This is a genomic window from Halomonas cerina (assembly GCF_014192215.1).
Lineage (GTDB): Bacteria > Pseudomonadota > Gammaproteobacteria > Pseudomonadales > Halomonadaceae > Halomonas > Halomonas cerina.
The window spans coordinates 1-56,319 of record NZ_JACHXP010000019.1 but is presented as its reverse complement, the minus strand read 5'-3'; the positions used below and the strand labels follow the sequence as shown (position 1 = coordinate 56,319).

54 protein-coding genes and 2 pseudogenes (1 of these 56 only partly in view) are annotated in these 56,319 nt (G+C 63.6%); 38 read left to right on the top strand and 18 right to left on the bottom strand.

Features of this window, described 5'->3' with window-relative positions; genetic code table 11:
• Positions 1–808 carry the 5' portion of a helix-turn-helix transcriptional regulator gene (locus FHR94_RS16020; RefSeq protein ID WP_183327117.1) on the bottom strand. Its footprint begins 113 nt before the window's first position, so only the first 808 of its 921 coding nucleotides appear in the window; the start codon lies at positions 806–808; the stop codon falls past the left edge of the window.
• A gap of 442 nt (positions 809–1,250) precedes the next feature.
• On the opposite strand from FHR94_RS16020, the gene FHR94_RS16015 reads away from it, so the two are divergent.
• The 5 genes from FHR94_RS16015 (at position 1,251) to FHR94_RS15995 (ending at position 7,351) form a co-directional block, all read left to right on the top strand.
• Positions 1,251–2,375: a C4-dicarboxylate TRAP transporter substrate-binding protein gene (locus tag FHR94_RS16015; RefSeq protein ID WP_246390004.1), complete on the top strand. Its 1,125-nt coding sequence runs from the start codon at positions 1,251–1,253 to the stop codon at positions 2,373–2,375.
• Positions 2,376–2,444: 69 nt separating this feature from the next.
• Positions 2,445–2,951 carry a TRAP transporter small permease gene (locus FHR94_RS16010; protein WP_183327113.1) on the top strand — a complete coding sequence of 169 codons (507 nt, stop codon included), beginning with the start codon at positions 2,445–2,447 and terminating at the stop codon, positions 2,949–2,951.
• A gap of 9 nt (positions 2,952–2,960) precedes the next feature.
• Positions 2,961–4,259, top strand: a complete 1,299-nt coding sequence (locus FHR94_RS16005) for a TRAP transporter large permease (protein WP_183327111.1) — start codon at positions 2,961–2,963, stop codon at positions 4,257–4,259.
• 272 nt (positions 4,260–4,531) lie between these two features.
• The gene (locus FHR94_RS16000; RefSeq protein WP_343064676.1) at positions 4,532–6,091 is read left to right on the top strand and encodes an acyl CoA:acetate/3-ketoacid CoA transferase; all 1,560 of its coding nucleotides are present in this window, start codon (positions 4,532–4,534) and stop codon (positions 6,089–6,091) included.
• Positions 6,092–6,160: 69 nt separating this feature from the next.
• Positions 6,161–7,351 (top strand): thiolase family protein, encoded by a 1,191-nt coding sequence (locus FHR94_RS15995; protein ID WP_183327108.1) that lies wholly within the window; start codon positions 6,161–6,163, stop codon positions 7,349–7,351.
• 194 nt (positions 7,352–7,545) lie between these two features.
• Here the strand turns inward: FHR94_RS15995 and FHR94_RS15990 are convergent, their stop codons facing one another.
• The 3 genes from FHR94_RS15990 to FHR94_RS15980 form a co-directional block, all read right to left on the bottom strand.
• Positions 7,546–8,013: a MarR family winged helix-turn-helix transcriptional regulator gene (locus FHR94_RS15990; RefSeq protein WP_183327106.1), complete on the bottom strand. Its 468-nt coding sequence runs from the start codon at positions 8,011–8,013 to the stop codon at positions 7,546–7,548.
• A 190-nt stretch (positions 8,014–8,203) separates the two neighbouring features.
• Complete coding sequence (locus FHR94_RS15985) at positions 8,204–9,193, bottom strand: amidohydrolase family protein (RefSeq protein ID WP_183327104.1); 990 nt, start codon at positions 9,191–9,193, stop codon at positions 8,204–8,206.
• Positions 9,194–9,195: 2 nt separating this feature from the next.
• The gene (locus FHR94_RS15980) at positions 9,196–9,588 is read right to left on the bottom strand and encodes a RidA family protein (RefSeq protein WP_183327102.1); all 393 of its coding nucleotides are present in this window, start codon (positions 9,586–9,588) and stop codon (positions 9,196–9,198) included.
• Positions 9,589–10,021: 433 nt separating this feature from the next.
• Here FHR94_RS15980 and FHR94_RS15975 point away from each other — a divergent pair, with 433 nt between their 5' ends.
• The 19 genes from FHR94_RS15975 (at position 10,022) to FHR94_RS15885 (ending at position 31,530) form a co-directional block, all read left to right on the top strand.
• On the top strand, positions 10,022–11,251 hold the full coding sequence (locus FHR94_RS15975) for a Rieske 2Fe-2S domain-containing protein (protein ID WP_183327100.1): 1,230 nt from the start codon (positions 10,022–10,024) through the stop codon (positions 11,249–11,251).
• 71 nt (positions 11,252–11,322) lie between these two features.
• Positions 11,323–13,482: an acetate--CoA ligase family protein gene (locus FHR94_RS15970; protein ID WP_183327097.1), complete on the top strand. Its 2,160-nt coding sequence runs from the start codon at positions 11,323–11,325 to the stop codon at positions 13,480–13,482.
• A 13-nt stretch (positions 13,483–13,495) separates the two neighbouring features.
• Complete coding sequence (locus tag FHR94_RS15965) at positions 13,496–14,677, top strand: acyl-CoA dehydrogenase family protein (RefSeq protein WP_183327095.1); 1,182 nt, start codon at positions 13,496–13,498, stop codon at positions 14,675–14,677.
• A gap of 9 nt (positions 14,678–14,686) precedes the next feature.
• Positions 14,687–15,814 carry an acyl-CoA dehydrogenase family protein gene (locus FHR94_RS15960; protein ID WP_183327093.1) on the top strand — a complete coding sequence of 376 codons (1,128 nt, stop codon included), beginning with the start codon at positions 14,687–14,689 and terminating at the stop codon, positions 15,812–15,814.
• A 41-nt stretch (positions 15,815–15,855) separates the two neighbouring features.
• Positions 15,856–16,803, top strand: a complete 948-nt coding sequence (locus FHR94_RS15955) for an SDR family oxidoreductase (RefSeq protein ID WP_183327091.1) — start codon at positions 15,856–15,858, stop codon at positions 16,801–16,803.
• Positions 16,804–16,863: 60 nt separating this feature from the next.
• The gene (locus tag FHR94_RS15950; RefSeq protein ID WP_183327089.1) at positions 16,864–17,724 is read left to right on the top strand and encodes a MaoC/PaaZ C-terminal domain-containing protein; all 861 of its coding nucleotides are present in this window, start codon (positions 16,864–16,866) and stop codon (positions 17,722–17,724) included.
• Entirely contained in the window at positions 17,721–18,884 is a 1,164-nt protein-coding gene (locus tag FHR94_RS15945) for a thiolase domain-containing protein (protein ID WP_183327087.1), read from the top strand. The genes FHR94_RS15950 and FHR94_RS15945 overlap by 4 nt, the downstream gene beginning before the upstream one ends.
• A gap of 1 nt (position 18,885) precedes the next feature.
• Positions 18,886–19,287 carry a Zn-ribbon domain-containing OB-fold protein gene (locus FHR94_RS15940; RefSeq protein WP_183327085.1) on the top strand — a complete coding sequence of 134 codons (402 nt, stop codon included), beginning with the start codon at positions 18,886–18,888 and terminating at the stop codon, positions 19,285–19,287.
• A 42-nt stretch (positions 19,288–19,329) separates the two neighbouring features.
• Entirely contained in the window at positions 19,330–20,535 is a 1,206-nt protein-coding gene (locus tag FHR94_RS15935) for a CaiB/BaiF CoA transferase family protein (RefSeq protein ID WP_183327083.1), read from the top strand.
• A 42-nt stretch (positions 20,536–20,577) separates the two neighbouring features.
• Complete coding sequence (locus FHR94_RS15930; protein ID WP_183327081.1) at positions 20,578–21,579, top strand: DODA-type extradiol aromatic ring-opening family dioxygenase; 1,002 nt, start codon at positions 20,578–20,580, stop codon at positions 21,577–21,579.
• 17 nt (positions 21,580–21,596) lie between these two features.
• Positions 21,597–22,274 carry an RraA family protein gene (locus FHR94_RS15925; RefSeq protein WP_183327080.1) on the top strand — a complete coding sequence of 226 codons (678 nt, stop codon included), beginning with the start codon at positions 21,597–21,599 and terminating at the stop codon, positions 22,272–22,274.
• Entirely contained in the window at positions 22,271–22,936 is a 666-nt protein-coding gene (locus FHR94_RS15920; protein WP_183327078.1) for an RraA family protein, read from the top strand. Before FHR94_RS15925 ends, FHR94_RS15920 begins: the two co-directional genes overlap by 4 nt.
• A gap of 11 nt (positions 22,937–22,947) precedes the next feature.
• Positions 22,948–23,568, top strand: coding sequence for a 4-carboxy-4-hydroxy-2-oxoadipate aldolase/oxaloacetate decarboxylase (locus FHR94_RS15915; RefSeq protein WP_183327076.1), 621 nt, complete (start codon positions 22,948–22,950; stop codon positions 23,566–23,568).
• 3 nt (positions 23,569–23,571) lie between these two features.
• A complete protein-coding gene (locus FHR94_RS15910; RefSeq protein WP_183327074.1) occupies positions 23,572–24,330 on the top strand; it encodes an enoyl-CoA hydratase/isomerase family protein in 759 nt (252 codons plus the stop codon).
• 277 nt (positions 24,331–24,607) lie between these two features.
• Positions 24,608–25,765 (top strand): TAXI family TRAP transporter solute-binding subunit, encoded by a 1,158-nt coding sequence (locus FHR94_RS15905; protein WP_183327072.1) that lies wholly within the window; start codon positions 24,608–24,610, stop codon positions 25,763–25,765.
• Positions 25,766–25,844: 79 nt separating this feature from the next.
• Positions 25,845–27,791 (top strand): TRAP transporter permease, encoded by a 1,947-nt coding sequence (locus FHR94_RS15900; RefSeq protein WP_183327070.1) that lies wholly within the window; start codon positions 25,845–25,847, stop codon positions 27,789–27,791.
• A gap of 41 nt (positions 27,792–27,832) precedes the next feature.
• Positions 27,833–29,050, top strand: a complete 1,218-nt coding sequence (locus FHR94_RS15895) for a Bcr/CflA family multidrug efflux MFS transporter (protein WP_183327068.1) — start codon at positions 27,833–27,835, stop codon at positions 29,048–29,050.
• Positions 29,051–29,259: 209 nt separating this feature from the next.
• A complete protein-coding gene (locus FHR94_RS19710; RefSeq protein WP_221188509.1) occupies positions 29,260–30,231 on the top strand; it encodes a 2Fe-2S iron-sulfur cluster-binding protein in 972 nt (323 codons plus the stop codon).
• Positions 30,232–30,354: 123 nt separating this feature from the next.
• The gene (locus FHR94_RS15885) at positions 30,355–31,530 is read left to right on the top strand and encodes a DcaP family trimeric outer membrane transporter (protein WP_183327066.1); all 1,176 of its coding nucleotides are present in this window, start codon (positions 30,355–30,357) and stop codon (positions 31,528–31,530) included.
• 196 nt (positions 31,531–31,726) lie between these two features.
• Here the strand turns inward: FHR94_RS15885 and FHR94_RS15880 are convergent, their stop codons facing one another.
• Both FHR94_RS15880 and FHR94_RS15875 read right to left on the bottom strand, forming a co-directional pair.
• On the bottom strand, positions 31,727–31,936 hold the full coding sequence (locus tag FHR94_RS15880) for a type II toxin-antitoxin system VapB family antitoxin (RefSeq protein ID WP_183327064.1): 210 nt from the start codon (positions 31,934–31,936) through the stop codon (positions 31,727–31,729).
• 182 nt (positions 31,937–32,118) lie between these two features.
• A pseudogene (locus FHR94_RS15875) lies at positions 32,119–32,376 on the bottom strand (FAD-binding protein); the annotation flags it as partial.
• Positions 32,377–32,415: 39 nt separating this feature from the next.
• On the opposite strand from FHR94_RS15875, the gene FHR94_RS15870 reads away from it, so the two are divergent.
• From FHR94_RS15870 to FHR94_RS15835, 7 genes and pseudogenes are all read left to right on the top strand, one after another.
• Positions 32,416–32,643: a TRAP transporter large permease subunit gene (locus FHR94_RS15870; protein WP_246390001.1), complete on the top strand. Its 228-nt coding sequence runs from the start codon at positions 32,416–32,418 to the stop codon at positions 32,641–32,643.
• A 281-nt stretch (positions 32,644–32,924) separates the two neighbouring features.
• A complete protein-coding gene (locus FHR94_RS15865) occupies positions 32,925–33,125 on the top strand; it encodes a hypothetical protein (RefSeq protein WP_183327062.1) in 201 nt (66 codons plus the stop codon).
• 170 nt (positions 33,126–33,295) lie between these two features.
• The gene (locus FHR94_RS15860) at positions 33,296–34,330 is read left to right on the top strand and encodes a TRAP transporter substrate-binding protein (RefSeq protein WP_183327060.1); all 1,035 of its coding nucleotides are present in this window, start codon (positions 33,296–33,298) and stop codon (positions 34,328–34,330) included.
• 89 nt (positions 34,331–34,419) lie between these two features.
• Positions 34,420–34,884 (top strand): annotated as a pseudogene (locus FHR94_RS15855) (DUF3237 family protein).
• Between the two features lie 16 nt (positions 34,885–34,900).
• Positions 34,901–35,425 (top strand): TRAP transporter small permease, encoded by a 525-nt coding sequence (locus FHR94_RS15845; protein ID WP_183327056.1) that lies wholly within the window; start codon positions 34,901–34,903, stop codon positions 35,423–35,425.
• A 1-nt stretch (position 35,426) separates the two neighbouring features.
• Complete coding sequence (locus FHR94_RS15840) at positions 35,427–36,725, top strand: TRAP transporter large permease (RefSeq protein WP_183327054.1); 1,299 nt, start codon at positions 35,427–35,429, stop codon at positions 36,723–36,725.
• A 249-nt stretch (positions 36,726–36,974) separates the two neighbouring features.
• Positions 36,975–37,640, top strand: a complete 666-nt coding sequence (locus tag FHR94_RS15835) for a flavin reductase family protein (RefSeq protein ID WP_183327052.1) — start codon at positions 36,975–36,977, stop codon at positions 37,638–37,640.
• An 86-nt stretch (positions 37,641–37,726) separates the two neighbouring features.
• Here FHR94_RS15835 and FHR94_RS15830 read toward each other — a convergent pair whose 3' ends face one another.
• From FHR94_RS15830 to FHR94_RS15790, 9 genes are all read right to left on the bottom strand, one after another.
• Entirely contained in the window at positions 37,727–38,011 is a 285-nt protein-coding gene (locus FHR94_RS15830; RefSeq protein WP_183327050.1) for a type II toxin-antitoxin system VapB family antitoxin, read from the bottom strand.
• Between the two features lie 182 nt (positions 38,012–38,193).
• Positions 38,194–39,144, bottom strand: a complete 951-nt coding sequence (locus FHR94_RS15825; RefSeq protein WP_183327048.1) for an electron transfer flavoprotein subunit alpha/FixB family protein — start codon at positions 39,142–39,144, stop codon at positions 38,194–38,196.
• A complete protein-coding gene (locus tag FHR94_RS15820; protein WP_183327046.1) occupies positions 39,141–39,893 on the bottom strand; it encodes an electron transfer flavoprotein subunit beta/FixA family protein in 753 nt (250 codons plus the stop codon). Before FHR94_RS15820 ends, FHR94_RS15825 begins: the two co-directional genes overlap by 4 nt.
• A gap of 27 nt (positions 39,894–39,920) precedes the next feature.
• A complete protein-coding gene (locus FHR94_RS15815) occupies positions 39,921–41,708 on the bottom strand; it encodes an acyl-CoA dehydrogenase (protein WP_183327044.1) in 1,788 nt (595 codons plus the stop codon).
• A 29-nt stretch (positions 41,709–41,737) separates the two neighbouring features.
• A complete protein-coding gene (locus tag FHR94_RS15810) occupies positions 41,738–42,505 on the bottom strand; it encodes a 3-hydroxyacyl-CoA dehydrogenase (protein ID WP_183327042.1) in 768 nt (255 codons plus the stop codon).
• 20 nt (positions 42,506–42,525) lie between these two features.
• The gene (locus tag FHR94_RS15805) at positions 42,526–43,296 is read right to left on the bottom strand and encodes a crotonase/enoyl-CoA hydratase family protein (protein WP_183327040.1); all 771 of its coding nucleotides are present in this window, start codon (positions 43,294–43,296) and stop codon (positions 42,526–42,528) included.
• A gap of 15 nt (positions 43,297–43,311) precedes the next feature.
• A complete protein-coding gene (locus FHR94_RS15800) occupies positions 43,312–45,195 on the bottom strand; it encodes a feruloyl-CoA synthase (protein ID WP_183327038.1) in 1,884 nt (627 codons plus the stop codon).
• A gap of 55 nt (positions 45,196–45,250) precedes the next feature.
• Positions 45,251–45,682 (bottom strand): thioesterase family protein, encoded by a 432-nt coding sequence (locus tag FHR94_RS19890; protein ID WP_183327036.1) that lies wholly within the window; start codon positions 45,680–45,682, stop codon positions 45,251–45,253.
• Positions 45,683–45,995: 313 nt separating this feature from the next.
• A complete protein-coding gene (locus tag FHR94_RS15790) occupies positions 45,996–47,729 on the bottom strand; it encodes a sigma-54-dependent Fis family transcriptional regulator (protein ID WP_221188508.1) in 1,734 nt (577 codons plus the stop codon).
• Between the two features lie 296 nt (positions 47,730–48,025).
• Between FHR94_RS15790 and FHR94_RS15785 the strand changes: the two genes are divergently transcribed.
• From FHR94_RS15785 to FHR94_RS15760, 6 genes are all read left to right on the top strand, one after another.
• Positions 48,026–48,436: a c-type cytochrome gene (locus tag FHR94_RS15785; protein WP_183327034.1), complete on the top strand. Its 411-nt coding sequence runs from the start codon at positions 48,026–48,028 to the stop codon at positions 48,434–48,436.
• A 4-nt stretch (positions 48,437–48,440) separates the two neighbouring features.
• The gene (locus tag FHR94_RS15780; protein WP_183327033.1) at positions 48,441–48,983 is read left to right on the top strand and encodes a hypothetical protein; all 543 of its coding nucleotides are present in this window, start codon (positions 48,441–48,443) and stop codon (positions 48,981–48,983) included.
• A gap of 68 nt (positions 48,984–49,051) precedes the next feature.
• Positions 49,052–50,602, top strand: coding sequence for an FAD-binding oxidoreductase (locus FHR94_RS15775; protein ID WP_183327031.1), 1,551 nt, complete (start codon positions 49,052–49,054; stop codon positions 50,600–50,602).
• Positions 50,603–50,674: 72 nt separating this feature from the next.
• On the top strand, positions 50,675–51,661 hold the full coding sequence (locus FHR94_RS15770) for an MBL fold metallo-hydrolase (protein ID WP_183327029.1): 987 nt from the start codon (positions 50,675–50,677) through the stop codon (positions 51,659–51,661).
• 65 nt (positions 51,662–51,726) lie between these two features.
• Entirely contained in the window at positions 51,727–53,193 is a 1,467-nt protein-coding gene (locus FHR94_RS15765) for an aldehyde dehydrogenase family protein (RefSeq protein ID WP_183327026.1), read from the top strand.
• A gap of 86 nt (positions 53,194–53,279) precedes the next feature.
• The gene (locus FHR94_RS15760) at positions 53,280–54,191 is read left to right on the top strand and encodes a SphA family protein (protein WP_183327024.1); all 912 of its coding nucleotides are present in this window, start codon (positions 53,280–53,282) and stop codon (positions 54,189–54,191) included.
• 58 nt (positions 54,192–54,249) lie between these two features.
• On the opposite strand, the gene FHR94_RS15755 is transcribed toward FHR94_RS15760, so the two are convergent.
• Both FHR94_RS15755 and FHR94_RS15750 read right to left on the bottom strand, forming a co-directional pair.
• The gene (locus FHR94_RS15755) at positions 54,250–54,954 is read right to left on the bottom strand and encodes a fumarylacetoacetate hydrolase family protein (RefSeq protein ID WP_183327022.1); all 705 of its coding nucleotides are present in this window, start codon (positions 54,952–54,954) and stop codon (positions 54,250–54,252) included.
• A 46-nt stretch (positions 54,955–55,000) separates the two neighbouring features.
• Positions 55,001–55,549 (bottom strand): NADPH-dependent FMN reductase, encoded by a 549-nt coding sequence (locus FHR94_RS15750; RefSeq protein WP_183327019.1) that lies wholly within the window; start codon positions 55,547–55,549, stop codon positions 55,001–55,003.
• 221 nt (positions 55,550–55,770) lie between these two features.
• On the opposite strand from FHR94_RS15750, the gene FHR94_RS15745 reads away from it, so the two are divergent.
• Positions 55,771–55,929 (top strand): hypothetical protein, encoded by a 159-nt coding sequence (locus FHR94_RS15745; protein ID WP_183327017.1) that lies wholly within the window; start codon positions 55,771–55,773, stop codon positions 55,927–55,929.
• Between the two features lie 166 nt (positions 55,930–56,095).
• On the opposite strand, the gene FHR94_RS20090 is transcribed toward FHR94_RS15745, so the two are convergent.
• A complete protein-coding gene (locus tag FHR94_RS20090; RefSeq protein WP_183327015.1) occupies positions 56,096–56,209 on the bottom strand; it encodes a helix-turn-helix domain-containing protein in 114 nt (37 codons plus the stop codon).
• Between the last annotated feature and the right edge of the window lie 110 nt (positions 56,210–56,319).

Genomic DNA, 56,319 nt, shown 5'->3' with positions numbered 1-56,319 from the left:
GGCGGTATTCCTCATCGCGCTCGGTGAGGATGCGAGTCACATCTTCCAGGGCCATGTCGTAGTTGTTGCCTTCCAGCGGGCGCATGTCGCCCACCGCCATCAGGCGGCGCATGAGCTCCGCGGGCTCCGCCTTGAGCCACACGGTATAGAAGTGGTCAAGCAGGTGCTGGAAGGTCTCGGGTTCGGTGACCAGGCCGCCGCCGGCCTCGAGCACCGACTGGGGGTGCTCGTGGATAACCTGCTCCAGGGCCTCACGCTCTAGGCGGCGGTAGGTACGCTGTCCCCCCATCTCGAGGATCTCACCGACCCGCATGCCACCTTGCCGCTCGATGACTTGGCTGAGGCGGATGAAAGGCAGGTCGTACTGTGCAGCCAGGCGTTCGCCGAGGGTGGTCTTGCCACTGCAGCGGATGCCGATCAGGGCAATGCCGGACTGGCAGGCCCGCCGAGGCGCGAAGTGCTCGGCGAGTAGCCGCTGGGCCTCTTCGAGCTGAGTGGGGGAGAGACGCTGGAGCAGGTCCCGCAGCGTGGCGGGCAGGGCCTGTTGCGCGGGATCCGGCAGCAGGCCGTGAATGGGCACAACCATGGCCTGGGCCAGGCGCTGCAGCAGTTCGATCGAGATGTTGGCCTTGCCGGTCTCGATCTGGGCCAGGTAGCGCTCCGAGATCCCCGACTCGGCGGAGAGCTGCTTGCGGGGAATGCCGCGTCGTGCACGGATGGCGCGCACGCGGCTGCCGATCACCGCGGCGTAGTCCTGCCCGGGGCTCGGCGTATCGCTCGCTGTCTTGTCCTTGACCTGGTTGTTCATGAAACGCTCTTCTCACTGTGTGCCGGGGGGCGTGCATGGAATTATAATGCAAGGCCTGTCGACCGCAAAATCTCCCACCTTGACGTCGCGCGCGCCCACGATCCGCCTAGCCCGCTTGCCTTGGTCCCCGGGTTACAGCCCGGCCCCGGTGTTTCGCCTAACCATCTGAAATATCGCTATTCACTCCTGTGGCGGACCAAAACTGTCGCGGCCGCTTTGCCATCTGACGTGTTCTTTTCCTGAGACTAAAGTTGTGTTTCTTGGCAACGTCGATTATGAACTATAATGCATTTCGTTCGCTGAAGGTTACTTATAGTGCTTATTGGTGAGGCGTTCGGCGCCGAAGTACGCCCCCGGCCGGCCTGTTTCGATCCCTGGGCCATCCCTCGCGGCGAGGGATGGCCTCCCCAACAAGAGCAATGTAGTGAGGTTCGAGATGCAGATGAAACCCCTGATCAAAGGTCTCGCGGTCGCCACGCTAGCGACTGCAATGTCGATCCCGCTGGCCCAGGCCAAGGAGCTGCGCATGGCCTCCGGTGTGCCACCGGTACACCCCGCCCATGATCCGCTGTACACGGATTTCCAGACGCGTATCGCCGAGATGACCGACGGTCGACTCAGCGGCTCGCTGCTGGGTATGGAGATCGCCTCGATCCAGAACATGCGCACGGCAATCAAGAGCCAGCTGGTCGAGGTCGGCCTGTTCCTGCCGGCTTATTTCCCCGCCGACCTGCCGGAGTTCAACCTGGTAGGGGACATGGCGTTCCTGGGCAGCAACCCCATGGCGATGGCAGCGGCCATGACCGAGTACGTGGTCACCTGCGGCGATTGCCAGGACGAGCTCAAGGACCTGGGCATCGTCTATACCAGCTCCCACTCCACGGATGTCTATCAGCTGCTGACCAACCAGCCGGTGCAAGGCGTCGACGATCTGCAGGGCCTGCGACTGCGGGTCGGCGGACCGCAGTTCTCGCGCTGGGCAGACGAGTTCGGTGTCTCGGCCGCCAGTATCCCGGTCGGGGAGACCTTCGAGGCGCTTTCCCAAGGCGTGATCGAGGGCACCGTCGCCTCCACCTCGGACATCATCTCGTTTCGTCTCGATGATGTGATCGACTACATCACCACCATCGAGCTGGGCACCTTCCACAGCCTGATTTCCCATGCGGTGGGCCTGCCGACCTGGCAGTCGCTATCGGCCGAGGATCGCGAGGCTATCGCCCGGGCATCTACGGTATCCAGCCTGCTGACGGTGCAGCACTGGGCCTACGACATGCCGGCCCAGGCCGAGGAGGCCGCCCAGCAGGCCGGCGTCGAGATGCTCGAGCCCAGCCAAGCCTTACTGGATGCTACCCAAGCATTCGTCGAGAAGGATCTGGCGGTGGCCGCCCGGCAGGCCGAGGAGCGCTATGACATCGCCAACGCCAGCGACAAGCTGGACCGGTTCCGCCAACTAGTCGAGAAGTGGACGGCCATCGCCGAGGAGGCGAATGAGGACCCCCTGAAAGTGGCCGAGGCCCTCGATCGGGAAGTCTGGTCGCAGGTCGACTTCACCACCTACGGCATCTGATGCCTTGCTGCAGGAGGAGGCCCCCTTGGCGGTCGTCCTCCTGCCGGCTCACCCCTACGAGAGGCAACCATGGACATGCTTATTCGCTGGACGGACCGTACCGCGGTGCTGCTGGCCTCGCTGGGGGCCTTGGGCATCCTGGCGATGATGGTCCACATCACTCTGGACGTGGTGCTGCGCTCGACCATCTCGGTGTCCATTCCGGCCACCCAGGAGCTGGTCACCCGCTACTACATGATCTTCCTGGCGCTGCTGCCGCTGGCCTGGGTCGAGCGGCGCAAGGAGATGATCACCGTGGAGGCGCTGGCCGGGGTCTTCGGCGCCACTGGCACACGCTGGATCGATGCGCTGGTGTCGCTGGTGTCGGCGGTGATCTACCTGGTGCTGGCGCTCGCCACCTGGGACAAGGCCGCCGAGCAATACGCCATCGGCTCCTACGTGATGTCCCTCAACTTCCCCATGCCGGTGTGGCCGACCTATTTCGTCCTGCCGGTGGCGTTCGCCCTGGCGGTCATCGTCTGCCTGGTGCGCATTCCCCTGATCATCACCCACACCACCTCTGCCGAGGCGGTGTAAGGAGGCCTCATGGCTGTCGATATCGGCTTTTACGGACTCGCCTCGCTGCTGGGGTTGTTGGCCCTTAGGGTGCCGGTGGCACTCGCCCTGATCCTGGTCTCCCTGGCGGGCATGGGGCTGATGCTGAGCTGGGACACGGCGATCGGCATGCTGGCGTCCAAGCCCTATGACTTCGTGGCCAAGTGGACGCTCAGCGCGGTGCCCATGTTTTTGCTGATGGGCTTCGTCTGCTTTCATGCCGGCCTGACCTCGGGGCTATTCAATGCCGCCAAGGTAGTGTTCCGATGGCTGCCGGGGGGCGTGGCAATCTCCAGCATCTTCGCCAGCTCCGGCTTCGCAGCGGTGTGCGGCTCGAGCGTGGCCTGCGCTGCCGCCATGGGCAAGATCGCCATCCCGGAGATGGTCCGCGGTGGCTACAAGCCGAGCTTCGCCTGCGGCACCATCGCCGCGGGTGGCACCATCGGGGCGCTGATTCCGCCGAGCATCCTGATGATCGTCTATGGCGTCTTCGCCCAGGTGTCGATCACCCAGGTATTCCTGGGCGGCATCACTATTGGGCTGCTGACCGCGGTGAGCTACAGCCTGGTGATCCTGTTCATGAGCTGGATCAAGCCCGATGTCGTGCCGCGAGTAGCACTGGGGGCCGATCAGCAGAGTGTGCGGCAGGTGCTGGGCGAGATCTGGCCGGTGCTGGTGCTCGGCGTGCTGGTCTTCGGTGGCCTGTTCTCGGGCTTTTTCACCGCCACCGAGGCCGGCGCCGTGGGGGCCGCCGGGGCCATCCTGATCGCCGCTCTGCTGCGTCGCCTCGACGGCAAGGCGCTGAAGATGGCACTGCTCGAGACTCTCACCACCACCTCGGCACTGCTGATCATCGGCGTCGGCGCCAGCATGTTCACGCTGTTTCTGAGCCTGAGCGGCGTGGCGGGCTTCATCACCAGCGCCGTCACCGGCTGGGATCCCTCCTATCTCGAGCTGATGCTGATCGTGGTGCTGATCTACCTGTTCCTGGGCCTGTTCATGGAGCCCTTCGGCGCCATGCTGGTCACCCTGCCCGTGCTGCTGCCGGTGTTCGAGCTCTACGACGTCAGCCTGATCTGGTTCGGGGTGCTGCTGGTCAAGCTGCTCGAGATCGGCATGATCACGCCGCCGGTGGGCATGAACATCTTCGTCATCAAGGGCGTCGCCGGCCAGTACGCCTCGCTGGTGGACATCTTCAAGGGCGTGGCGACTTTCCTGGTGGCCGACCTGGTGGTGGTCGCCCTGGTGATCTTCTACCCGGAAATCGTGCTGTTGCTGACCAAGGGGTGACGCCCCCTCCTGACAAGGCCCCGTCGTCGACCGACGAGGGCCCTCTTGCTGCCTCACAAATGCAGTATAGTGCATTTGTGAGGCAAGCTTATGGTCCCTCCCTTTGCAGTTCCCTGTGCGTCATGTTGTTATTTTTGTGCCTTTTTCGACCAAAGTCGGCTGTCATACGCGAATGCTTGTGCATTATAGTTCATTAAAGCGGCGCGGTATGATCTTTAATGCAGCGCCGGGCGACCATGGCTCGAGCGAACTATTCAAGCGCGAGGTGCATTGTGAACAAGGTATTAGATGTCGAGGCGGCAGTTGGCCTGATTCCGGACGATGCCACGGTCGCCTGGACCACCGCCGGGTTGGCCGGGTTTGCGGAGGACGTGGCGGCGGCCCTGGAGGCGCGCTTCCTGAAGACCGGGACGCCGCGCCACTTGACCGTGGCGCACAGCTGCGGCTGTGGTGATGGCAAGGACCGGGGCATGAACCATCTTGCCCATGCGGGTCTGGTCAAGCGGCTGATCAGCGGGCATACCGGTCAGGCGCCGCGGATGGCCGAGCTCGTCCGCAGTAATGCCATTGAAGGCTACCTGCTGCCGCAGGGGGTGATGGCGCATCTGTGGCGCCACATCGCCGGCAAGAAGCCCGGGGTGATCAGCAAGGTTGGCCTGGGTACCTACGTCGACCCGCGCCTCGAGGGGGCCAAGGCCAACGCTGCCACCACCGAGGAGCTGGTCAAGTGCCTCGAGCTGGAGGGCGAGGAGTGGCTGATGTACCGCGCCTTCCCGGTAGACGTAGCGGTGATCCGCGCCACCGCCGCCGACGAGCGCGGCAACCTGACCCTGGAGCGGGAAGCCATCTTCCTCGAGCAGCTGTCGATGGCTCAGGCGGCCAAGAACAGCGGCGGCATCGTCATCGCCCAGGTGGAGTACCTGGCCCGCTCCGGCACCCTGCACCCGCAGAAGGTCAAGATCCCCGGCGATCTGGTCGACCACGTGGTGGTGGCCCCGCCGGAGCGCCATACCCAGACGATGGACACCTACTTCAATCCGGCCTTGTCGGGGGATCTCAAGATGCCTTTGGGAGGCATCAAGCCCATGCCACTGGATGCGCGCAAGGTCATCGCACGGCGGGCGGCCATGGAGCTGGTCCCGGGGGGGATCGTCAACCTGGGCATCGGTATGCCCGAGGGGGTCGCCAGCGTGGCCGCCGAGGAGGGTGTCAGCGACCTGATGACGCTGACGACCGAACTCGGTACCTACGGCGGGGTGCCGGCCAGCGGCGGCGACTTCGCCACCGCCTACAACGCCGAGGCGATCATCGACCACGGCTACCAGTTCGACTTCTACGACGGCGGCGGCCTGGACGTGTGCTTCCTGGGGCTGGCGCAGACCGATCACGAGGGCAACCTCAACGTCAGCAAGTTCGGCGACAAGATGGTGGGCCCCGGGGGCTTCATCAACATCAGCCAGAACGCCCGCAAGGTAGTGTTCTGCGGCACCTTCACCAATGGTGGCGACGTCGCTGTCGCGGACGGCCGCCTCGACATTCGCAAAGAGGGCTATCGTCGCAAGTTCGTGCAGCGGGTCGACCAAGTGACCTTCAGCGGTCGCTACGCCCAGCAGATCGGCAAGCCGGTGCTGTTCGTTACCGAGCGCTGCGTGTTCGAGCTGATCGACGGCGAGATCACCCTTACCGAGATCGCGCCAGGCATCGACATCGAACGCGACATCTTCGCTGCCATGGACTTCGTGCCCAAGGTGGCCGACCAGCTCAGGGTAATGCCCGCGGCGCTGTTCGACGAGCGCTGGGGTGGGCTGCGTGAGCGGCTGACCGACGACTGAGCATCAGGGTTGGGGCCGCGTTCCTGTGATGCGGGATGGGGCCCCCTTTTTTCCCAGGAGACAATATCCATGTTCAAGAACGCCTTCATTCCCTATGGCGGCTACTACTCCAGCCCTTTCTGCAAGTGGCAGGGCAGCCTGGCCAACGTCAACTCAATCGAACTGGGCGCCGCCACCAGCAAGCGCTGGCTAGCCAGTCGGGATATCGATCCGGCGCTGTTTGACTACCTTTATCTCGGCGTTTCGGTGGGCCAGAAGGCCATCTTCTATGGCGCCCCTTGGGCGGCCGCTATGCTGGGCGCGCCGGGCATCCCCGGGCAGAACGTCACTCAGGCTTGTGCCACCTCGACCACTGCGGTGTTCAACGCGGCGACAGCCATCGAGACCGGTAGCTTCGGGGCCACTTACTGCCTGCTCGCCGATCGCACCTCCAACGCCCCCCACACCATCTGGCCCAACCCCACAGGGCCGGGCGGCGAGGTGATCGCCGAGAACTGGAACATGGACAACATCAACGCCGATCCGGCCACTGGCAAGGACATGTTGACCACGGCGGAGAACGTCGCCCGCGAGCATGGTTTTACCCGGGAGCAGGCCGATGAGCTGACCCTGCGCCGGTATGAGCAGTACGCCGAGGCCCTGGCCGACGACCGCACCTTCCAGAAGCGCTACATGTTCCCCGTGGAGGTGCCGGTCTCGCGCAAGGAGACCACGCTGGTCGAGGCCGACGAGGGGGTAACGATGACCAGCGCCGAGGGCCTGGCCAAGCTGCGCACCGTGCAGCCCGAGGGTATCCACACCTTCGGCTCCCAGACCCATCCGGCGGACGGCAATGCCGGGATCATCGTCACCACGCGCGAGCGGGCGGCGGAGCTGAGCACCGATGCTGGGCTGGTGGTGCAGGTGCTGTCCTACGGCCATGCGCGTGCCAAGCCGGCCCATATGCCGATGGCACCGGCCTCGGCGGCCCAGAAGGCCCTCGACCAGGCGGGGCTGAGCATCGGCCAGATCACCACCATCAAGAACCACAGTCCGTTCATCGTCAATGACCTGCATCTGGCCAAGGCCCTGGGCCTGGATGCCGCCCAATTCAACAACTACGGCACTTCACTGGTGTTCGGTCATCCCCAGGGGCCGACCCTGGGGCGTCTGCTGATCGAAGCGATCGAGGAAACCGCCCTCAAGGGAGGCGGCTATGCTTTGGTGACCGGCTGCGCGGCGGGGGATTCCGCGGCGGCGCTGGTCGTCAAGGTGGGCTGATCGTGGCTCGACGCAACACTGAACGAGGCCAGGCCGGCAGGCCTGGCCTCATGCAATCAAGAGAAGCATGCCATGCGACTTGACGATCGAGTGGCCGTGGTAACTGGCTGTGCTGCCGGTGATTCCACCGCGACCCTGATCGCCAGGACGAAAGGACCGGTCGCTGTTCTCCAGGCGGGGGAAGCAGGACTCTTCTACCTCGGCCGGTGGTTATCCTGGGCACGGCGATAGATACGCTGGAGGGTCTCCCTGAAGTGCTGCAGGGTATCGTCGTCGAGCTCGCCGAAGATCTCCTGCTCGATGTCGGCGATCACATGGTTGCAGGTTTCAAGATGGCGACCCCCCTCGTCCGTGAGGCTGATGGCCAGCAAGCGGCGGTTCTCGGTATTGGGCTCCCGTACGATCAGCCCCCGCTTCTCCAGTTGGGTGAGGATGGGCCCCATGGTCTGGGGCGTCACGAAGAAGTGACGCGACAACTCGGCGGAGGATAGCCCGCTGTAGCGCTTGATGACCGACAGGACGGTGTATTGCAGCGAGGTCAGACCATGCTGCTTGAGTGCCGGATCGATCCAGGAGTTGCGAATAATGTTAGTGGTCTGGGCCAGCAGATAGGTGGTATTCCTGGCTGGACCATGTTTCAGCTTGACGGCGGTATTGTCCATGAAACGCTTCCCTTGCTTGCGGCGGGAACCTAAGGGCGCCCCGAGGCTGCCACGCCCGCGTCTTTGAGTAGGTAAGTAAGGCTCCCGTATAACACTAACACGGCACGCAACAAATTGAAGCCTCCTTAGCCGGCAGGTCGGTGCACCGCCGCATATGAAGCGGGGGAGGGCTTCCTCCCCCTGTGGCCACTTACTTCACGTTCAGGTTGTAGAGGCTGCAGCAGTTACACTCGAAGAGGTTCCGGCGCTGCTCATCGCTCAGCCAGTCGATCTCCTCAATCACCGGCTTGAGGTGGTCGAAGTCGCGTCCGCTGACCGGGTCCCGGGCACTGCCGGTGCCGGGCTTCTCGGTACCGAAGAGCACATTGTCGGTGCCGACCACCTTGAACAGGAACTCTAGCGCCTCCCTGGAGTAGTTGCAGGTATCGAAGTGCAGCTTCTTCAGCTTGTCGTCGAAGCTCTGCTCCTCGCCCTTGCGCACGTTCCAAGCCCGGAAACGCCCCATCTGGTAGGGGATGGCGCCCCCACCGTGAGGAATGACGATCTTCAGCTCGGGGAAGCGCTCGAAGGTATCGGAGGTCAGCAGGGAGATGACGGCGGTGCTCTCCTCGTTGATGAACTTCAGCGTGTAGCTCTCGCGGGGCTGGCAGCTGCCGGCGGAGTGGATCAGCGCCGGCACATCGAGTTCCACCATCTTCTCGTAGAGGGGGTACCAGAAGGGATCGCCGAGGCCGGGCGGGGGCAGCTCGTCCCCCTCGGTGGGATCCGGGTTGATCAGGCAGCCGACGAAGCCGAGCTCCTTGACACAGCGCTCAAGCTCCGCCACGACCCGCACCGAGGGGCACTCGTGGCGGTGCTGGGGCAGGCCGGCGACGCCGCGGAAGCGGTCCGGGAACATCTCGACCAGTCGATAGATGACATCGTTGACGTGCCGGTTCCAGAGTTCGGACACGATGGCCGGCTTCAAGGAGTGCAGCTGCAGGTAAGGGCGTGGCGAGATCAGCTGAATGTCGGTGCCCACGGAGTCCATGATCTTGAGCAGGGCCTCGCCCGAGGCGCGAATCGAGGCGTCGGGAATCGTCGGGTTACCCGAGGGGTTCCCGCGTCCTCCGACCAGCTCGGTGAAGTACTTGTAGCTCTCCTGGGGCATGACGATATGGGCATGAGAGTCGATGATCATGGCTATTCTCCTTCTGGAATGAGGGCGATCACTTCGATCTGCAGGTGCAGGGGGCCGGGAAGCTCAGCCAGCTGGATGTGCCGTGCCGGCCGGTCATCCGGGTCGGGAAAGTGTTCCAGCCAGGCCTCGTTGATGGCGTCGCGGATGGCATTGTCGCGAACGTAGATGGCCATCTTGCCGATGTGGGCCAGGCTGGTGCCGGCGGCGTCGACAAGCGACTGCAGGTGGGCGAAGGCCAGCTCCACTTGGCGCGACGCGCTATCGGCGGGCTGGCCGGTTTCGGGATCGATACCCGAGATGGCGGATGAGAACAGCAGGTTGCCGACTCGAGCGGCACCCGGGATGGGTGCACGGTGCTCGAACCCGGGGATCGAGATGCTGCGTTTGCCAGACATGGTGGACCTCCTTTTGTTGTTGATGGGTAGCTGTCGGGTGAGGCGTTTGCCTTCACCACGGTTGCTCCAGAAGCACACCGGCCGTGGAGTGCCGGCTGTCCTGAGTCATACCAAGGTCGAAAGCGCTGTTTGCTGTGTGGCTATCCTCGACTGCATTATCGAGATTTTTTCCTTTTTGCCCAATTGGTTGTGAATCACCGGTGGTGCTTTGCCAGGTCCTGGTGTCAATCGCTGGGAGCGTCTTGACAAACCGCCTGGTCGGCTACACGATGTATGTAAGGTTCCCTGATAAAGAAAAGAAAAGCAACCCCCGACGTCCTCTCGAATGTCAGTGCCCTGGCGTAGTCGGGATCTGGGGAGTCAGCCTCCCAGGCATTCGGTTGAGGAGCCGATACCGCCCCATCGGGTAGATAAGGACAACAGGAGAATAACGATGCCTATGACACAGCAAGACAATGATCGCCTGACACGCGTGGAGCATGGTGCCCCCATGGGGCAGATGATCCGCCAGTGGCACTGGCTGCCCGCTGTTCCCTCGCTTTCGCTCGAGGCCGGTGGCGCACCGATTCGCGTCCGGTTGCTGGGGGACAACTACGTGGTCTTCCGTTCCGATGACGGCCGGGTTGCCTGTTTCGATGAACAATGCCCGCATCGCAAGGCATCGCTGGCGGTAGCGCGTAACGAGGACAATGCCCTGACCTGCCTGTTCCATGGCTGGAAGTTCAGCGTGACCGGCGAGATGATTGAGGCGCCCAACCATACCGGTGATCAGGTCAGCTTCTGCCAGAAGGTGAAGTTCAACAGCTACAAGATACGTGAAGCCGGCGGCATCGTCTGGGTGTGGCTGGGCGAGGGTGAGACACCGCCCGCCTTTCCTGAACTGCCCTTTACCGCCCTGCCCGAGGATCAGCGGGCCGTGGCCTGCCAGGAAATTCCCACCAACTGGGTACAGGGTGTCGAGGCCTCGATGGATACCTCCCATGTGGGCGTGCTGCACTCCTCCTCTACCGAGCTGACCTCCGGCAAGTCGCAGCGCATGCACATGACCAAGGTGCGAGCGCCGCGCCTTGAGTTCGAGGAGATGCCCTACGGGTTTCGTTACGCGGCCCTGCGTCCCCTCGGCGAGGACGAGCAGTACGTGCGGGTCAACAACTTCGTGATGCCCTGGTACGGCATCATCTGTCCCCCCGAAGAGGGTGGGCCGGGGACTGTCTTCTTCAGCGTGCCCGTGGATGATACTCATCACCGCGCCTGGTTCGTCCATTTCAATACCAGCCGTCCCCTGGGGGTGACACCCTTCACCATCGGCTCGGACCTGATGGATTTCCCGCCGCTGCCGCCCGGTGACGAGACCAACAACTGGGGGCAGGATCGCGGCGTGATGGCCCGGGGCCACTTCAGCGGCTTTCCTCAGCACTTCGGTACCGAGGACTTCGCCATCTTCCTGGGCCAGGGGCCGATCGTGGATCGAACCACCGAGCAGCTTTGCTCCGCCGATGGTGCCGTGCTGCGGGTGCGCAACCTGCTGCTGCGTGCCGCCGAGCAGCATGAAAACAGCAAGCCGGCTCCCTCCGCCGAGGAGCTGAAGTACGCCGAGATTCGCTCCGTAGGTGGCATCATCCTCGAGGAACAGGACTGGCGTGTCCTGGTGGACGGCGAGTGACGGGCCCAGACGTGGTGGATCTACGCCGGCCGACCCATGCAGTTGGCCGGATCACAGGAGATAACAATACGATGCGTATCACGCCAATCCTACATGGGTATGGAGAGCGGCAGCTCCATGACGTCAGTCGCCTGCTCCATCCCCGATCCATCGCGGTAGTGGGGGTATCCGACAGTGAGCGCTCCTTCGGCAACTTCGTGCTCTCCAACCTCGAGAGCTTCGACTACGCCGGCCAGCTTCACCTGGTCAGCCGATCTTCCGTCGAGGTGAAGGCGCGCGCCTGTGTCGCCTCCATCGACGACTTGCCGGAGGGTGTCGATGTAGCGGTGCTGACGGTGCCGGCCTCGGCAGTCATCGAGTCGGTGCGAGCCTGCGGACGGCGCGGCATCGGGGCGGCGGTGGTGTTCGCCTCTGGTTTCTCCGAGGCCGGCGAGGAGGGAGAGCGTCAGCAGGCGGAGCTCTCCCGGGTCGCCGCGGAGGGCGGTGTGATGGTGGTGGGGCCCAACTGCATGGGGCTCAGCAACTTGGTCGATGGGGTTCCGCTGACCTTCGAGCCGCAGATGCTGGGATCGGATGACAGTGCCAGGCTGCGTCAGGAGACTCGCCCCGGCGTTGCCGTCATCGCCCAGAGCGGCGCCATGTCCAACAACCTGCGCGATGCACTGATCGCCAACGGCCTGCCGGTCATGCATGCCATCTCCACCGGGAACGAGGCAGTGCTGAGCATCGAGGATCACTTGGCTTACCTGGTCGATGAGCCGCGTGTCGGGGTCATAGCCCTCTATGTAGAGCAGGTGCGCTATCCGGAGCTGTTCCTGGCGCAGGTGGCCCGGGCCCGTCAGGCCGGCAAGCCCGTCGTGATGCTGATGCCCGGGCGCAGCGCTCGCGCCAGGGATGCAGTGCAGTCCCACACCGGTGCCCTGGCCGGCAACCATGCGGCGGCCTGCGTGCGGCTGCGTGCCGAAGGGGTGTTGCTGGTCGATACCCTGGATGAGCTGTTTGACGTGACCACCATCCTGCACAAGTTTCCCGTGCCGCCAGCGGCGCCGCCGGCGCTGCTGACCAACTCCGGGGCGATCAAGAACTGCGCCCTGGATCTGGGCGAGGATATCGGCCTGACCTTCCCGGCCTTTACCGACGCCACCGTGTCGGGTCTCGAAGCCATTCTGCCCTCCTATGCCGTGGCGGAGAATCCGCTGGACTTCACCACCATCAGCGCCAAGGACCCGGAAGCCTACACCCGGCTGTGCAAGGTGGTGGCAGATGATGAGGGGATCGGCGGCGTCATGGTGGCGATGATGGGGGGGCCCAGAGTCGGTCAGCTTGACAAGGCTCGTCATCTGGTGCCCGCCATCGCCCAGTGCACCAAGCCGGCGGCGCTGATCATCCTCGGCGACCAGACCGAGCTGATCCCGGAGTTTCGCCAGGCCATCGCGGAGAGCGGCGTGCCCTTCTTTCGCTCTGTGGATCGTGCGGTACGCGCCTTCACCCGGGTGGAGCAGTATGGCCGCAGCCTGCGGCGCCAGCGTGTCGAGTCGAGCGAGCGCCGGCTCCCCGCGCTGCCCGGTAGCGGGCTGCATGCCGAGTATCGCTGCAAGGAGTGGCTTGCCGATATGGGGATCGCCTTTCCGGCAGGGCGGCTGGCCACGAGCGCCGACGAGGCCGTGGCGATCGCCAATCAGGTCGGCTATCCCGTGGTGCTCAAGGCACAGTCCGCCGATCTTCCTCACAAGTCCGATGCCGGCGGTGTGGTGGTAGGCCTGGCCGATGAGCAGGCGCTGCGTGGCGGCTGGGAGCGTCTGCAGTCGGCGGTGGCGTCGGCTCGGCCCGAGCTGACCTTGGATGGGGTGCTGGTGGAGGCCATGGGGCGCAGCGGCGTCGAGCTGATCGTCGGTGCACGCCGTGACCCTCAGTGGGGGCCGGTGGTGATGGTCGGCCTGGGAGGTGTGTGGATCGAGGCGCTCAAGGATGTGCGTCTGCTGCCTGCTGATGCGCCGCAGGAAGCGATCTCGCAGGAGATCCTCGCCCTTAAGGGGGCCGCCCTGCTGACCGGCTTGCGGGGTAGCGAGCCGGTGGATATCCCCGCCATCGCCGAGGTGGTCGCCCGGGTGGGTGAGATCATGCTGAGCTGTCCGGAGGTCGAGGAGGTCGATATCAATCCACTGGTGGCCTATCCCGAAGGCGTCGTGGCCCTGGACGCACTGGTCGTGACCAGCCCGCAACACAACTAGGCGAGAACGAATCATGAGACTGGAATTTACACCGGAAGAAGAGGCCTTCCGCCAGGAGGTCCGGGCGTTCGTCGAGGCGGAGCTGGATCCCGCCATCAAGGCCAAGGTGGAGCGCGGCCTGCGTCTCGAGAAGGCCGACTATGTGGCCTGGTACACCAAGCTCTACGAGAAGGGCTGGATCACCCCGGGCTGGCCGGAAGACCATGGCGGGCCCGGCTGGACCCCGATCCAGAAGTACCTGTTCGATGAGGAGACCCTGCTGGGTGGCGCACCTCGCATCATCGCCAGCGGTATCAACATGCTGGGGCCGGTGCTGATCGCCTTCGGCACCCCCGAGCAGAAGGAGAAATATCTGCCGGCCATTCGGCGAAGCGAGAGCTGGTGGGCCCAGGGCTTCTCTGAGCCGGGGGCCGGCTCCGATCTGGCCTCCATGCGCACCACTGCCGTGCGAGAGGGTAACCACTACATCGTCAATGGCCACAAGATCTGGACCTCCTACGCCCACTTCTGCGACAAGTTGTTCTGCCTGGTCAAGACCGACAAGGACGCCAAGCCTCAAGAGGGCATCTCCTTCCTGCTCATGGACCTGGGCACTCCCGGTATCGAAGTGCGGCCGATCAAGCTCTATGAAGGGGGCAATGACCTCAACGAGGTCTTCCTGGACAACGTGCGGGTGCCGGTAGAGAACTTGGTTGGCGAGGAGAACAAGGGCTGGACCTATGCCAAGTACCTGCTGGGCCACGAGCGCACCGGGATCGCCGGCATCGGGGCCTCCAAGCAGCAATTGCTGCGGGTCAAGCGGCTGCTGGCCGAGCAGGGCCTGGCCGCCGATCTCCATATCCAGCGTCGGGTCACCGAACTGGAGATCGAACTGCTCGCGCTGGAGGCCACCGGGTTGCGCATTCTCGGCGAGAACCAGATCTTCAGTGCGCCGGGGGCCGAGGCCTCGATGCTCAAGGTGCGCGGCACCGAACTGCGCCAGGCCATCTTCGAGCTGCTCTACGAGGTGGCCGGACCCGCGGCCATTCCCTTCTCGGAGGAGGCCATGTTCCTGGAGGGCGAAGATCCGCTGATCGGCGATGACGAGCGGGCCTCCCTGGCGGCCAACTACCTGGATTCACGCAAGTTATCCATCTACGGCGGCACCAACGAGGTGCAGCGCAATGTCACCGCCCAGATGCTGCTGCGCGGCTAGGAGACGACCATGGATTTTTCGATCAGTGATGAGCAGCAACAGCTGCGGGACGCGGTGAGACGCTTCTGCGATGGCGAATATCCGCTGGAAAGGCGCGGACAGCGGGTAACCGCCGACAGGCGCAGTAAGCGCTGGGGAATGATGGCCGAGCTGGGGTTGACCGGCCTGACCGTGAGCGAGGCGTGTGGCGGTAGCGCCCAAGGCATGGTGGAGCAGATGGGGGTGCTTGAAGAGCTGGGACGTGCCTTGAGTCCGGAGCCCTATCTTTCCACGGCTGTTATATCAGCAAGCCTTATACAGGCCTTGGGGACTGCCAAGCAGCAGGACCAGTGGCTGGCGCCCATCGCCATGGGGCAGCTTCGCGTGGCACTGGCCCTGGACGAGCCTCAGGCTCGATATGCCTACCAGGGCGCCGGGATGGCGTGTCACCTGACCCGCGAGGGGGAGGGCTATCGCCTCAGTGGCGAAAAGAGCCTGGTGTTGGATGGCCCTGATGCCGATGCCTTCGTGGTCGCCGCCCAGCACGAGGGCATCCTGCAGCTGCTGGTGGTGCCCGCCAATGCCGCGGGACTGACCCGGATCGCCGGCACCACCCTGGATGCCCGGGAGATCGCCACGCTGCGCTTCGATGAAGTGGCCATCTCCGCTGACTCGCTGCTGGCGGAGGGCGAGGCAGCCGAGCGGGCCCTGCAGGCGGTGCGGGATCGGGCCTCGGCGGCGCTATGCGCCGAGTCCGTGGGGGCCATGACCGAGCTGGTGGAACAGACCCGTGAATTTCTCAAGGTACGCCAACAGTTCGGCAAGCCTCTGGGCCGGTTCCAGGCCCTTCAGCATCGCCTGGTAGACATGGTGATCGCCCTCGAGCAGTCGCGCTCCATGTCGGCGGTAGCGGCCATGGCGGTGGACGAGGCCGAGTCGGCCAGGCGCACCCGGCTGGTCGCCGCCGCCCGAGTGACGGTCGGCAAGGCTGCCCGCCTGATTGCCAAGGAGGCGATCCAGATGCACGGCGCCATGGGCATGACCGATGAGTGCCAGATAGGCCACTACGTCAAGCGACTGATGGTGGCGGAGCGTCTGTTTGGTGACATCTCGTATCAACTGGAAACCTTCGAAAAAAGCACCGCTGCGGCGGCGTAATCCTCACCACATCCCTTTAAGCACGGGCAAGGAGTCAAAACATGAGTAACTTCACTACCGAATCTCTCGACGGCAACCTCAAGAACACTCTCCAGGACAAGGTGATCCTGGTGACCGGTGCCGGCAACGGCATCGGCCGCGCCATCGCCCACTATTGTGCCGCCCAGGGCGCCAGGGTGGTGGTCAACGACTTCGGCACCAGCCTGACCGGCGACAAGGAAGAGAGCAGCCCCGCCGAGAAGGTGGTCAACGAGATCAAGGAAGCCGGCGGCCAGGCCGTGGCCAACCAGGATAGCGTGTCCGATCCCGAAGGCGCCCAGCGCATGGTGGATCTGGGGGTAGAAACCTGGGGGCGTATCGACGGGGTGGTCAACAACGCCGGCGTGCTGCGCGACAAGATCTTCCACAAGATGAGCCTGGATGACTGGAAGCTGGTCATCGACACCCATCTCAACGGCTCCTTCTACACCTCCATCGCCGCGGCGCAACACTTCAAGGCCCAGGGCTCCGGCGCCTTCGTGCACATGACGTCGCCGACCGGCGTGGTCGGCATGCTGGGGCAGGCCAACTACGGGGCCGCCAAGTCCGGGATCATTGGGCTCTCCAAGGCCATTGCCCTGGACATGAAGCGCGCCGGCGTGCGTTCCAACACCGTCTCTCCCTCTGCCTTTACCCGCATGCTCGACAACATCGTGGCCGAGACCCCGGAGCAGAAGGCGCGGCTCGCCAAGGCCAAGCTCAATACGCCCGAGAAGGTAGCGCCGCTGATCGCCTACCTGCTTTCTGACCTCGCCGAGGGCATCACCGGCCAGATCTTCGGGGTACGCCGCAACGAGTTGATGCTGTTCAATCAGATTCGCCCGATTCGTTCCGTGGCCTACGGCGACGGCTGGACTCAGGAAGCCATCCACGACAGCGCCATGCCCTCCATGAAGCGCTTCTTCACGCCGCTGGACGGCGGGGAGTACTTCGCCTGGGACTCCATGTAAATGAGGTGGGCGAGGGCCAGGCCCTCGCTCGATTCGGAACGACACGACAAGGACAACACCATGCCGATCAATCGCGACTTCCTGATCAACTGGGAGATGGAGCCGGTAGTTCAGCGCTACACGGACAAGGACACCATGCTGTTTGCCCTGAGCCTGGGGCTGGGCATGGATCCCGAGGATCCCAAACAGCTCCAGTACGTCTATGAAGAGGGACTCAAGGCCTTCCCCACCATGCCAGTGGTGCTCTGCTCGCCCCAGGGCTGGGCGGTGCATCCCGAGGCAGGCCTCAACTACCGGATGATGGTCCACAGCGAGCAGCGCCTGAAGATCCACCAGCCGCTGCCCCCCACCGGCACCCTGCGTGCGGTGACCCAGGTCGATGAGGTCATCGACAAGGGCGAAGGGCGTGGTGCCCTTTTGTACCTCAGCCGCGATATCCACGACGACGAAAGCGGCGAACTGCTGGCCACGGTCAGTGGCACCGCCTTTGCCCGGGCCGATGGCGGCTTCGGTGGCCCAAGTGGCCCGATGATCGAGCCCCACCCGCTGCCGGAAGGCGCCGCGGAATATCGTCTGGAAGCCACCACCTCGCCGCAGATGGCGCTGCTGTATCGCCTCAATGGGGATCGCAACCCCATCCACGCCTCACCGGAAATCGCCCGCAGCGCCAAGTTTCCGCGCCCGATCCTGCACGGTCTGGCCACCTATGGAGTCGCCGCCAACCTACTGATCAACGAGTTTGCCGATGGGAATCCGGCCCGGCTCAAGGAGTATAACGCGCGCTTCTCGGCCCCCTTCTTCCCCGGCGAGACGCTGACCGTCGAAGCCTGGAAACAGGATAATGAAATCTCCTTTCGCGCCTTCGTCGCCGAGCGCGATGCGGTGGTTCTCAACAACGGCTATGCGGTGGTGACATCATGAGTCTCAAGGGCAAGGCATACCTCGTCGGGGCCTATGAACACCCGACCCGTCGCGCCGACGATATTTCGGTAGCGCGTCTCCACTCCGAAGTGGCCAAGGGCGCCCTGGAGGATGCAGGTCTGAGCAAGTCGGATATCGACGGCTACTTCTGTGCCGGAGACGCGCCGGGGCTCGGTGCCACCAGCATGGTCGAGTACCTGGGCCTGAACGTGCGGCACGTGGACACTACCGAGTGCGGTGGCTCGGCACCCATCCTGCATGTGGCCCACGCCGCCGAAGCCATTGCCGCGGGGCGCTGCAATATCGCCCTGGTGACCCTGGCCGGTCGCCCGCGGGCCGCCGGTGCCTCCCTGGCGCTCAAGGCCCCCGATCCGGATGCCCCGGACCTGCCCTTCGAGCTGCCCTTCGGGCCGGCGACCCAGAACCTCTATGCCATGGTGGCACGCCGCCATATGCATGAGTTCGGCACCACCAGTGAGCAACTGGCCTGTATCAAGGTGGCGGCCTCCCAGCATGCTCAGCATAACCCCCATGCCATGCTGCAGAAGCCGGTGACCGTGGAGGAGGTGGTCAACTCGCCGATGATCTCCGATCCATTGCATCGCCTGGATTGCTGCGTGATGAGCGATGGCGGCGGGGCCGTGATCGTGGCGCGCCCCGAGATCGCCGCTCAGCTCAATCGCCCCAAGGTGAAGCTCCTTGGTGCCGGCGAGGCCCAGAAGGATGGCCAGGCCGGGCAGATCGACCTGACCTACTCAGCAGCTGTCTGGTCTGGGCCGGCGGCCTTCGAGATGGCCGGTGTCTCGCCCGCGGATATCAAATATGCCTCCCTCTACGACAGCTTCACCATCACCGTGCTGATGCAGCTCGAGGACCTGGGCTTCTGCCGGAAGGGAGAGGGCGGTCGCTTCGTGGCCGACGGCAACCTGATCGCCGGCCATGGCACGCTGCCCTTCAATACCGATGGCGGTGGCCTGTGCAACAACCATCCGGCCAACCGTGGCGGCATGACCAAGGTCATCGAGGCCGTTCGTCAACTGCGTGGGGAAGCCGCACCGGCCGTTCAGGTACCCGGTTGTGACCTGGCCATTGCCAGCGGTATCGGCGGGGCGCTGGCCTCCCGCCACACCGCCGGCACCATCATCCTGGGGAGGGAGTGACATGGCAGACGTCAAGCAAGCAAGACCCGAACCGCGTTCGCCGCAGATGGACGTGGAGGCCTTCTGGGCCGCCACCGAGCGTGAGGAGCTGTTGATCAAGGAGTGTCGGGACTGCGGCGAGCCACACTTCTATCCACGCATGGTCTGCCCGCACTGTTTGAGCGACCGCGTCGAATGGAAGGCGGTCAGCGGACGCGGGGAGGTCTACTCCTACAGCACTCTAATGCGCAAGGGTGAGCCTGGCCACACCATCGCCTTCGTGCGCCTGGAGGAGGGCGTGACCCTGATGAGCAACATCGTCGATGCCGATCCGCAGCGCCTGTCCATCGGCCAGCCGGTCCGCGCCGTCTTCCGTCGACTCAAAGAAGATGGGCCCACGCTGCCGCTGTTCATCCCGGCGTGATAGCAGCGGCATCAACTTCGTGACCCTACGTGGAGCCATGACATGCTGAACACCAACAATCATAGCGGCCCTCTCTCGCGCTTCACCGTGATTGATGCCAGCCGCGTACGGGCGGGCCCCACCGCCATTCGTCTTTTCGCCGACATGGGAGCCCGGGTGATCAAGGTCGAGATCCCGGCCGGGGCGCCCGGCGGCGACGACATGATCGGTGCACGGGACCATGACCGGGCGGATTTCGAGAACCTGCATCGTAACAAGGAGAGCCTGACCCTCAACCTCAAGACCGAGGAGGGCAAGGCAATCTTCAATGATTTGATCCGCGAGGCGGATGTGTTCATCGAGAACTACCGTCCCGACGTCAAGTACAAGCTGGGCATCGACTACGAGGCGCTGAAGGCGATCAATCCCCGCCTGGTCTACGCCAGCATTTCCGGCTTCGGCCAGGACGGCCCCTATAGCAAGCGGCCGGGTTTCGACTCCATCGCCCAGGGGATGGGCGGCCTGATGTCAATCACCGGCGAACCGGGCCGCGGCCCCATGCGCGTCGGCATTCCGCTGGCCGACCTCGCCGCCGGCCACTTCTGTGCCCAGGGCATCCTGGTGGCACTGCTCGAGCGAGAGGTGTCCGGGGAAGGTCAGTGGGTGCACACCAACCTGCTGGAGTCCCAGATCGCCATGCTCGACTTCCAGGCGGCCAAGTGGCTGATCGATGGCCACGTCTCCGGCCAGAACGGTAACGAACACCCCATCACCGTGCCCACCGGGGTTTATGCCACCCGTGACGGCTACCTGAACCTCGCCGCCATCGGCCAGACCATGTGGATCCGCCTGTGCAATGTGCTGGGGGTGCCGGAACTGGTCGAGGAGCCGGGGCTCGAGACCGACGCCATGCGGGTCAAGAACCGTGACCGGGTCAACGAGGCGATCGGCGAGCTGTTCCGTCAGCGCACCACCGCCGAGTGGATCGATGCCCTCAATGAGGCGGGCGTGCCCTGCGGCCCCATCTACACCATCGACAGGATGTTCGAGGACGAGCAGGTCCAGCACCTGGATGTGACCTGGGATATCGTCCACCCCGAGCGCGGCACCCTGGAGGTCGTCAACTCGCCCATCCGGATGTCCCGCTTCCCGCGTCCGGAGCAGGCCAGGCCGGCCCCCGAGAAGGGGGAGCATACGGACCGAATTCTGGCGGAGCTGGGCCTCTCTCCCGCACGGATCAATGAGCTGAAGCAGCGACACGTCGTCTAGGCGGCAGGGTGTCCATATCAACAACTGACAGGAGTAACGCCCATGGCAACCCTAACGGCCGCCTTCGGCACCTCGCACAGCATCATGCTGACATCGCGCAAGAAAGACTGGCAGTACGGCTTCAAGGAGGTGGATCCAAAAAATCCCCACTACTTCGATCGCGAGGGCAACCATCGCACCTATGACGAGCTGCTCGCGGTAGCGCCGATAGACGCCGAGGCCATGGTAACCCCCGAGCGGATGGCCGAGCGCTTCGACGCCGCCGATGCGGCGATGAACGAACTCAGGGACAGGATCGCCGCGGCCGACCTGGATGTACTGCTGGTGGCCGGTGACGATCAGACCGAGCTGTTCCGACTCAGCAACATGCCGGCCATCGCCATCTACTATGGCGAGACGATTCGCAACGCCAAGCGCGAAGACCTGAACGAAGAGGACAGCTGGTATCGCCATGCTCGTGCCCAGCGCCAGGAGCCCGACGGGGATGTGCATTACCCGGTGGACAGCGAGTTGGCCGAATGGCTGATCCGCCGGCTTTCCGACCGTGAGTTCGATATCACTGCCATGGCGGGGCTGGAGGAGGGGCAGTTCGAGGGCCACGCCTTCTCCTTCCCCCATCGGCGCTACCTCTCCCATGCCCGATTGCCCATCGTGCCGATCATGGTCAATACCTTCGATCCGCCCAACCAGCCCACGGCGAAGCGTTGTGTGGCCTTGGGCCGCGCCCTGCGCGAGCTGGTCAAGGAGTATCCCAAGGATCTGCGGGTCGGCATCATGGCCTCCGGTGGCCTGTCGCACTTCGTGGTCGACGAGGCGTTCGACCATCGGCTGATCGAGGCCTTCCGCAACAGCGATCTGGACTACCTGGCCTCGATCGACCCCAAGCGCCTCAAGGCCGGTAGCTCCGAGATCCGTAACTGGATCGTGGTGGCCGCGGCGACCACCGACCTGGAACTGGACTGGGCGGAATATGTGCCTGGCTATCGCACCCCGGCACTAACGGGAACGGGGTTGTGCTTCGCCAGTTGGAAACCCAGCAGATAAATATAAGGCAGGCTGATATGAAAGATAGCTACCTAGTACGACTGCGACGCCTGGATTGCTGTGCGTTATCCGATGCTCTGGACAAGCTGGAACTGCCGGGCGCGGTGACGGACTTGCACCAGTTCTCCGGTAGCAGGCGCATTGCCGGGCGCGCTATCACCGTCAAGCTGGATGCCATCGAGGCGTCGCAGGACAGGCCGCCGCAGGGGCCGCCCCGTCACTTGGGTTGCACCGCCATCGAGGCGGGAGACAGCGACAACGTGATCATCGTCGAGCAGCGGACCGGCCGCGATGCCGGCAGCTGGGGCGGGCTGCTGGCCCTGGGGGCCACGGTGCGTGGCATCGGCGGTGTAGTGGCCGACGGTCCGGTACGTGACATCGACGAGGCGCGCGAGATGGGCTTCCCCGTCTTCGCCCGGACACTGACTTCACGCACGGCCCGGGGCCGGGTCGTCGAGGTGGGCACCAATGTGCCGATCCGGGTCGGGGCGGTCCAGGTGGAGGCGGGCGACTATGTTGCTGCGGATAACAGCGCGGTGATCCTGATTTCCGCCCGCCATATCGAGGACGTCCTCGACACCGCCGAGATGATCGTGCGCAAGGAGGCGGCGATGGCCAAGGCGATTCTTGCCGGTCAGGCCATCGGTGACGTCATGGGCGGCAACTACGAACACATGCTGGAGAACGACCGATGAGCAGCGAACACAATGACAACAATGTGGTACGTGCGGCGAAGCTGGATACGGCGACCCTGAGCGATGCGCTGGATAAGCATGGCATCGATGGGCAATGCTATCGCATCGCCCCGCGCGACGACGCCTTCCGCCTGGCCGGCCGCGCCTATACCCTCAAGTACGGTCCGGCCAGTCATCCTCCCGGCACCGTGGGGGACTACATCGACGACGTGCCGCCGGGCAGCGTGCTGGTGCTGGACAACCAGGGGCGCGATGACGCCACCGTCTGGGGCGATATCCTCACCGAGATCGCCCACCGCCGTGGCATCGCCGGCACCGTCATCGACGGCGTCTGCCGCGACGTAGCCCTGTGCCGCGAGCTTGGCTATCCCGTCTATGCGCGCGGCCACTGGATGCGCACCGGCAAGGACCGGGTCCAGGTCGAGGCCACCAATGTGCCGGTCAACATCGGCAAGGCGCGCGTGGCACCCGGTGATCTTCTGCGAGGTGACGCCGATGGCGTGGTGGTGATCCCTCAGGAGCATGAAGAGGCCGTGCTGGCCACCGCCGAGGCCATCGAAGCGGCCGAGAACGGCATTCGTGAAGCGGCACGCAGCGGCATGCGCCTCGACGAGGCCCGTGCCCAGTTCCGCTATCATCAGCTGCAAACTGCTGAGCAGTGAGGAGGCTCGCCATGGCTATCAGTGACGACATGCTGCATCGGACCTCTGCGCTGCCCACCGCAACCCTGCATGAGGCCTTCGGCAAGCGCGGCAACCTGCCGTCCGCCATCAAACCGGTGTCCCCGGACTTCAAGGTCTGTGGGCGCGCGGTTACGGTGCACGGTCCCGGCGGCGACAATGTGTGGCTTCACCGGGCCATCTACGAGGCCCGGCCAGGCGATGTGCTGGTAGTCTCTACCAATAGCACCTTCGAGCACGGCTACTGGGGCGAGATCATGTCCACCGCGGCGCTGGCGCGAGGGCTGGCGGGGGTGGTCATCGATGGGGGAGCCCGTGACGGCAAGCTGCTCGCCGAGTTCGGCTTTCCGGTGTTCTCCCGGGGACTGTGCATCAAGGGCACCGGCAAGGATCTCGAGGCCGTGGCCTGGATCAACCAGCCGGTGATGATCGGCGAGGTGGTAGTCGCTGCCGGCGACCTGATCGTGGGCGATGGCGATGGGGTCGTGGCCATCCCGGCCGCCCGGGTAGCCGATGTCCTCGCTGCCGCCGAACGCCGCGAGGCCGACGAGGCGGCCATCATCGAGCGCCTGCGGGGGGGAGAGACCACCCTGGCGGTCTACGGCTGGGAGTGAACCATGAGCGGAACCTTACCGTCCCTGACCGTCGACGGCAGTGTGGCGACCCTGCAGCTGGAGCGACCGGAGCAGGCCAATCGCCTGGGCGATGCCGACCTGGCCTGTCTGTTGGAGCACTTCCAGCGCATCGAGGCGGATCCGGCGATTCGCGTGGTGGTCCTGCGTGCCCGCGGCAAGCACTTCTGTGCCGGTTACCACCTCGGCGACTTGGAGTCGGGGGCCGGCGGCGATGCCTTCGAGGCGGTCGCGCAGGCCCTCGAGGCGTTGCGTCCGGTGACCATCGCCGCGGTGCAGGGCGGGGCCTACGGCGGGGCCTCCGACCTGCTGCTGGCCTGTGACTTTCGGGTAGGGGGTCCGGCCGCCGAGGTGATGATGCCGGCGGCGCGCTTCGGGTTGCATCTCTATGGCAGCCTGCTGGAGCGTTACGTATCGCGCCTGGGACTGAACGTGGCCAAGCGGCTGATCCTGGTGGGGGACAGGCTTGCCTCCCGGGAGATGTTCGAGGTCGGCTTTCTCACCCATCGGGTCGAGGATGCGACGGCGTTGGAGGCCGAGGTGCGGGCACTGAGTGAGCGGGTTGCCGGCATGGCGCCACTGGCGGTGGGCGCCATGAAACGCCACCTCAACGCCATTGCCCGTGATGCCCTGGATCGCCGGGCACTCGCCGAGGACATTCGACACTGTGCCGACTCCGCCGACCTGGCTGAAGGGCTGCAGGCCCTGAAGGAACGGCGTCGCGCGGTCTTTCGGGGACGCTGAGCGCCGCCGGCCGATTCTCCGCATGAAGACCTCGACCTTGGCACGATGCGTCGATCGATGGTTTGATGGTTGCATAAGCAACCATTGGGCCGGGCGATCCTGCCAACGAGAGATGACCACCAAAGGGGAGACTAAAGTCGTATCAGGAAGAGGTGGAATTTCCCATGAATGTAAGTAAGACTTATATAAAGGTTGCTGACAAATGGGCGGCCTCCCCATCAGCCAGACCGCACCCGGCAACCAGAGTCGACAACAAGTACAAGGAGTATCGAGCGCCATGCAATTCAAGACTCGTAATCTGATCGCTGCCAGTGTCATGGCCATGGGCCTACCGCTCGCGGCCGTGGCGGAGCCGGAACTGCCGCGTGTGTCGATGTGGACCGCCTATGGCACGGGCTCTACCTACTACATCCAGGCCTCCGCGCTGGGCGGACTGTTGAAGGAGCATGCCGGCAGCAACATCCGGATCATTCCCGGGCGTAATGACATCGCGCGCATGACGCCGCTCAAGAGCGGCCAGGCCGACTATACCATGAGCGGGATCGCCACCTACTTCGCCCAGGAAGGGGTGATGCTGTTCAATGATCGGCAGTGGGGGCCGCAGCCCCTGCGCGTGGTCTCCGCCAACTTCGGTAATCAGGCCATCGGCCTGGCCGCCGCCGGCGATGCCGGCATCGAGACGGCGTCTGATCTCGAGGGCAAGAAGATTGTCTATGTGTTGGGCGGCGATGCCATGAACATGACCACCGCTGCGGTGCTCGCCTATGGGGGGTTGACCTGGGATGACGTGCGCAAGGTGAGGGTCGGCAGCCCCATCGAGGCCATCGATGCGGTGCTGGACGGCACCGCGGACGCCATGCCGGGATCGACCGGCAATCCGCTGATCGAGCGCCTGACCACCAGTCCCCGCGGCCATGCCTGGGTGCAGTTACCCAACCAGACCTCCGAGCAGCAAGAGAAATGGGAGCGGGTCCAGCAGGCGGTGCCCTACTACCAGCCGATCACCGCGATCGAGGGCAATGCCGTCTCCGAGGAAACGCCCTGGTACAGCGGGGGTTATGCCCTGCCGATCATGGCCACGATGGCAAACCAGGAGGCCGATGAGGTCTATGCGCTGGTCGAGTTCCTCAACGAGCACTACGACCAACTGAACCGTCAGGCCCCGGCAGCGGAAGGCTGGAATCTCGAGAGCCAGGACTTCACCTGGATCATGCCCTATCACGAGGGGGCGATCCGCTACTTCAAGGAACAGGGGAGCTGGACGAAAGAGCACCAGCAGCACAACGATGCGCTGATCGAGCGGCAGAAGGTGCTCATGGACGCCTGGGAGGCGTACTTGGCCGAGGGAGGGGCCGACGATTTCGAGCCCGAGGCCTGGAGCGAACGGCGCGTGGCGGCACTGGAGGAGGCTGGCTTCGAGCCAGGCCTGCGGTAACCGCCCGGTCATCTCTATCGGCCCGGCGTAGCGCCGGGCCGGTATATCCTTCAGCCTGCCCAACAATGAGTGCATGACGATGACGGAGATTCAACCCACCCGTACACCTTTGGTACGCCGCGTGCTGATGCTGGTGGCCATCCTGGCGACCCTGACCTCCATCTACCAGATCTTCAATCTCGGTTTCTATGCCGGTTTCTCGATGTTCGGGGTGCAGTACATCTATCTGCTGTTGACGATGCTGTTGCCGGTCGTGTTCCTGGCCATTCCTGCCCGCCCTGGAGAGCGCACCGGGCGCGTACCCTGGTACGACTGGGGGCTGGCGGTGATGAGCCTAGGCTGCTGCGCTTTCTTTACTATCAACTCCATCCATGCAGTCAACCAGGGCTGGGAGTTCGCCGCACCCGAACATGTGGTGTGGATGAGCTACCTGATGTGGGCCCTGACGCTGGAGGCCACCCGCCGTTGTGGTGGCTGGGCGATCTTCGTCGTGGTGCTGTTGATGTCGGCCTTTCCTCTGTATGCGAGCATTTTGCCCGACAGCATGGCAGCGGTGTCCACACCGATCAATTATGTGGCGATCTACCATGCACTGAGCGCCGAGAGCATCCTGGGGATTCCCGCCCAGGCGTTCGGCAAGCTGGTAATCGGTTTCTTGCTGTTCGGGACTGCTCTGCAGCGTACCGGCGGCGGCAAGTTCTTCATCGATCTGGCCTTCTCTCTGCTTGGCAAGGTGCGGGGTGGTCCCGCCAAGGTGTCGATCTTCTCCAGCGGTCTGATGGGCTCCATGTCGGGCAGTGTGATCACCAATGTGCTGTCGACCGGGCCATTGTCCATTCCGGCCATGCGCAAGGTGGGGTTTACCAAGACCTATGCGGCGGGCGTCGAGACCTGCGCCTCCACCGGTGGGGTGCTGATGCCGCCGGTGATGGGGGCGGCGGCCTTCATCATGGCCACTTTCCTGGAGATTCCGTATGGACAGATTGCCCTGGCGGCGGCGATTCCCTCGGTGCTCTATTTCTTCGGGTTGTTCGTCCAGATCGACTTCTATGCGGCTCGCAACCAGCTGAAAGGCCTCGAGGAGGCGGAACTGCCCGGTTTCGTGGAAACCTTCAAGGCAGGCTGGCACTACCTCTTCGTGTTCGCCCTGCTGGTGTTCATGTTGCTGTACCTGAATCGCGAGGCCGCGGCGCCCTTCTATGCGACCGCCTTGCTGATTGCCCTGAACCAGATTCGGGCCCACAGTCGCTGGAACCTTGCCGACCTGAAGGACTTCGTCGAGATCAGTGGGCTGCGACTCGCCGAACTGCTGGGGCTGATGGCCGGCATCGGCATGATCATGGGCGGGCTCGCCATCACTGGCCTGTCGGGCACCATCGCCACGGATCTGCTCTACATGGCCGGTGGCGATCCGCTCGTGCTGCTGCTCATGGGGGCCCTGACCAGCTTCATCCTGGGTATCGGCATGCCGATTACCGCGGCCTATATCTTCCTGGCTATCGCCCTCGCACCTGCCCTGGTCGACGCCGGGCTCAGCCCGCTGCCCGTGCACATGTTCATCCTCTACTGGGGCATGCTGAGCTTTATCACGCCGCCTGTCGCGGTAGGCGCCTTCACCGCCGCCAAGGTCGCCGGCAGCCAGCCCATGAAGACTGGCTTCATGTCGATGCACCTCGGCAGCATCATTTATTTCATTCCGTTCTTCTTCGTACTGGAGCCCGCCCTGCTGCTGCAAGGCAGCGGCCTAGAGATCTTCAAGGCGGTGCTCTCCGCGCTGATCGGCATCTTCCTGGTGGCTGGCGGCCTGCAGGGCTACCTGCCGAAATTGGGCAGCCTCTCCCGTTCCGGCATCTTGCAGTGGCCGGTACGTACGCTATTCATCCTCGGCGGCCTGCTGATCGCCATGCCTCACAACCCCTTGATCAAGATCAGTGAGGCCACCCTGCTGACAGGGGCCCTGGCATGTATCGTCGCGGCCACGCTACTCAGCCTGGTGCGTCGCCGTCCTTGTCCTGCGGCCGGCTAGGCCGCCGGTTCCCTACCCCAACGGTCGATGAGGCGAGCACTATGACCCTGGATCCCGGAAGATTGGCCCTGCTGGTGGCGGCCAACACGGCCTTGGCGCCGCTGGCGATCGACGCCTACCTGCCGGCGATGCCGGCCCTGGCCGAGGCGGTGGGGGCCAGCATCCATCGCACCGAACTGTCGATCAGTGTCTTCTTGGTGGGGTTTGCCCTGGGACAGCTGGTCTGCGGCCCGTTGTCGGATCGGCTGGGCCGCAAGCCGGTGCTGATGTCGGGACTGGCCATGTTCCTGGTCAGCAGCCTGTGGATCCTGCAGTCGAGCGGGCTGGAGGAACTGCTGGTATGGCGCTTCCTGCAGGCGCTGGGCGGGGGGGCCAGCGTGGTCAATTCCTCGGCCATCGTGCGCGACTGCTTCAGCGGCCGCGAGGCGGCGAAGGTGATGTCGACCATGGGCATGATCCTGATGCTGGCCCCGCTGGTGGCGCCGACCATCGGCAGTGTGCTGCTGTACCTGGCCGGCTGGCGGCTGATCTTCGTGTTCCTGGCGGTCTATGCGGCCTTTTTGCTTTGGCTGATGGGGCGTCGCTTGCCGGAAACCCGTGACCCGCGGCTGCCGGCGGCTTCGGGGCGGCAGGTCCTGGCCAACTATGCCAGTGTGTTCCGGCATCGGGAGGCCATGGGCTACATCTGTGCGGTGGCCATGTCCTTCTCGGGCCTGTTCGCCTTCGTCACCGCCTCGCCGTTTTTGTACCTGGAGCATTTTGCAGTGTCACCGGCGCTGTACCCGCTGCTGTTCGGGCTCAATGTGGTGGTGATCGCCTCCTCGAGCCGGTTGAATATCCATCTGCTGCGTCGGCGTACGCCGTTGCAGAACCTGCGTTTCGGCCTGGTGGTACAACTGATGGCCGCCGCCGGCCTGGTGCTGGTGACGCTGCTCGACCTGGCGTCGCTGATCACGGTGGTGCCCTTGATCATGCTGTTCACCGGCGTCATCGGCTTGATCACCCCCAACGCCATCGCGTCCGTGCTGGAACGCTTCAGTCACATGAGCGCCACGGCTGCGGCGCTGCTCGGTGCCATCAAGTTCAGCTGTGGCGCCTTGGCTGGCCTGCTGGTCAGCGTGTTCGAGATCCCCAGCGTCTGGCCCATGGCGCTAACCATGCTGGGGGTGGCGTGTATCGGCAACCTGGGACTACGGGTATTGACCGACCCGACGAGCGAGCAGCGGGGCCGCAGCGTGATGGGCGAGAGAAAGAGCTAGCCAGGTGGCGCCAGGCACCAAGCCTACGACTGGCCCGCGCCGAGCGAAGTCGGGAGAGAAAAGCAACGTCGAGGGGAATGGTCCCATGAGCATCCGATGACACGAATCACCAATGCTTGATGATCGGCAAGTTGGCGCCTGCTATTGATGGTATTTGGATATTGATCCAGTTAATGGGTGGCCAAGTTTGAGCTACCGAGGAGGAGCTTGTGCAACAGACAGAGTCTCTTTTGCAAGTCAGAGTGCAGTCGATTCGCTATGAGGCCGAAGGCATTCTGAGTTTCGAGTTGTGCCCAACGGCACCCTTGTATGAATTACCTGCGTTTACGGCGGGGTCGCATATCGATCTTCACTTGCCCAATGGCCTGATTCGAAGTTATTCCCTGCTCAATGATCAGGAAGAAGTGCACCGCTATGTAATCGGGGTCAACAATGATCCCGCCAGTCGTGGCGGCTCCCGTTATATGCACCACAGCGTGCGACCCGGCGATATCCTGACCATTGGTACACCGCGCAACAATTTCGTACTCGACGAGGACGTGGGGCACACGGTGCTGATCGCCGGTGGCATTGGTATCACTCCGCTGTACGGCATGATTCAGCGGCTCGATAGACTGGGGCGCTCCTGGCAACTGTTCTATGCTTCGCGAGCCCGCAAGAATGCGGCCTTCCTTGCGCCGTTGCATAAGCTCGCCGGCGATCATCCCGGGCGCCTCAACCTGAACTTCGATCAGGAAACCGGCGGTGCCCTCCTGGATCTCCCCGCCATCATCGAGTCCGCACCAACCGGGACCCACTTCTATTGCTGTGGACCGTTGCCCATGCTGGACGCCTTCGAGACTGCGGCCAGGCACCAGCCTCCCGAACGCGTGCATGTGGAATACTTTGCCGCCAGAGAAGGGGCCGATACTTCGGGGGGCTTTACCGTTGAATTGGCCCAGTCCGGAACGCAGTTGTTCATCCCCCAGGGAAAGACCATTCTCGATGCCCTGCTCGAGGAAGGTTATCAGCCGCTTTATTCCTGTCAGGAGGGAATTTGTGGCACCTGTGAAGTGAAGGTGCTAGAAGGCGAGCCCGATCATCGGGATCTGGTGCTTTCTGCCCAGCAAAAGAAAAATAATAACTGCATGATGATTTGTTGTTCGGGATGCAAGGGAGAAAAACTGGTGCTTGATATGTAGTTTTCTTTTTGCTAGAAAGTAAGTGTGCCTTATATAAGATAGGCGTATCTAGGGCCATCCCTGTTCCACTTCATGTGTGGCGATATGCGATGTCCATAAATCCAATAAGTTCAAGGTGACATGATGGGTGATTACAACAACATCAAGCGGAGCATTGTCTTTTCTACCTCGTCCCTGGCGCTGGCGGTTTCCCTGGCGTCCCAGGCCTACGAGTTCGATGTGGGCGATACCACGGCCAGTATCTACGGTTACGTCAAGCTGGACATGATCTATGACGTGGACGCCGAACTGCCGCCCCTGGGCGTGAATGCCGCCATTCCGCTGGATAGTGATCCTCGTTCGGATGTTGAGGGGCATACCCAGTTGCATGCCAAGCAAAGCCGGATCGCCTTCGCCACATCGACGCCCACGAAACGTGGCGAGCTCAAGACCGTCATCGAAGGGGACTTCTTCGGCGGTGGCGGCGACCGGGAAGAGTTCCGGCTGCGTCACGCCTATGGAGAGTGGAACGGCATTACCGCTGGCCAGACCTTTACCAACTTCGGCTTCATCTACGCCATGAACCGCATCATCGACTTCAAGCCCCAGCCGGGCCTGCCGCAGGGCGCACGCCAGGGCCAACTGCGCTACACCACCGGGGGCTTCTCGGTGGCCCTGGAGGATCCCACCAATCTCGGTGGTTCAGTAGCGAGCGGCTTCACGCCGGGCGGGGGCTATGTTGCACATGCGGATAGCAAGGATACCCTGCCTGACCTGACCCTGCGCTACATGGGCGAGGCTGGCAGCCTCCGCTATGGTATCTCGGGTCTGCTGCGACAGCTGGAAGTCGATGATGGCACCGACAACGACAGCACGCTTGGTTGGGGGATCAACCTCGAAGCGGAGTACGCGGTCACACCGGCGCTGACATTGCGCGGCGGGGTGACCCACGGCGAGGGGATCGGTGGTTACATTGAAGAAGCGCCGGCCGCGCCGGCCTATGTCGATCCGGTCTCCGGTGATGTCGAGCCGATCACCCTGACCGGGGGGACGGTTGGCGTGCGGGTGGCTGCAGGCCCGGGCCATATCAACCTCGGCTACGGCTACGCCACCGCCGATCTCGATGATGCCATCCAGGCCGGGGTGGCGAACGCCGAGCTAGCCAACGAGACCTTCACCGACCTTCACCTGAACTACATCTGGTCACCAATACGCAACGTCTTCTACGGCATGGAGGTGAGCCACCAGACGCGCGAGATCGCCAATGGTGAGGAAGGTGACGCCGTGCGACTCCAGGGCATGGTGATGTACCGGTTCTGACCCGTTTCGATTTACTTGTGGTTCCATTGCTTTGCCTCGGCGTCCTGCCGAGGCTTTTTTGATGCATCAGGTATGACACCGATCCTAGAATGAGGTCTTGGCTGGCTCATTGCCCGATCGCTCTCGAGCAAGTCGACCAAGGCAATGTTTCGGTGCCTGAAGTGATTCACCCAGACCGAGGTGTCGACGAGTACGCTCATGACGCCGCAGGCTGCCCACGACGTCGGGGGATATCCTGCATGTCAGGTGCCGCACCGCCCAAGTTCGCCAGGCGCCGGCCCGCCTGCACCCGTACATAGGTCTTGATGGCCTCCCGGACGATATCGGCAGGCTTGTCCATTCCAGGCTCGGCGAGGCTCAACGCCTGTTCGTACAGGGCGTCATCAATGGTGATGGTGGTGCGCATGACGAAGACTCCACATCTGACTTGATGTCAGTGTGCATCAGTAGTGTCACCTCTGCGAGGCGCCTGTGATGACAGACGCGCCCTATGCTGCCCATCCATCATTCGCAAAAAAGTCGACGGCGACGGCCTGCGCCGTGGTCCGTCGACAATTCGGAAGGAACGATCGAAACGCAATAATGGGGTTAGAGTTTCTGCTCGAGCTCGGGCAGGATCTCGAACAGGTCACCCACGAGACTATAATCGGCGACCTGGAAGATCGGCGCCTCCTCGTCCTTGTTGATGGCGACGATCACCTTGGCATCCTTCATGCCCGCCAGGTGCTGGATGGCCCCGGAGATGCCCACGGCGATATAGAGGTCCGGGGCGACGATCTTGCCGGTCTGGCCCACCTGCATGTCGTTGGGCACGAAGCCCGCGTCCACCGCGGCGCGCGAGGCGCCGCCGATGAAAATGCCGTGGCGGTCCTCGGCAACTGATAGATGGTGTTTGGCGTGCTGGTCTTCGGCGGCCTGTTCTCGGGCTTTTCCACCGTCACTGAAGCCGGCGCTGTGGGCGCCGCCGGGGCCATCCTGATCGCCGCTCTGCTGCGTCGCTTCGACGGCAAGGCGTTGAAGATGGCATTGCTCGAGACCCTCTCCACCACCTCGGCACTGCTGATTATCAGCGTCGGCACCAGCATGTTCACGCTGTTTCTGACCAAGGGGTGACGCCCCTCCTGCCCAAGCCCCGTAGTCGATCAGTGAGGGGCCTGTTACGCGTTCTTGCTGACGCGTTAATGTAATATAATGCATTTTCGCAGCAAGCCTATGCTCCCTTCCTTTGCAGTGTCCTGTACGTCATGCCATTATTTTCGCGCCTTTTACGACCAAAGTCGGCTGTCATTCGTGAACGTTGGTGTACTATAGTGCAGATAATTGGCACGTCATGATTTTTAATGCAGTGCCGGGCGCCCATAGCTCGAGCGAACTATTCAAGCGCGAGGTGCATTGTGAACAAGGTATTAGATGTCGAGGCAGCAGTTGGCCTGATTCCGGACGATGCCACGGTCGCCTGGACCACCGCCGGGTTGGCCGGGTTTGCGGAGGACGTGGCGGCGGCCCTGGAGGCGCTCTTCCTGAAGACCGGAACGCCGCGCCACTTGACCGTGGCGCACAGCTGCGGCTGTGGAGATGTAAGTGCCAGGGCATGAACCATCTTGCCCACGCGGGCCTGGTCACCGGCTGCGCGGCCGGCGACTCCGCGGCGGCGCTGGTTGTTAAGGTGGGGTGAAGGCGGCATGAAGAGGGGACTCCGAGAGGATTCTCCAACGACCGGGAGGCCATCGTTCTCCCCATAAAACCACAAGAAGGAGACACAATAATGAAATCCTATAAGCTGCTTATCGGGGCCCTATGTCTTGGAAGCTGGTCATCCGCGGCCATGGCTCAGGATGTCACCTTGCGCTTTGCTCATTGGCTACCTGCCCAGCAAGCTTTGCCCTCTACCGGGTTCAAGGAGTGGACAGAGTCCATCCACGAGGCGTCCAGGGGCAGCATCCGTTTTCAGATGTTCCCTGCCCAGCAGCTTGGGAGTGCGGAAAACCATTACGACATGGCTGCTAACGGCATCGCCGACATCACCTGGACCAACCCCGGCTATACCGCTGGGCGCTTTCCGGTCTCGGACCTCTTGCAGTTGCCCTTCGTCATCGGCGACACCTTGAACGGGTCCGCGGCGGCGACGGAGTGGTACCAACAATATGCCGATCAGGAGATGTCTGAGGTTGTTATGTGCATGATTCATGGACACTATCCTGGAACACTGCATTCCAAAGAGGAGATACGACATCCGGATCAGATAAGTGGCATGTCGATCCGTCCAGCAACTTCGACCATCGCTCAGTTCGTTAGCGAGTTGGGAGGGGCTAGTGTCCAGGTCTCTGCCCCTGAAGCACGTGAGGCTCTGGCGCGGGGCACTGCCGATGCCATTTTCTTCCCTTCCGGGGCGCTTAATCTATTTGGTATCGACAAGACCACTCGCTATCATATTGATTATCCAGTGTATTCGTCTTGGCAAGCTATCTTGATTAATCGCAACACATATGAGCGACTGAATGATCAGCAGCAGGCGGTCATCGATGACCACTGTAACGGGGAGTGGGCCACACGTGTCTCCCGTGGCTGGGAGGAGGAAGAACTTGCGGGGTTAGAGAAGCTGCGCACCTCACCCGAGCACACCATGATTGAGCTGACCGATGAGGAACTGGCTGCCTGGCGAGAAGCTGCCATGCCACTGCTGGAGAATTGGGCCGAGCGTGTGCGTGATGCAGGATATGAACCCGAGAGCCTGGTGACCGATCTGCGGGAACGACTCGCCGCAGTGGACGCTATGGTTGAGGGCGCCTTGATTGAGTGATATGGCGACGTCCTGATGTCAGCCCCCTCCTTCTACTCTCTGTAAGAGAAAGGGGCTGATTCTCAATACCTCTCATAGGAGACCGGCGAGTGAAACTCGCGCCTCCTACGGTGGAGCATGTTATGACTCTAAATGCACGAGTCGAATTCCCTCTCGAAATAAGTGAGTTAGCCACTGGTAAGCACCGAAATTCTCCAATTGATGGCGGGGCTTTTGAATGGCCGATGCTTTCCAGTGAGGTGCTGGTTGGTGGTGAAGATTGGCAAATGATCCGTACCGATGGCTGCGCCGATATCATGGCCAGCTACACCTTCTCCACCCGCTCGGGCAGTTTGGTCGAAGTGGAGAGCGGTGGTGTAAGGAATGCGTTACCGCCTACCATGGAGCGACTGGTCCGCGGCGAGACGGTGGCCACCGATCAGTACTATTTCCGCAATTAACTTCGCTTCCAGACCGCCGATTCGGCTCTTGCTTGGCTGACCCGAGACCTCTTCATCGGCCGTGGTATCCGTGAGCCTGATCGGGTCTACACCCAGGTCTACCGTGTCGGCTAACCACAAGGATTTTTTCATGCCAATACAGTCTGTCATTACCGTGATTGCGTCACTGATCGAGCGCATCGCTAGTCTCAGCCTGTCGGTGATCACTCTGTTGATCTTCGTTGCCGCGCTGTCACGCTATCTGTTCGCTTCCTCGATTCCCGATGCCCATGCTATTGCCAGCCTGCTGCTCGGGATCGCCATCCTCTGGGGGTTGGGCTCTACCACTTGGCGCGACGACCATATTGCAGTGGACCTGGTCTGGCATCTCTGCCCCGCTTGGCTGCGCCGGGGAATGGACATTCTTGCCCACTTCCTAGTGACTGTCTTCGTGGTGGTGCTTGCCTGGGTGCTTTTTGGACGCGTGGAAACTATCCTGCACGCCGGCCAGACGACCTCCGACCTGCAACTGCCGCTGTGGCCCTTCTACGGCGCTGCCTGGCTGGGCATGGTATCGGCCAGTGTGCTGGCTGTGGTCCGGCTAGTGCTGCTGATGGTTGGGCCCGAGGGGCTGCCATCTGTCTCGATTATGGAAAGCGAGCCTGGGGAGCGTTGAGATGGACAACAATTTGATCACCCTGCTGGGGTTCGTTGGACTCTTCGGCATGATTGCCATGCGCGTGCCGGTTGGTATTGCAATGGGAATCGTCGGTGTGCTCGGTTTTGCCGCGTTGACTAGCTTCGATGTGGCATTGGGTATGTTAGCCACCTCGCCGCTGCACACCGTGACCAACTACAATTTGAGCTTGATTCCGATGTTCATCCTAATGGGGGTTTTCGCATCGGCAACCGGAATGAGTCGGGAGCTTTTTCGCGCAGGGCAGGCCTGGCTCGGCGGCTTTCGTGGAGGGGCCGCCATGTCAACCATGGCAGCTTGTGGAGGCTTTGCCGCGATCTGTGGCTCTTCGGTTGCAACTGCCGCGACCATGACGCGTGTCGCCTTGCCTGAAATGCGGCGTAGTGGCTATGCCGATAGCCTTTCCACCGGTCTGATCGCCTCCGGGGGTACTTTGGGGATCTTGATTCCTCCCTCCGTGGTATTGGTGCTCTACGGTTTTCTCACCGATCAGGACATCGGCAAGCTATTCGTGGCTGGGGTGATACCCGGACTACTCGCGATCTTGCTTTCGTTCGTGACCATTCAAGTATTGGGCATACTGCGGCCTGAGTCCATGCCCGAAGGAGCGCGTTATAGCTGGCGCGATAAGCTCGTATCGCTGAGAGGTATCTGGGCGGTTCTATTGCTGTTCATCGCCATTGTGGGCGGCATCTACCTTGGGGTAGTCACGCCGGTCGAAGCGGCTGCCTTAGGAGCCTTTTGTACCTTTCTTATCGGGGTGCTGCGCGGTCGCCTAACAGTGAGAATGACGGTCTCTTGTCTGATCGACGCTTTGCGCACTTCAGTGGCCATCTTCACTATCCTGATCGGGGCGATGCTGTTCAGCTACTTCTTGACTGTGACTCAGACACCCCAGTTGCTCACCGAATGGCTGACGTCCCTACCGGTTGGCAGATTTGGCGTCTTGTTAATCATCCTATGTCTATTCTTGGTGCTCGGCTGTGTGCTTGACCCCATGGCCATGATCATCCTGATGGTGCCGATCCTCTATCCAGTGATCACTAGCCTGGGCTTTGATCCTATCTGGTTCGGGATCATTGTGGTAGTGGCTGTGGAGCTGGGTATGATCACCCCTCCCATCGGCATTAACGTCTTCGTGATTCGCTCGGTGGCACCCGACGTACCGCTGGGCCGGATGTTCAAGGGGGTGATGCCATTTGTAGCCGCTGACACAGTGCGCCTAGCGCTGCTGGTACTCTTTCCCACCTTGGTGTTATTCCTACCGGGAAAGATGTAGTTGTTCTATTGAACCTGCCCTTTGACGAGGTGTTGTAATTCAATGGTTATACTCCGAACGCCCATGGTGGTCTGTATGTCCGGAGCGAATCGATGTTTATTGGTTTCTCTGCGCTGATCGTGACCCTTATAAAAGTCAGAAGCAGAGATTTCTTGAACATTACATTCGCATGTGATGCAGTTTGGCTGCAGGGTAAAAACTTTGGCGATACTTCAGCGAAGTAAAGCACAATTTTTATAGGTGATTATCATGTTCTACCAACCTGGTGTTACGCCTCATGGTCTTGCTTACGACCCGTTCAAGTCATGTGTGGTGCCACGGCCGATAGGGTGGATTTCTACAAGAAGCAAGGACGGAATCGATAACCTCGCCCCTTATAGTCAGTTTACCAACGTAAGCTTCGATCCGGCGATGGTGATGTTTTCTTCGAACCAGACGACCGACGGTCGCAGAAAGGACAGTGTTGTCAACGCTGAACAGACGGGTGTCTTCGTCTGGAATATGGCCACTTGGGACTTGCGTGAACATGTGAACCTGAGTGCTGAAGAGTTGCCCTATGGCGTCGATGAGTTCGAGCATGCCGGCTTGGAAAAGGCGGATTGTGTTAATGTCGCGGCGTCTCGGGTCTCTACATCCCCTATTCAGTTTGAGTGTGAGTATATACAAACAGTTAGGCTGCCTGGAAATGGCCCGATGGGAACTGTCGATGTAATATTTGGCAAGGTGGTCGGCGTACATATCGCTGATGGGGCGCTTACCAATGATGGTAAGGTCGACGTGCTTAAATTGCGGCCTATTGCACGCATGGGGTACTATGAATATACCTCAGTAGAGTCAAAGTTTGAGATGGTCATCCCGAACTCGGGCCGTCTTTTGGCTGGACTTGAGGGAGCAGCTGCTAAGAACAAGCGCTGACCTGGCTAGGGGGTGTTCGGTGGCTATGAATGTGCCACTGAACACCCTTTGCTTGGCGTTATATGAAAGATCGGGTGGCGCATAGCCTAATCGCTTTCGGTCAAGGCATCGTGTCGGTGCCTGAAGTAAGCCACCCATACCGATGCATCGACGAGTACGCTCATGACTCCGCAGGCTGCCCGCGACGTCGGGGGGATATCCTGCATTTCCGATACCGAACCGCCCAAGTTCGCCAGGCGCCGGCCCGCCTGCACCCGCACATAGGTCTTGATGGCCTCCCGAACGATATCGGCAGGCTTGTCCATTCCAGGCTCGGCGAGGCTCAACGCCTGTTCGTACAGGGCGTCATCAATGGTGATGGTGGTGCGCATGACGAAGACTCCACATCTGACTTGATGTCAGTGTGCATCAGTAGTGTCACCTCTGCGAGGCGCCTGTGATGACAGACGCGCCCTATGCTGCCCATCCATCATTCGCAAAAAAGTCGACGGCGACGGCCTGCGCCGTGGTCCGTCGACAATTCGGAAGGAACGATCGAAACGCAATAATGGGGTTAGAGTTTCTGCTCGAGCTCGGGCAGGATCTCGAACAGGTCACCCACTAACCCGTAATCGACGACCTGGAAGATCGGCGCCTCCTCGTCCTTGTTGATGGCGACGATCACCTTGGCATCCTTCATGCCCGCCAGGTGCTGGATGGCCCCGGAGATGCCCACGGCGATATAAAGCTCCGGGGCGACGATCTTGCCGGTCTGGCCGACCTGCATGTCGTTGGGCACGAAGCCCGCGTCCACCGCGGCGCGCGAGGCGCCGATCGCCGCGCCAAGCTTGTCGGCGATGCCCTCGAGCAGCGTGAAGTTCTCGCCGCTGCCCATGCCGCGGCCGCCGGAGACGACCACCTTGGCCGCGGAGAGCTCGGGGCGGTCGGACTGGGCCAGTTCCTCGCCGATAAAGGACGACAGGGCGTTGTCGACCACTCTGTCCACGGCCTCGATGCTGGCACTGCCCTGATCTTGTAGAGAGCCGGCGACGGCATCGAAGGCGGTGGCACGCACGGTGATCACCTTCAGCGCGTCGTCACTCTGCACGGTGGCGATGGCGTTACCGGCATAGATCGGGCGCTTGAAGGTGTCGGCACTCTCCACACTGATGATCTCGGAAAGCTGCGCCACGTTTCTGAGCGCGGCCAGGCGGGGCAGCACATTCTTGCCGGTGGTGGAAGCCGCGGCCAGCACATGGCTGTAGTCGCCGGCCAATTCGGCCAGCAGCTCGCCCAGGGGCTCGGCCAGCTGGTGGGCATAGACGGCGGCGTCGGCGACGCGCACCTTGGCCACGCCGTCGAGCGTGGCCGCGGCCTCGGCGATGGTGCCGACGTTCTCGCCGGCCACCAGCACGTCGATATCGCCGCCGCCGTCCTGGGCAATCGCCTGGGCCGCCGCAACGGCGTGCGCTGTGGCCGAGCCCAATTTCCCATCGTGATGTTCGGCCAGGACCAGGATGCTCATGAGATCACCTTCGCTTCGTTCTTCAGCTTGTCGATCAGCTCATCCACCGAGCCCACCTTGACGCCGCCCTGGCGCTCGGCCGGCGGCTCGACCTTGACCAGCGTAAGCCGGCTTCCCACCTCGACGCCCAGTTCCTCCGCGGTCTTGACGTCCAGCGGCTTCTTCTTGGCCTTCATGATGTCGGGGAGCTTGGCGTAGCGCGGCTCGTTCAGGCGCAGGTCGGTGGTGACGATGGCCGGCAGAACGAGCTCCACGGTCTGCAGGCCGCCATCGATCTCGCGGGTGACTCGCAGCTTGCCGTCCTCGACCACGACCTCGGAGGCGAAGGTGCCTTGGGGGCGGCCGGTCAGGGCGGCCAGCATCTGGCCGGTCTGGTTGTTGTCGCTGTCGATGGCCTGCTTGCCCAGTATCACCAGGTCGGGTTGCTCGCCCTCGACCACCTTGGCCAGGGCCTTGGCGGCCCCAAGCGACTCGACCCGTTCATCGGTCTGGACATGGATGGCCCGGTCGGCACCCAATGCCAAGGCGGTGCACAGCTGCTCCTGGGCGGCCTTGGGCCCCACGGTGACGGCGACGACCTCGCTGGCCACACCCTTCTCTTTCAGGCGCACCGCCTCTTCCACGGCGATCTCGCAGAAGGGGTTCAGGGCCATCTTGACGTTGGTGAGGTCGACGTCGGAATGGTCCGACTTGACCCGGATCTTGACGTTGTAGTCGATGACGCGCTTGACCGCGACGAGGACTTTCATAGGCGTCTCCTGTGTGGGGAAGGGGGCTTAGAGCCCGGCCTCGGGGAAGTGGGCCAATACCTGGCCGCCGTCGCGCACGACCCGGGCGTGGGACGCCGCCTCGGGGGCATAGGTGGCCATGTAGAAGCGGGCGAGGGCGATGACGCTATCCAGGTAGTCGGTGTCGCCTTCGCCGGCGTCACGCTGACGCTGCGCGGCCTGGGCGGCGCGAACCAGCTGCCAGCCGCCGACGACCGTGCCCAGCTGATAGAGCAGGGGGACCGCGCCGCCGTAGAGGGTGGCGGTCTGCTCCTTGCCCTGGGCGAGCAGCCAGTCGGTGGTCGCCGCGAGCCCCTCGAGCAGTTCCTCCAGGCCCTCGGCCAGCTCCGTCAGGCGCGCGTCCTCACGGGCCGCCTGGGCACAGGCGCGCATGTCGTCCAGCAGTTCGCGCAGCGTCGCGCCCTTCTCGCGCAGGATCTTGCGGCCCAGCAGGTCGTTGGCCTGGATGCCGGTGGTGCCTTCGTAGATGGTGATGATACGGGCGTCGCGGAACAGCTGGGCGACACCGGTCTCCTCGACGAAGCCCATGCCGCCGAACACCTGGATCGCCTCATCGCACAGCTCGTTGCCAACCTCGGTGCACCAGCCCTTGGCCACCGGCATCAGCAGGTCGACGTAGCGGCGGTGCCTGTCGGCCACCGCGGCGTCCGGGTGGTGGTGGGCGATATCGAACCAGCCGGCGGCGGTGTAGAGGAAGGTGCGCATGGCCAGCAGCCGTGCCCGCATGCCCACCAGCATGCGTTTGACGTCGGGGTGGTAAAGGATCGGCTGGCCTGCCTCGCCGCTGACGATGTTGCGGCCCTGGACGCGCTCCCGGGCATAGTCGAGCGCTGACTGGTAGGCGCGCTCGCCCAGCGCCAGGCCCTGCACGCCGACCCCGAAGCGCGCCTCGTTCATCATGATGAACATGGTCTTGAGGCCCTGGTGTGGCTCGCCGACCAGGTAGCCGACGGCGCCCTCGGTGTCACCGAAGCTGAGCGTGCAGGTAGGGCTGCCGTGGATGCCCATCTTGTGCTCGATGGAGATGCAGCGCACGTCGTTCTTCTCGCCGGGATTGCCGTCCGCGTCGAGGCGGTACTTGGGCACTAGGAACAGCGACAGGCCCTTGACCCCCTCGGGGGCGTCGGGCAGCCGGGCCAACACCAGGTGCACGATGTTGGGGGTGAGCTCGTGCTCGCCGTAGGAGATGTAGATCTTCTGCCCAAAGAGGCGGTAGTCGCCGTCGCCGGTGGGCTCGGCGCGCATGCGCGTGGCAGCCAGGTCCGAGCCGGCCTGGGGCTCGGTAAGGTTCATGGTGGCCGCCCATTCACCGCTGACGATCTTTGAAAGCCAGGTGGCCTTTTGCTCATCGCTGGCGGCGATCAGCAGCGCCTCGGCCTGGCCGACGTTGAGCTGCGGCAGCATGGTGAAGGCCATGTTGCTGGAGAACCACATCTCCCAGACCGGGGTGGAGACCAGCTTGGGCAGGCCCTGGCCGCCGAATTCCGGCGGCAGCGACAGCCCCAGCCAGCCCGCCTCGCGGAACTGGTCGTAGGCGGACTGCCAGGAATCGGGGACGATGACCCGCTCGCCCTCCAGGCGACAGCCCTCCAGGTCGCCCTGGCGATTGGTCGGGGCCAGCACCCCGGTGGCAAACTTGCTGGCCTCCTCGAGGATAGCCGCCACCAGGTCAGGGGAGGCCTCTTCGCAGTCGGGCAGCGCGGTCACGTCGGGAAGGCCGGCGAGCTCGCCGAGAATGAACTGCATATCGCGCAACGGCGCCTGGTAATCGATCATGGGGCATCCTCAAACGGAGAGTGGGCGGCTTAGCGCGGGGCCATGCGAATGGCGCCATCCAGGCGAATCGTCTCGCCGTTCATCATCACGTTGTCGACGATCTGGCAGGCCAGGCGCGCGAATTCGTCGGGCCGCCCCAGGCGATTGGGGAAGGGGATCGACGCGGCCAGCGACTGCTGGACCTCGTCGGGCAGCGTCTCCATCAGCGGCGTCTGGAACAGCCCCGGGGCGATGGTCATCACGCGGATGCCATGGCGGGCCAGTTCGCGGGCGATGGGCAGCGTCATGGCGACGATGCCGCCCTTGGACGCGGCATAGCCAGCCTGGCCGATCTGGCCATCGAAGGCGGCCACCGAGGCGGTGTTGACGATCACGCCGCGCTCGCCGTCGGCCTGGGGCTCGCCCTCGGCCATGGCGGCGCTGGCCAGGCGGATCATGTTGAAGGTGCCGATCAGGTTGATCTGCACCGCCCGCGAGAAGGTCGAAAGCGGCTGGGCCCCCTGCTTGCTAAGCACCTTGGCGGGATCGCCGATGCCGGCGCAGTTGACCAGCCCCTGCAGGCCGCCGAAGCGGGACACGGCCAGGTCCACCGCGGCCTGGGCGTCGGCCTCGTCGGTGACGTCGGTGCGCTGGAAGGCGGCGCGCTCCCCCAATTCGGCGGCCAGGGCCTCGCCGCGCTCGGCATTGAGGTCGGCGATCACCACCCGGGCACCGGCGCCGTGCAGTTCGCGCGCCGTGGCTTCGCCCAGGCCGGAGGCGCCGCCGGTGACGATGAAAGTATTGTCCTGGAATTTCATGAACTCTCTCCTCCTGAAGGTTAGGTCCTGGGCCCCTGGCCTTTACGTTCGAGAAACTCGCCGATGCGCGCGGCGACCTCGGGGCTGGTCTGGGTCAGGGCGGCGGTCAGCGACTCGACAAACAGTCCGTCCTCGCTGGCCATGTCATCGATACGCGAGATGGCCGAGACCATCGCCCAGTTGGCCATGGGGGCGTTCTCGGCGATGCGCTTGGCGAGCTGACGGGCCTTGTCAAGGCTCTCGCCCTCGCCGACCAGGTAGTGCGACAGCCCCAGGCGCTGGCCCTCGTCGGCCTCGATAATCCGCCCGGTGAGCATCATCTCGCACATGCGGCCGGGGCCGATGATGCGTGACACCCGCACCGAGGCGCCGCCGCCGACGAAGATGCCGTGACGGCCCTCGGGCAACTGATAGATCGTGTTCGGCTCGGCGACGCGCACATGGGTGGCGCTGGCCAGCTCCACGCCACCGCCGATCACCGCGCCCTGCAGCGCCGCGACCACCGGGATGCCACCGTTCTGCAGGCGATCGAAGATGCGGTGCCAGCCGCGCGAGTGCTGCATCACGCCGAAGGGCTCGCGGTGCTGATGCTCTGAGAGGTCCAGCCCGGCACAGAAGTGCTTGCCCTCGGCGGCGAGGATGATCACCCGAGTACCTTCCGGGGTGGCCACCAGGGCCTCCTCCAGGGCCGCCAGCAGGCGGTCGCTGACGGCGTTGCGCTTGGCCGGCCGGGCCAGGGTGATGGTGTAGATGCTGTCATCCAGCGACGTCTTGACCAGTGTTTCGCTCATGGTGTCCTCGAGATGTCATTGACCGGTGGGCAGGGTGATGACGCGCGCGTCCGGCGCGTCGGCTGAAGTGGAGGCGTAGAGCGCCTCGACCAGATCGGCGCGGCGATTCAGCACCATGCGCTGATTGATATAGCCCTTGTCGGTGATCTCGCCGGCCTCCGCGGAGGGGGGCTCGCTCATCAGCAGGGCGCGTGTAGGGTAGGTGGAGCTGCCACCGCCCTTGGCCTTGAGGGCCGCGAGGCCCTGGCGCGCGCGCTCGATGATTTCCGGGCGCTCCATCAGGGTCTCCAGCGGGGTGTCAGCCGGCAGATCCGGGCAGAGGCGACGGCACTCCTCGGAGTGGGGGAAGATCAAGAAGCCGATCTCGTCGCGGTCGTGGCCGGTCACCACGATGTCCTGGCCGACCGGCGCGATGGCCTCGAGGCCGGCCATGCGCAGGGCCCCCACATGGACCCAGGTGCCGGTGAGCAGCTTGAAGTCCTCGCCGACGCGACCGTCGAACAGCAGCCCCAGCTCGGGGCGCTCGGGATCCACGAACTCCACAGCATCACCGATCATGTAGTAGCCCTCGTCATCGAAGGCCTTGGCCGACAGCTCGGGCTGCTTCCAGTAGCCGTTGAAGACGTTGGGGCCCTTGATGCGGACCTCCAACTTGTCGGCGTTGGGCATCAGCTTGAGCGAGGTGCCCGGGATCGGCACGCCGATCACCCCGGAGCGGGTGGCATTGAAATGGCAGTCGGTGCAGATCGGGGCCGTCTCGGTGGCGCCCCAGGAAGAGACGACCATGATCTCCTGACCGGTGGTCTCGCGGGCCATCTCCTCCAGGGCCGTCCACAGGTGGTGGGGCAGGGCCGCGGCGGCGTAGAACACCAGCTTGAGGCGGCTGAAGAATCCCTCACGCAGGGTGTCATCCTCGCGCAGTAGTGGCACCAGCATGTCGTAGGCCCGTGGCACGCTGAAATAGAGCGTCGGCGAAACCTCCATGAGGTTGCGTGCAGTCTTCTCGATCAGCGCCGGCGTCGGCTTGCCGTCATCCAGGTAGAGGGTGCCCCCCCAGCGCAGGATCAGGTTGAAGTTGTGGTTACCGCCGAAGGTGTGGCTCCAGGGCAGCCAGTCGAGCAGCACCGGTGGCTCCTCGGCGAGCATCGGCCAGATCAACTCCTTGGCCTTCTGGTTGGAGCACAGCATGCGCTGGGTGTTGGGGACCGCTTTGGGCATGCCCACGGAACCGGAGGTGAACAAAAACTTGGCGATGGTCTCCGGGGTGATCGCGTCGAAGGCGATCATCACCGCCGCTTCGTCGCGTTCGGCCTCGATATCGGCGAACGCTACGCTGCCTGCCATGGGCTCTCTGCTCTGGCCGCCGGCCACCAAGGTAGCGTCGTGCAGGTCGGCGACGGCCTCCAGCGCCGGGCGGAACTTCTCAATGGGGTCGGCATAGATCACGCCCGGGCGCAGCAGCTCGATATTGCCCTTGAGCTTGGCATAGTCCTTCGACATCAGCGAGTTGCCCGGCGAGATGGAGCAGGAGGGCACGCCGATGTGCATCGCGGCGACCATCAGCAGGGCATGCTCGATGCTGTTGTCCGAGAGGATCACCACCGGGCGTTCGGCCGAGAGGTCCTGAGTGAGCAGCCAGCTGGCGATGGCGATCACCCGCTGGCGGGCCTCGCCGTAGGTAAGGCGCTGCCACTGATCGTCGGCACCTCGCTGGGCGAGCCAGGTGCGCTCGGGGGCCTCGCGGGCCCAGTGCTCGAGCCATTCGCCGACGCAGCGGGCATAGTGTTCATCCAGCGGAATGGCGGACTGCAGCAGGATGCTGCCATCGTCCCGCTTGTCCATGAGGACACGCGGCTCGGTAAACATTGGCTTTTCGGTGGGGGCATTTGAAGCGTTCATGGCGACTCCTGGGATGGCCTTGTTGTTGGCGTCATGGTCGTCTGGGGGCAGGGTCTTACTCGGCGCAGCGCCGCTGGTAGTCGTCGATCCGGTGGCGCAGTTCATCTGGAATCGGGATCTTGATGAAGGATGCCAGGTCGTTGAAACAGCAGGTAAAGCGGCCCGTGAAGGTGCATTGGCCGTCGACCTCTCGGGTGCCGGTCAGCGCCAGGCTCAGCGAGCTGTTGCCCTGGCGCTCGACGTCTACACGCACCAGCAGCGTGTCGCGAGGGGTCAGCGGGGCATGGAAATCCACCTCGGCATGCACGAAGGGGGAGCCGATACCGTGGTCGTGGGTCATGGCAAACCAGTCGAGCTCCAGGACGTCGAGGAACCAGCCTTCGATGGTTTCCATGCAGATGTCGAAATAGTGGGCCGTGAACACGATGCCGGCGGCATCGGTGTCTCCCCAGCGAATGGGGCGTCGATAGTAGAACGGGGTCTTCACCGGTCTGGCCTCCGCCTTTGGCACACGGGCGGCGATAAGGGGAATCGCTGCGTACGTCTTGTGAGTTGTTTGTCCAGCCGAAGAGTGCACTTTAGTGCTGAGTTCGGCATCGGATATGTTGTAATGAAATGCACTATAATACATATCTCGAAGGGCACAAGCCGCGAGAGCTACACCTTTGGTCTAGGTTTTTAGCCCCAAACTAGCGCCGATATACCGGGGGACGCATAGGAAGGGCGGGAGAAGCGAGGGAGCGTCGGTCATCCAGATGAAGCACTATAGTGCATATCTTCGGCCGGCTGCAGGCGGGGGCCTATTTCAGCCCCAGCTTCTTGAGTCGGTAGGCATAGGCCGCCCGGGTCATGCCCAGCTGGTGGGCCGCGGCGGTGATGTTGCCGTCGTTGTCGGCGTGGGCCGCCTCGATCAGTCCCCGCTCGACCTCCTCGAGTGTCATGCCGGCGTCCAGTACCGGCTGGAGGCGTTGCCGGGGAGTGCCGGCCTCGCTGACCTCGGCCGGTGAGGCCGTGAGCATGCCCGAGGCATCGAGGCCCTGACCCTTCTCCCTTTTCAGGGTCGGCACCCGGTAGCCGCCGAACAGGGCGCGCTCGGTGATGCGCTTGTGGTCGGCGGTCAGGATCACGCCACGCTCCACAGTGTTCTTCAGTTCGCGGATATTGCCCGGCCAGTGGTACTGGGCCAGGGTCGAGCGGGCCTGGTCGGAGAAGCCCAGGGTGCGGCGCTGGTAGTGATGCTCGCAGCGGGCCAGGAAGTGTTCGGCGAGCGGGCCGATGTCCTCGGGGCGGTCGCGCAGCGGCGGCACGGAGAGGGTGAAGGCGTTGAGGCGATAGAAGAGATCCTTGCGGAAATGGCTGGCTTCCACCCGCTCAACCAGGTCGGCGTGGGTTGCCGCCACGATGCGCACATCCACGTCCTGAATGACCTGCCCGCCCACCCGCTCGATCTCGTGCTCCTGGAGCACACGCAGTAGGGCGGCCTGGGCGCGCGGCGAGAGCTCGGCCAGTTCATCCAGAAACAGGGTGCCGCCATCGGCGCGCTCGAAGCGCCCCATCCGCGACTGTACCGCCCCCGTGTAGGCCCCCTTTTCCACCCCGAACAGCTCCGACTCGATCAGCTCGGGCGGGATGGCGGCGCAGTTGACGGCGATGAAGGGCCCCTGGGCGCGCCGGCTCTGGTCATGCAGGCGGCGGGCCAGGATCTCCTTGCCGGTGCCCGTTTCGCCCAGCAGCAGCACCGGCACGTCCGAGGGGGCGGCACTGTCGAGCATGGCCAGCATATCGAGAAAGGCCGGCGAGTCGCCGATGGGCGCCCAGTCCTCCTGGCCGAAGGTGCGTGCCAGGTCCCCCTCTAGGGTGGCGATGCGCGCCTGGAGTTCGTAGAGCTCGTCGATCAGGGGGGCCTCGCGGAACAGCTCGGCGAAGGCCTCGTGGTCGGGCCACTCCCCGGCCAGCTTGCCGACGATGCGACACTCAGCATCGCCACAGCCCCGGCACTCCACCTCCCTAAATTGGACCTCCCGGCCGAGCAGGTGACTGGCGTAGGCGCAGGCATAGCCCAGCAGGGTCCAACAGACCGGTACCTGCTGCCGGCCCTTGTCACGCCAGATATCCACTTCGAAGGAACCCTTCCAGATGAACTCGCTGTAGAAGTGGTCGTTTGCCAGGTCCATCTCCAGCCTCACCGGCACGGCCTGGACATGCCCCTGTAGCGCATGGAGCTGGGGGCCCGCCAGGTAGCTCTCCTCGAGGTTGTCCCGCTTGCCCCTGAGTGCCTCGCCCAGCTCGGCATCCTGCAACCCCGAATAGTAGCCCAGGCGCATGAACAGGCCCCGCGCTCGCTCCATGCCCAGGGTGGCAATCAGTTCGTTGCGAAAGAAGGTCGAGGCCTGAAGCGGCATCAGCAGCATCCGCTGTTCCCCCAGCCACACCTGTCCCTGTTCCGGCAGGAAACGCAGGGCATCCATCAGGTCGCGGGCGCTGGGATAGTCAGGGGGCTCGAAGGGCATGAGGAAGCGGTCGTCCGGTGTCAAGAAGCGCTCAGGATACCATCCGCATGGGCAGGCGTGGTGGCTACGCTATTTGATGAGGCGGGTGATGATTTCGTTGATGAATTGGATCATCCGGTCACGCCGAGGAGCCCGTCTCGTTTCATGGATGATGCTCCAACCAGCTGATGAGTATGCGCTTTTTTAAAGCGGGCATGCTTATTGACCATCTAACAGGGCACAACCAGTTGGTAACCCACTGATTTATACCAAAGTATAAGCCGCAAGCGGCGCCTGTCGGGCCATCTCGATGCGCCTGACGATAGCTGGAGTGAACATTCATGAAGACGACAACACGCGTATCGCGCCGACGCTTCCCCCTGGCGGGTGTTATGGCGCTCGTTGTCGGCGCTGCCGTGGCAGCGCCGCAGGTCCAGGCCGAAGAGCAGACCCAGGCCGAAGACGCCGCGCGCGAGGTCCGCGAGCCGGCGGAAGTCTACCGCCAGGTGTGCGCGCACTGCCATGCCCCGCAGTATGGCGTCGGACCCGAGATCACCATCGCCTTCCCCGAGGCGGCCTGGGAGGCGCGCGGCAATTACATCCGCATGACGGTGCGCAACGGCCGGGCCGCCATGCCGGCCTTCCGCGAAGCCAAGATCAGCGAGGCCGAGCTCGATGGCCTGATCCAGGCACTGGTCAGCGGCGAACTGGACGATGCGCCGGTCGCTGACGCCTCGGTTGGGGAGGAGTGACGCCATGAAGCTGACACGTCGACAGCTGCTCAAGAACGGCTTGCTGGTGGGCGCCGCTCCCCTCGCCATGGGCGCGGCCTGGACCAGCCAGGCCGGGGTGGCCGATGCCCCGGCACAGGGCGAGATCAGCCTCTACGGCGCCGATCGCTCGGCCACCGAGCTGGGGCTGGGATTGCGCCAGAAGGGCCTGACTCCGCGCTACGAAGGGCGCCTGGATCCGCTGTCTTTGAATGCGCTGCCCAGTGGCACCCTAGCAACCGGCTTCACCGACGAGGCGGGCCTGGTGCTGCTGACCAGTTTGCTGGCCGGACGCGGCCGGATCCTGGCACTGGGCCGCCATGCGGCGGATGCCGATCAGTTGGTGAGCCACCGTGGCCCCCTCGCCGGGCCGCTGGTGGCGGAGGGCAGCAGCTGGCAGGCCGCGCTGGGCCGGGAGTATGGCCGGCTGGCACTGACCGGCCGCGCCGGTCGCCATGCCCGACAGTTCCGCCGTCCAGCGGACGCCACGGGGACGGCCAGCGAGCTGAGCTTCCTTATTCGGCTGTGAGCCTCTGACCGTAACCTTCTGCACTGATCCAATAATCGCCCCGACCAAAACAATCGAGAGACGACTTCATGAGCACAAGCGAGCGCATTCTGCCCAAGGGCGTGGCCGCCGCCGACTTCGATGCGGCCCTGGCCCGCTTCCGCGAGATCCTCGGCGCCGACAGCGTCCTGACCGACAGCGACCAGCTGGCGCCCTATACCAAGATCATGATGGCCGGTGATGACGACGACTACATCCCGTCCGCGGCCCTGCTGCCGACCGCCACCGAGCAGGTGCAGGAGATCGTGCGCACCTGCAACCAGTACAAGATTCCGATCTGGACCATCTCCACCGGCAAGAACCTGGGCTATGGCAGTGCCGCGCCCGGCGAGACCGGCCAGGTGATGCTCGACATGCATCGCATGAACCGCATCCTCGACGTGGACCCGGAGGTGTGCACGGCGCTGCTCGAGCCCGGGGTGACCTATCAGCAGCTCTACGACTATATCAAGGAGAATGACCTCAAGCTGTGGCTCGACCCGCCGGCGCCCTCGGCGATCGCCGGCCCGGTGGGCAACACCCTGGATCGCGGCGTGGGCTATACCCCCTATGGCGAGCACTTCATGTTCCAGTGCGGCATGGAGGTGGTGCTGGCCAACGGCGAGGTGGTGCGCACCGGCATGGGCGGTATCGAGAACTCCAGCTCCTGGCAGGTCTTCAAGTGGGGCTATGGCCCCTACATCGATGGTCTCTTTACCCAGTCCAACTACGGCATCGTGACCAAGATGGGGCTGTGGCTGATGCCCGAACCGCCGGCCTATTGGCCCTTCCTGATCCAGTACCAGGACCCGGAAGATATCGAAGAGATCGTCGATGTGCTGCGCCCGCTGCGTATCTCACAGATCATCCCCAATGCCGTGGTGATCGTGCATACCCTGTGGGACGCGGGCACCCATGTGACGCGCAAGACGTACTACGAGGGCACCGACTCCATTCCGCGCGAGGCCATCGAGCGCATCAAGGCCGACGAAGGCATCGGCGAGTGGAACGTCTATGCGGCGCTCTACGGCACCCCGGAGCAAATCGAGGTCAACTGGAAGATCGTCGAGCAGGCCTTCGGGGCCAGCGGCAAGGCCAAGATCATGTACGGCGAGGAGGCCGAGAAGCGCGGCGGCGGCTTCTCCTATCGCTCGGCGCTGATGAAGGGCGACATGAACCTGCAGGAGTTCGGCCTCTACAACTGGCGCGGGGGCGGCGGCTCCATGTGGTTCGCCCCGGTCTCCCAGGCCAAGGGCAGCGAAACCAAGGACCAGACCGCATTGGCCCAGCGGATCCTCGGCAAGTACGGCTTCGACTACGTGGCCGAGTACATCGTCGGCTGGCGCGACATGCACCATGTTATCGATCTGCTCTACAACCGCCAGGACCCGGAGGAGACCCAGCGCGCCCACGACTGCTTTGCCGAGCTGATCGACGAGTTCGCCAAGCGCGGCTACGGCCTCTACCGCACCAACACCGAGTTCATGGAGCAGGTCGCCGGCACCTTCGGTGAGCCGCTGCGCGAGGTGCACCGGACCCTGAAGAAGGCCCTGGACCCCAACGGCATCCTCTCGCCGGGCAAGTCCGGCATTCGCCTCTAGGCCTTTATAGGCGGCGCCTTCGGTGCCGCCTGTTCCTTGCTCCAAGCGCCACAACAACAAGGTGATTTAGTTATGTCCATTCGCTTCACGCTCAAGCCCCTGGCGGCCCTGTCCTTGATCGGTCTGCTGGGCAGTCAGGTCGTGCTGGCCGCGGAGCCGGAAGAGGCTGCCAGCAGCGCGCAGACGACCAGCAATACCACCGTGGTGATGCTGGGTACCGGTACGCCGGTGCTCAAGCATGAACGCGCCGGTCAGGCCATCCTGGTGGTGGTCGACAAGGAGATGTACCTGTTCGATGCCGGGCCGGGTTTCGTCAGGAATTTCGATGCGCTTTCCGGCAAGGACTTCATGCCTGAGGATATCTACTTCAGCAATGAGTCCGTCTACGGCGAGATGAACAAGGTGTTCGTCACCCATCTCGACTCGGACCACGTGATGGGGATGCCGGAGCTGATGCTACGGCCCTGGATCATGGGGCGCAGCGAGCCGATGAAGGTCGTTGGCCCCAAGGGCATCGAGGCGATGACCACCAACATCCTGGAAGCCTACGTGGATGATATCGACCACCGTCTGCACGGTACTCAACCGGCCAACCCGGAGGGGTTCAAGGTCGATGTCACCGAGATCGGCGATACCCAGGTGGTGCACCAGGACAACAAGGTGACCGTCACCGCCTTCAAGGTGCCTCATGGCAGCTGGCCGGAGGGCATGGCATTCGGCTACCGGGTGGAAACGCCGGAGAAGACCGTGGTGATCAGCGGCGATACCCGCCACGACGAGGCGCTCTACGCGCATTTCGAAGGCGCCGACATCCTGATCCACGAGGTGATGAGCGAGACCGGCGTCGATCAGCTGCCCCAGGACTGGCAGGACTACATGTATCACGCCCATACCAGCACCCGGCAGCTGGCCCAGATCGGCGAGGCGATCGACCCCGAGCTGCTGGTGATGACCCATCCGCTGTTCTTTGGACAGACCGACGAGCAACTTCGTGACGAAATGGCCGGCTACTACGACGGCAACTTCGTACTGGCAAGCGATCTCGATATCTACGAATGAAGTGTCCAGCACGATACAGCTAGGCCATGACGGCTTGGATCATGGTCAGCGGGAGGAATTAAGAGATGACAGAACGCTATACCGACTTCCATCTGCAGCCCATCGCCGGCGAGTGGCGTGAGGGCGGAAGCGACCGTCGCCTGACGGTCACCAACCCCTATAACCAGGACGAACTGGTGACGATTCCCTTGGCCAATCGCGAGGACCTCGATGCGGCCTATCTGGCGGCAGAGAAGGCTCAGCGTGAGTGGGCCGCCACCCCGCCGGGGGAGCGTGCGGCGCTGCTGCAGCGTGTGGTCGAGATCTTCGATGCCCGCAAGGAGGAGATCATCGACTGGCTGATCCGCGAGGCCGGCAGCACCCGGCTCAAGGCCAACGTGGAGTGGGGCGCGGCGCGCGGCATCACCCAGGAGGCTGCCAGCATGCCGGGTCGGGTGCACGGCATGACCCTGGCCTCCGACGTGCCGGGCAAGGAGAACCGCATCTACCGCAAGCCGCTGGGCGTGGTGGGGGTGATCAGCCCCTGGAACTTCCCGCTGCACCTCTCCCAGCGCTCCATCGCCCCGGCGCTGGCGCTGGGCAACGCCGTGGTGGTCAAGCCGGCCAGCGATACCCCGGTCACCGGCGGCCTGTTGCTGGCGAGGATCTTCGAGGAGGCCGGCCTGCCTAAGGGCGTGCTCAGCGTGGTGGTGGGCGCCGGCAGCGAGATCGGTGACGCCTTCGTCGAGCACCGGGTGCCACGGATGATTTCCTTCACCGGTTCGACCCCGGTGGGGCGGCGCATCGGTGGGATCTGCAGCGGCGGCGAGCATATCAAGAAGGTGGCCCTGGAACTGGGCGGCAACAGCCCCTTCGTGGTGCTCGACGATGCTGACCTCGACCAGGCCGTCAATGCCGCGACGATGGGCAAGTTCCTGCATCAGGGCCAGATCTGCATGGCCATCAACCGCATCATCGTCGATGAGCGCCGCTACGACGAGTTCGTCGAGCGCTTCGTGGCCAAGGTCAAGGGGCTTACGGTCGGCGACCCGGACGACATGGCCACGGTGGTCGGACCGATCATCAACGCCAAGCAGCGCGAGGGTCTGGAGGCGAAGATCGCCACCGCCAGGGAGGAGGGCGCCACCGTGCTGCTCGACGGTCCCATCGAGGGCCAGGTGATCTCGCCGCATGTGTTCGGCGATGTGACGCCGGCGATGGAGATCAGCCGTGAGGAGATCTTCGGCCCGCTGGTGGGGATCCAGAAGGCCCGCGACGAGGCCCATGCCTTGGAGCTGGCCAACGCCAGCGAGTACGGGCTCTCGAGTGCGGTGTTCACCGCCGACCTGGCACGGGGCGCGCGCTTCGCCCAAGGCATCAAGGCCGGCATGACGCACGTCAACGACATGCCGGTCAACGACGAGGCTCATGTGGCCTTCGGCGGCGAGAAGAACTCGGGGCTGGGCCGCTTCAACGGCGACTGGGCCATCGAGGAGTTCACCACCGACCAGTGGATCAGCGTGCAGCACTCCCCCCGCGGCTATCCGTTCTAAGCCTGGCGGCGATCCGTTCCGACCCTGTGTATTCCCTTGTCAGGTGCCGAAGGCACCTGGCAGGGACCTGTGAGAGATAACAATCAATGAAATATCAGACGCTTGCCTCGCTGGCTGCCCTCGGCGCCAGCGCCGTTGCCGCGCCTGCTCTGGCCGCCAACGGCCACTATCCCCCGGGCATCGAAGGGCTGAGTGCCGCCGCCGCGCCGCCGGCCGGGCTCTACTATCGGGGTTACCTGCTCCACTACGATATCGACAACTTCAACGATGCTTCGGGTGAGGCTCTACCCGGTGACAATACCGGTACCGTCAACGCGCTGGGCCATCGCCTGATCTGGATCACCGACAAGACGTTTCTGGGGGCCGATTATGGGATGGAGACCATCATCCCGATGTTCGATACCGAGCTCGACCTGGAGACCCCAGTCGGCCGGCAAGGCTTCGATGATGAGGGGTTTGGCGATATCTTCGTCGGCCCGGTGATCCTGGGCTGGCATGGCCCGCAATGGGATGCGACCTTTGCCGCCGGCCACTGGTTCGATACGGGTGACTTCGATGCCGCCAACCCGGCCTCGGTCGGCAAAGGGTATGGCACCATCATGCTGACCCTGGGGGGGATGTGGCACTTCGGTGCCGAGAAGACCTGGAACGTCTCGGCGCTGTCGCGCTACGAGATCAAGACCGAGCAGGACGACACCGGCATCACCCCGGGGGACAGCTGGCTACTGGAGTGGGGCATCGGCCAGCGCTTGAGCAACGGTCTCGAGCTCGGCCTGGTTGGGTATGACGCCTGGCAGCTCGAGGCCGACGACGGCGCGCCGACCACCGACAAGGCCGAACGCCACGCCATCGGCGCCGAGGTGGGCTACCTCTGGCCTTCGGTCGGGGTCATGCTCAAGGGGGCCTACTACCACGAATATGATGCCGAAGGCGGCGCACTGAAGGGGGCCGAGAGCGAGGGAGACGCCCTGCGCCTGCAGTTCACCAAGTTCCTGTGATGCCTGGGCCCGGTCATTGGCCGGGGCGTTCTGTAAGACCGAGCCGGGCATCGCCGGCTTAGGCGTTTTCGGGTGCCACGATGGTAAAGGCCTGTTCGCCCACCCCCTCGACACCCCCGGTGACCCGGTCGCCAATCTGCAGGGGGCCCACGCCGGCCGGGGTGCCGGTATAGATCAGATCGCCCGGCTGAATGCGCATGGAGTGGGAAAGGATCGAAATGATCTCCTCCACGTCCCAGATCAGGTCGGCGATATCCTGGTCCTGCTTGATCTCGTCGTTGACGGCGAGCCAGATACGCCCGCGGGTCGGGTGACCGATCTCGCTGGCCAGGCGGATCGGCGAGATCACCGCCGAGGCGTCGAAGGCCTTGCCCCAGTCCCAGGGGCGCCCCTTCTCGCGAGCCTCGAGCTGCAGGTCGCGACGGGTCAGGTCGTTGCCGGTGGCATAACCGATGATGTGCGCCTGCGCCTGGTCGGCCGGGATCTGGAAGCCGGCCTTGCCGATGGCGACCACCAGTTCCATCTCGTAGTGCAGCTCATGGGTCTGCGGCGGGTAGGGCACGTCGCCGCCGTCGGGCACGATGGCGTCGGCGGGCTTGGTGAAGAAGAACGGCAGCTCGCGGCTCGGGTCACGGCCCATTTCCCGGGCATGGGCCTCGTAGTTGCGGCCCACGCAGAAGATGCGGCGGACCGGGAAGCGTTTATCATCTCCCTCGATGGCGACGCTGGGAAGGGGCGGCGGATCGAAGACGTAGTCGGTCATGGCGTGACTCCTGGATCATCGAACAGAGCATGGGGGCAGGCGGTGATCAGCCATGCAGTGACCGGGCCCAGTCGAGATAGGCGGCCACGCGCTGCTTCAGCAGGTCTTGCGTGGCCTCGTCCTTCAGCGTACCGGTCTCGTCGAAGGCCTTGTGGGCGGTGGGCACCAGAAAATCCGGGGCCTGAAACACGGGGGTAAGGATGCCCGCCAGGGTGTCGCGCAGATGTACCTGTGACCGCGCGCCACCAGTGGCACTCATCGAGGCACTCAAAATCAGGGTGGGTTTGCCCTTGAGCACCGACTTGAAGGCGGGGCGTGAGGCCCAGTCGATGGCATTCTTGAGCACACCGGGCACGCTGTAGTTGTACTCCGGGGTGACGATCATCAGGCCGTCGGCGCCGGCGATGGCGTCGAGGAGTTCCTGCACGGCGGTCGGCTTGGTCTCGCCATCGAGGTCGCCATTGTAATGTGGCACCTTGCCGATATCGAAGGTCGTGACGCTCGCCTGGTCGCCGATCGCGGCGCATGCCGCCTCGAGCAGCCGGGTGTTGTACGAGCCCTGACGCAGGCTACCGCTGATAGCCAGTACCTTCATCGAGTGTTCTCCGACAGTTGGAAGAGAATGTGACCCCTTGAGCGTCACGCGTTCACGCAGCAGTGTAGCTGAACCTTGATAGGGAGATTGCTCCGCCACTGATCCATCCCGACCATGTGGAGGGGATAGGGGGGCTGTTCGGCCAAGGATAGCGAATTAGACTAAAGTCTAGGTATCGGGTATGCTGTTAGCATACTCATTAACCAACAGGCTTATCTTTCATGACGACCCAGACTGTCGCTGACCCTACCGCCACCATCGCTCAGGCTCCCCTGCACCAGCGCATCGGCAAAGCCGCCTACCGAGTGCTGGAACTGATGACCGAAAGCGCGTATCAGGGCTTTCAGGCGCGTACGGCGTCCCGCTTCGATTATCTGTGAGGCGGTCATACCGCCCAGCGTCAGGGCTCCCGGGCCGCGTCTCCTCCAGGCGGCCCGCCTTGGCCTTACCCCCCGATGAATGCCTTGCGGCTCTATCGGGTGAGGTGTGGACCATCCCCCTTGCCCCACGTCTCTCTTTATAACGCCCCCTTCTTCCCTGTCGCTGTCACCGTTTCTTGAGCCGGTCCTCCAGTTGGCGTCGGCTGATGCCGAGCAGGCGTGCCGCCTGATAGCTATCTCTTGCTGCGACCCCGAATCGATGAGTAACACAGCGCTGCACGGGGCATAACGACCCGGGCCCCGCCAGTGGCGGGGCCCGGGGTGTTGCAGGACGCACCGTGTCGGGTCAGTCGCGTCCCTCAGTCGCGATATTCGTCGATGCTCGGGCAG

What these genes read in the sequence shown, in the direction of transcription:
- FHR94_RS16005 (WP_183327111.1), top strand. Translation starts at nt 2,961, where the DNA reads ATGGCTGTCGATATCGGCTTTTACGGACTCGCCTCGCTGCTGGGGTTG.
- FHR94_RS15950 (WP_183327089.1), top strand. Translation starts at nt 16,864, where the DNA reads ATGCCGATCAATCGCGACTTCCTGATCAACTGGGAGATGGAGCCGGTA.
- FHR94_RS15860 (WP_183327060.1), top strand. Translation starts at nt 33,296, where the DNA reads ATGAAATCCTATAAGCTGCTTATCGGGGCCCTATGTCTTGGAAGCTGG.
- FHR94_RS15975 (WP_183327100.1), top strand. Translation starts at nt 10,022, where the DNA reads ATGCCTATGACACAGCAAGACAATGATCGCCTGACACGCGTGGAGCAT.
- FHR94_RS15920 (WP_183327078.1), top strand. Translation starts at nt 22,271, where the DNA reads ATGAGCAGCGAACACAATGACAACAATGTGGTACGTGCGGCGAAGCTG.
- FHR94_RS15925 (WP_183327080.1), top strand. Translation starts at nt 21,597, where the DNA reads ATGAAAGATAGCTACCTAGTACGACTGCGACGCCTGGATTGCTGTGCG.
- FHR94_RS15905 (WP_183327072.1), top strand. Translation starts at nt 24,608, where the DNA reads ATGCAATTCAAGACTCGTAATCTGATCGCTGCCAGTGTCATGGCCATG.
- FHR94_RS15755 (WP_183327022.1), bottom strand. Translation starts at nt 54,954, where the DNA reads ATGACCGACTACGTCTTCGATCCGCCGCCCCTTCCCAGCGTCGCCATC.
- FHR94_RS15940 (WP_183327085.1), top strand. Translation starts at nt 18,886, where the DNA reads ATGGCAGACGTCAAGCAAGCAAGACCCGAACCGCGTTCGCCGCAGATG.
- FHR94_RS15765 (WP_183327026.1), top strand. Translation starts at nt 51,727, where the DNA reads ATGACAGAACGCTATACCGACTTCCATCTGCAGCCCATCGCCGGCGAG.
- FHR94_RS15955 (WP_183327091.1), top strand. Translation starts at nt 15,856, where the DNA reads ATGAGTAACTTCACTACCGAATCTCTCGACGGCAACCTCAAGAACACT.
- FHR94_RS15930 (WP_183327081.1), top strand. Translation starts at nt 20,578, where the DNA reads ATGGCAACCCTAACGGCCGCCTTCGGCACCTCGCACAGCATCATGCTG.
- FHR94_RS15990 (WP_183327106.1), bottom strand. Translation starts at nt 8,013, where the DNA reads ATGGACAATACCGCCGTCAAGCTGAAACATGGTCCAGCCAGGAATACC.
- FHR94_RS15775 (WP_183327031.1), top strand. Translation starts at nt 49,052, where the DNA reads ATGAGCACAAGCGAGCGCATTCTGCCCAAGGGCGTGGCCGCCGCCGAC.
- FHR94_RS15770 (WP_183327029.1), top strand. Translation starts at nt 50,675, where the DNA reads ATGTCCATTCGCTTCACGCTCAAGCCCCTGGCGGCCCTGTCCTTGATC.
- FHR94_RS15985 (WP_183327104.1), bottom strand. Translation starts at nt 9,193, where the DNA reads ATGATCATCGACTCTCATGCCCATATCGTCATGCCCCAGGAGAGCTAC.
- FHR94_RS15980 (WP_183327102.1), bottom strand. Translation starts at nt 9,588, where the DNA reads ATGTCTGGCAAACGCAGCATCTCGATCCCCGGGTTCGAGCACCGTGCA.
- FHR94_RS16015 (WP_246390004.1), top strand. Translation starts at nt 1,251, where the DNA reads ATGAAACCCCTGATCAAAGGTCTCGCGGTCGCCACGCTAGCGACTGCA.
- FHR94_RS15830 (WP_183327050.1), bottom strand. Translation starts at nt 38,011, where the DNA reads ATGCGCACCACCATCACCATTGATGACGCCCTGTACGAACAGGCGTTG.
- FHR94_RS15945 (WP_183327087.1), top strand. Translation starts at nt 17,721, where the DNA reads ATGAGTCTCAAGGGCAAGGCATACCTCGTCGGGGCCTATGAACACCCG.
- FHR94_RS15780 (WP_183327033.1), top strand. Translation starts at nt 48,441, where the DNA reads ATGAAGCTGACACGTCGACAGCTGCTCAAGAACGGCTTGCTGGTGGGC.
- FHR94_RS15885 (WP_183327066.1), top strand. Translation starts at nt 30,355, where the DNA reads ATGGGTGATTACAACAACATCAAGCGGAGCATTGTCTTTTCTACCTCG.
- FHR94_RS15785 (WP_183327034.1), top strand. Translation starts at nt 48,026, where the DNA reads ATGAAGACGACAACACGCGTATCGCGCCGACGCTTCCCCCTGGCGGGT.
- FHR94_RS15800 (WP_183327038.1), bottom strand. Translation starts at nt 45,195, where the DNA reads ATGAACGCTTCAAATGCCCCCACCGAAAAGCCAATGTTTACCGAGCCG.
- FHR94_RS15745 (WP_183327017.1), top strand. Translation starts at nt 55,771, where the DNA reads ATGACGACCCAGACTGTCGCTGACCCTACCGCCACCATCGCTCAGGCT.
- FHR94_RS15805 (WP_183327040.1), bottom strand. Translation starts at nt 43,296, where the DNA reads ATGAGCGAAACACTGGTCAAGACGTCGCTGGATGACAGCATCTACACC.
- FHR94_RS15965 (WP_183327095.1), top strand. Translation starts at nt 13,496, where the DNA reads ATGAGACTGGAATTTACACCGGAAGAAGAGGCCTTCCGCCAGGAGGTC.
- FHR94_RS16010 (WP_183327113.1), top strand. Translation starts at nt 2,445, where the DNA reads ATGGACATGCTTATTCGCTGGACGGACCGTACCGCGGTGCTGCTGGCC.
- FHR94_RS15825 (WP_183327048.1), bottom strand. Translation starts at nt 39,144, where the DNA reads ATGAGCATCCTGGTCCTGGCCGAACATCACGATGGGAAATTGGGCTCG.
- FHR94_RS15970 (WP_183327097.1), top strand. Translation starts at nt 11,323, where the DNA reads ATGCGTATCACGCCAATCCTACATGGGTATGGAGAGCGGCAGCTCCAT.
- FHR94_RS15835 (WP_183327052.1), top strand. Translation starts at nt 36,975, where the DNA reads ATGTTCTACCAACCTGGTGTTACGCCTCATGGTCTTGCTTACGACCCG.
- FHR94_RS15840 (WP_183327054.1), top strand. Translation starts at nt 35,427, where the DNA reads ATGGACAACAATTTGATCACCCTGCTGGGGTTCGTTGGACTCTTCGGC.
- FHR94_RS15750 (WP_183327019.1), bottom strand. Translation starts at nt 55,549, where the DNA reads ATGAAGGTACTGGCTATCAGCGGTAGCCTGCGTCAGGGCTCGTACAAC.
- FHR94_RS15900 (WP_183327070.1), top strand. Translation starts at nt 25,845, where the DNA reads ATGACGGAGATTCAACCCACCCGTACACCTTTGGTACGCCGCGTGCTG.
- FHR94_RS15845 (WP_183327056.1), top strand. Translation starts at nt 34,901, where the DNA reads ATGCCAATACAGTCTGTCATTACCGTGATTGCGTCACTGATCGAGCGC.
- FHR94_RS15760 (WP_183327024.1), top strand. Translation starts at nt 53,280, where the DNA reads ATGAAATATCAGACGCTTGCCTCGCTGGCTGCCCTCGGCGCCAGCGCC.
- FHR94_RS15995 (WP_183327108.1), top strand. Translation starts at nt 6,161, where the DNA reads ATGTTCAAGAACGCCTTCATTCCCTATGGCGGCTACTACTCCAGCCCT.
- FHR94_RS15870 (WP_246390001.1), top strand. Translation starts at nt 32,416, where the DNA reads ATGGTGTTTGGCGTGCTGGTCTTCGGCGGCCTGTTCTCGGGCTTTTCC.
- FHR94_RS15935 (WP_183327083.1), top strand. Translation starts at nt 19,330, where the DNA reads ATGCTGAACACCAACAATCATAGCGGCCCTCTCTCGCGCTTCACCGTG.
- FHR94_RS15820 (WP_183327046.1), bottom strand. Translation starts at nt 39,893, where the DNA reads ATGAAAGTCCTCGTCGCGGTCAAGCGCGTCATCGACTACAACGTCAAG.
- FHR94_RS15810 (WP_183327042.1), bottom strand. Translation starts at nt 42,505, where the DNA reads ATGAAATTCCAGGACAATACTTTCATCGTCACCGGCGGCGCCTCCGGC.
- FHR94_RS15815 (WP_183327044.1), bottom strand. Translation starts at nt 41,708, where the DNA reads ATGATCGATTACCAGGCGCCGTTGCGCGATATGCAGTTCATTCTCGGC.
- FHR94_RS15880 (WP_183327064.1), bottom strand. Translation starts at nt 31,936, where the DNA reads ATGCGCACCACCATCACCATTGATGACGCCCTGTACGAACAGGCGTTG.
- FHR94_RS15895 (WP_183327068.1), top strand. Translation starts at nt 27,833, where the DNA reads ATGACCCTGGATCCCGGAAGATTGGCCCTGCTGGTGGCGGCCAACACG.
- FHR94_RS15910 (WP_183327074.1), top strand. Translation starts at nt 23,572, where the DNA reads ATGAGCGGAACCTTACCGTCCCTGACCGTCGACGGCAGTGTGGCGACC.
- FHR94_RS15915 (WP_183327076.1), top strand. Translation starts at nt 22,948, where the DNA reads ATGGCTATCAGTGACGACATGCTGCATCGGACCTCTGCGCTGCCCACC.
- FHR94_RS15960 (WP_183327093.1), top strand. Translation starts at nt 14,687, where the DNA reads ATGGATTTTTCGATCAGTGATGAGCAGCAACAGCTGCGGGACGCGGTG.